62 protein-coding genes (1 of these 62 cut by a window edge) are annotated in these 41,362 nt (G+C 30.1%); 58 read left to right on the forward strand and 4 right to left on the reverse strand.

What is annotated here, in order from left to right; translation table 11 throughout:
• Together H8S20_RS01455 and H8S20_RS01460 are read left to right on the forward strand one after the other, a co-directional pair.
• On the forward strand, nucleotides 1-106 hold the final stretch of the coding sequence (locus H8S20_RS01455) for an APC family permease (RefSeq protein ID WP_186859103.1). Its footprint begins 1,229 nt before the window's first position; the window shows 106 of its 1,335 coding nt (coding positions 1,230-1,335); its start codon lies off the left edge, out of view; its stop codon occupies nucleotides 104-106.
• Nucleotides 107-228: 122 nt separating this feature from the next.
• Entirely contained in the window at nucleotides 229-960 is a 732-nt protein-coding gene (locus tag H8S20_RS01460) for a hypothetical protein (RefSeq protein ID WP_032118859.1), read from the forward strand.
• Nucleotides 961-1,265: 305 nt separating this feature from the next.
• Here the strand turns inward: H8S20_RS01460 and H8S20_RS01465 are convergent, their stop codons facing one another.
• From H8S20_RS01465 to H8S20_RS01480, 4 genes are all read right to left on the reverse strand, one after another.
• On the reverse strand, nucleotides 1,266-2,894 hold the full coding sequence (locus tag H8S20_RS01465) for a recombinase family protein (protein WP_186859104.1): 1,629 nt from the start codon (nucleotides 2,892-2,894) through the stop codon (nucleotides 1,266-1,268).
• 264 nt (nucleotides 2,895-3,158) lie between these two features.
• Entirely contained in the window at nucleotides 3,159-3,587 is a 429-nt protein-coding gene (locus tag H8S20_RS01470) for an ImmA/IrrE family metallo-endopeptidase (RefSeq protein ID WP_186859105.1), read from the reverse strand.
• A gap of 129 nt (nucleotides 3,588-3,716) precedes the next feature.
• Nucleotides 3,717-5,108, reverse strand: a complete 1,392-nt coding sequence (locus tag H8S20_RS20305; protein WP_243177460.1) for a GIY-YIG nuclease family protein — start codon at nucleotides 5,106-5,108, stop codon at nucleotides 3,717-3,719.
• 69 nt (nucleotides 5,109-5,177) lie between these two features.
• Nucleotides 5,178-5,612 carry a helix-turn-helix domain-containing protein gene (locus H8S20_RS01480; RefSeq protein WP_186859106.1) on the reverse strand — a complete coding sequence of 145 codons (435 nt, stop codon included), beginning with the start codon at nucleotides 5,610-5,612 and terminating at the stop codon, nucleotides 5,178-5,180.
• 160 nt (nucleotides 5,613-5,772) lie between these two features.
• Here H8S20_RS01480 and H8S20_RS01485 point away from each other — a divergent pair, with 160 nt between their 5' ends.
• The 56 genes from H8S20_RS01485 to H8S20_RS01755 all read left to right on the forward strand — a co-directional run.
• Complete coding sequence (locus H8S20_RS01485; protein WP_186859107.1) at nucleotides 5,773-5,976, forward strand: helix-turn-helix domain-containing protein; 204 nt, start codon at nucleotides 5,773-5,775, stop codon at nucleotides 5,974-5,976.
• Between the two features lie 73 nt (nucleotides 5,977-6,049).
• Nucleotides 6,050-6,313 carry a hypothetical protein gene (locus H8S20_RS01490; RefSeq protein ID WP_186859108.1) on the forward strand — a complete coding sequence of 88 codons (264 nt, stop codon included), beginning with the start codon at nucleotides 6,050-6,052 and terminating at the stop codon, nucleotides 6,311-6,313.
• Between the two features lie 45 nt (nucleotides 6,314-6,358).
• Nucleotides 6,359-6,541 carry a hypothetical protein gene (locus tag H8S20_RS01495; protein ID WP_186859109.1) on the forward strand — a complete coding sequence of 61 codons (183 nt, stop codon included), beginning with the start codon at nucleotides 6,359-6,361 and terminating at the stop codon, nucleotides 6,539-6,541.
• Nucleotides 6,526-6,702 carry a hypothetical protein gene (locus H8S20_RS01500; RefSeq protein ID WP_186859110.1) on the forward strand — a complete coding sequence of 59 codons (177 nt, stop codon included), beginning with the start codon at nucleotides 6,526-6,528 and terminating at the stop codon, nucleotides 6,700-6,702. The genes H8S20_RS01495 and H8S20_RS01500 overlap by 16 nt, the downstream gene beginning before the upstream one ends.
• A gap of 74 nt (nucleotides 6,703-6,776) precedes the next feature.
• Nucleotides 6,777-6,935, forward strand: coding sequence for a hypothetical protein (locus H8S20_RS01505; RefSeq protein ID WP_186859111.1), 159 nt, complete (start codon nucleotides 6,777-6,779; stop codon nucleotides 6,933-6,935).
• Nucleotides 6,907-8,547 carry an AAA family ATPase gene (locus H8S20_RS01510; protein ID WP_186859112.1) on the forward strand — a complete coding sequence of 547 codons (1,641 nt, stop codon included), beginning with the start codon at nucleotides 6,907-6,909 and terminating at the stop codon, nucleotides 8,545-8,547. Before H8S20_RS01505 ends, H8S20_RS01510 begins: the two co-directional genes overlap by 29 nt.
• A 9-nt stretch (nucleotides 8,548-8,556) precedes the next feature.
• A complete protein-coding gene (locus tag H8S20_RS01515) occupies nucleotides 8,557-9,633 on the forward strand; it encodes a YqaJ viral recombinase family nuclease (protein ID WP_186859113.1) in 1,077 nt (358 codons plus the stop codon).
• 13 nt (nucleotides 9,634-9,646) lie between these two features.
• Nucleotides 9,647-10,534 carry a recombinase RecT gene (locus tag H8S20_RS01520; RefSeq protein WP_186859114.1) on the forward strand — a complete coding sequence of 296 codons (888 nt, stop codon included), beginning with the start codon at nucleotides 9,647-9,649 and terminating at the stop codon, nucleotides 10,532-10,534.
• A gap of 40 nt (nucleotides 10,535-10,574) precedes the next feature.
• Nucleotides 10,575-11,483: a DnaD domain-containing protein gene (locus H8S20_RS01525; protein ID WP_186859115.1), complete on the forward strand. Its 909-nt coding sequence runs from the start codon at nucleotides 10,575-10,577 to the stop codon at nucleotides 11,481-11,483.
• Nucleotides 11,446-12,192: an ATP-binding protein gene (locus tag H8S20_RS01530; RefSeq protein WP_186859116.1), complete on the forward strand. Its 747-nt coding sequence runs from the start codon at nucleotides 11,446-11,448 to the stop codon at nucleotides 12,190-12,192. The genes H8S20_RS01525 and H8S20_RS01530 overlap by 38 nt, the downstream gene beginning before the upstream one ends.
• 33 nt (nucleotides 12,193-12,225) lie before the next feature.
• Nucleotides 12,226-12,537, forward strand: coding sequence for a hypothetical protein (locus tag H8S20_RS01535; protein WP_186859117.1), 312 nt, complete (start codon nucleotides 12,226-12,228; stop codon nucleotides 12,535-12,537).
• A 24-nt stretch (nucleotides 12,538-12,561) separates the two neighbouring features.
• A complete protein-coding gene (locus H8S20_RS01540) occupies nucleotides 12,562-12,861 on the forward strand; it encodes a Spo0E family sporulation regulatory protein-aspartic acid phosphatase (RefSeq protein ID WP_186859118.1) in 300 nt (99 codons plus the stop codon).
• Nucleotides 12,858-13,163, forward strand: coding sequence for a pyrophosphohydrolase domain-containing protein (locus H8S20_RS01545; RefSeq protein ID WP_186859119.1), 306 nt, complete (start codon nucleotides 12,858-12,860; stop codon nucleotides 13,161-13,163). The genes H8S20_RS01540 and H8S20_RS01545 overlap by 4 nt, the downstream gene beginning before the upstream one ends.
• Before the next feature lie 16 nt (nucleotides 13,164-13,179).
• Nucleotides 13,180-13,365, forward strand: a complete 186-nt coding sequence (locus tag H8S20_RS01550; protein ID WP_186859120.1) for a hypothetical protein — start codon at nucleotides 13,180-13,182, stop codon at nucleotides 13,363-13,365.
• Nucleotides 13,366-13,555: 190 nt separating this feature from the next.
• Nucleotides 13,556-14,362: a hypothetical protein gene (locus tag H8S20_RS01555; RefSeq protein ID WP_186859121.1), complete on the forward strand. Its 807-nt coding sequence runs from the start codon at nucleotides 13,556-13,558 to the stop codon at nucleotides 14,360-14,362.
• A gap of 38 nt (nucleotides 14,363-14,400) precedes the next feature.
• A complete protein-coding gene (locus H8S20_RS01560) occupies nucleotides 14,401-14,646 on the forward strand; it encodes an AbrB/MazE/SpoVT family DNA-binding domain-containing protein (protein WP_186859122.1) in 246 nt (81 codons plus the stop codon).
• Between the two features lie 79 nt (nucleotides 14,647-14,725).
• Nucleotides 14,726-15,463 carry an ORF6C domain-containing protein gene (locus H8S20_RS01565; RefSeq protein ID WP_186859123.1) on the forward strand — a complete coding sequence of 246 codons (738 nt, stop codon included), beginning with the start codon at nucleotides 14,726-14,728 and terminating at the stop codon, nucleotides 15,461-15,463.
• An 11-nt stretch (nucleotides 15,464-15,474) separates the two neighbouring features.
• Nucleotides 15,475-15,708, forward strand: a complete 234-nt coding sequence (locus H8S20_RS01570) for a hypothetical protein (RefSeq protein WP_186859124.1) — start codon at nucleotides 15,475-15,477, stop codon at nucleotides 15,706-15,708.
• Nucleotides 15,709-15,710: 2 nt separating this feature from the next.
• Nucleotides 15,711-16,301: an HNH endonuclease signature motif containing protein gene (locus H8S20_RS01575; protein ID WP_186859125.1), complete on the forward strand. Its 591-nt coding sequence runs from the start codon at nucleotides 15,711-15,713 to the stop codon at nucleotides 16,299-16,301.
• A gap of 17 nt (nucleotides 16,302-16,318) precedes the next feature.
• The gene (locus H8S20_RS01580; RefSeq protein WP_186859126.1) at nucleotides 16,319-16,747 is read left to right on the forward strand and encodes a RusA family crossover junction endodeoxyribonuclease; all 429 of its coding nucleotides are present in this window, start codon (nucleotides 16,319-16,321) and stop codon (nucleotides 16,745-16,747) included.
• Nucleotides 16,737-16,982: a hypothetical protein gene (locus tag H8S20_RS01585; RefSeq protein ID WP_186859127.1), complete on the forward strand. Its 246-nt coding sequence runs from the start codon at nucleotides 16,737-16,739 to the stop codon at nucleotides 16,980-16,982. The genes H8S20_RS01580 and H8S20_RS01585 overlap by 11 nt, the downstream gene beginning before the upstream one ends.
• Before the next feature lie 32 nt (nucleotides 16,983-17,014).
• Nucleotides 17,015-17,365 (forward strand): hypothetical protein, encoded by a 351-nt coding sequence (locus H8S20_RS01590; protein ID WP_186859128.1) that lies wholly within the window; start codon nucleotides 17,015-17,017, stop codon nucleotides 17,363-17,365.
• 21 nt (nucleotides 17,366-17,386) lie between these two features.
• Nucleotides 17,387-17,815: a hypothetical protein gene (locus tag H8S20_RS01595; RefSeq protein ID WP_186859129.1), complete on the forward strand. Its 429-nt coding sequence runs from the start codon at nucleotides 17,387-17,389 to the stop codon at nucleotides 17,813-17,815.
• A 137-nt stretch (nucleotides 17,816-17,952) separates the two neighbouring features.
• Nucleotides 17,953-18,471, forward strand: a complete 519-nt coding sequence (locus tag H8S20_RS01600; protein ID WP_186838243.1) for a ClbS/DfsB family four-helix bundle protein — start codon at nucleotides 17,953-17,955, stop codon at nucleotides 18,469-18,471.
• A gap of 140 nt (nucleotides 18,472-18,611) precedes the next feature.
• Nucleotides 18,612-18,758, forward strand: a complete 147-nt coding sequence (locus tag H8S20_RS01605; RefSeq protein WP_186859130.1) for a hypothetical protein — start codon at nucleotides 18,612-18,614, stop codon at nucleotides 18,756-18,758.
• Nucleotides 18,759-18,788: 30 nt separating this feature from the next.
• Complete coding sequence (locus H8S20_RS01610) at nucleotides 18,789-19,007, forward strand: hypothetical protein (protein WP_186859131.1); 219 nt, start codon at nucleotides 18,789-18,791, stop codon at nucleotides 19,005-19,007.
• Nucleotides 19,008-19,077: 70 nt separating this feature from the next.
• A complete protein-coding gene (locus H8S20_RS01615; protein WP_186859132.1) occupies nucleotides 19,078-19,359 on the forward strand; it encodes a hypothetical protein in 282 nt (93 codons plus the stop codon).
• Nucleotides 19,349-19,531, forward strand: a complete 183-nt coding sequence (locus tag H8S20_RS01620; protein ID WP_186859133.1) for a hypothetical protein — start codon at nucleotides 19,349-19,351, stop codon at nucleotides 19,529-19,531. Before H8S20_RS01615 ends, H8S20_RS01620 begins: the two co-directional genes overlap by 11 nt.
• Before the next feature lie 13 nt (nucleotides 19,532-19,544).
• Nucleotides 19,545-20,057 carry a coiled-coil domain-containing protein gene (locus H8S20_RS01625; RefSeq protein ID WP_186859134.1) on the forward strand — a complete coding sequence of 171 codons (513 nt, stop codon included), beginning with the start codon at nucleotides 19,545-19,547 and terminating at the stop codon, nucleotides 20,055-20,057.
• 24 nt (nucleotides 20,058-20,081) lie between these two features.
• Nucleotides 20,082-20,312: a hypothetical protein gene (locus H8S20_RS01630; protein ID WP_186859135.1), complete on the forward strand. Its 231-nt coding sequence runs from the start codon at nucleotides 20,082-20,084 to the stop codon at nucleotides 20,310-20,312.
• The gene (locus H8S20_RS01635) at nucleotides 20,312-20,461 is read left to right on the forward strand and encodes a hypothetical protein (protein WP_186859136.1); all 150 of its coding nucleotides are present in this window, start codon (nucleotides 20,312-20,314) and stop codon (nucleotides 20,459-20,461) included. Before H8S20_RS01630 ends, H8S20_RS01635 begins: the two co-directional genes overlap by 1 nt.
• Nucleotides 20,462-20,481: 20 nt before the next feature.
• Nucleotides 20,482-20,913 carry a single-stranded DNA-binding protein gene (locus H8S20_RS01640; RefSeq protein WP_186859137.1) on the forward strand — a complete coding sequence of 144 codons (432 nt, stop codon included), beginning with the start codon at nucleotides 20,482-20,484 and terminating at the stop codon, nucleotides 20,911-20,913.
• 131 nt (nucleotides 20,914-21,044) lie between these two features.
• Nucleotides 21,045-22,082 carry a hypothetical protein gene (locus H8S20_RS01645; RefSeq protein ID WP_186859138.1) on the forward strand — a complete coding sequence of 346 codons (1,038 nt, stop codon included), beginning with the start codon at nucleotides 21,045-21,047 and terminating at the stop codon, nucleotides 22,080-22,082.
• A 151-nt stretch (nucleotides 22,083-22,233) separates the two neighbouring features.
• The gene (locus tag H8S20_RS01650; protein WP_186859139.1) at nucleotides 22,234-22,449 is read left to right on the forward strand and encodes an FmdB family zinc ribbon protein; all 216 of its coding nucleotides are present in this window, start codon (nucleotides 22,234-22,236) and stop codon (nucleotides 22,447-22,449) included.
• A 69-nt stretch (nucleotides 22,450-22,518) separates the two neighbouring features.
• On the forward strand, nucleotides 22,519-23,196 hold the full coding sequence (locus H8S20_RS01655) for a BRO-N domain-containing protein (RefSeq protein ID WP_186859140.1): 678 nt from the start codon (nucleotides 22,519-22,521) through the stop codon (nucleotides 23,194-23,196).
• 141 nt (nucleotides 23,197-23,337) lie between these two features.
• Entirely contained in the window at nucleotides 23,338-24,291 is a 954-nt protein-coding gene (locus tag H8S20_RS01660; protein WP_186859141.1) for a terminase small subunit, read from the forward strand.
• Nucleotides 24,292-24,361: 70 nt separating this feature from the next.
• Nucleotides 24,362-25,630 (forward strand): PBSX family phage terminase large subunit, encoded by a 1,269-nt coding sequence (locus H8S20_RS01665; protein WP_186859142.1) that lies wholly within the window; start codon nucleotides 24,362-24,364, stop codon nucleotides 25,628-25,630.
• A complete protein-coding gene (locus H8S20_RS01670; RefSeq protein ID WP_186859143.1) occupies nucleotides 25,630-27,183 on the forward strand; it encodes a phage portal protein in 1,554 nt (517 codons plus the stop codon). The genes H8S20_RS01665 and H8S20_RS01670 overlap by 1 nt, the downstream gene beginning before the upstream one ends.
• Before the next feature lie 2 nt (nucleotides 27,184-27,185).
• Entirely contained in the window at nucleotides 27,186-28,154 is a 969-nt protein-coding gene (locus tag H8S20_RS01675) for a hypothetical protein (RefSeq protein WP_186859144.1), read from the forward strand.
• A gap of 2 nt (nucleotides 28,155-28,156) precedes the next feature.
• A complete protein-coding gene (locus tag H8S20_RS01680; protein WP_186859145.1) occupies nucleotides 28,157-28,456 on the forward strand; it encodes a hypothetical protein in 300 nt (99 codons plus the stop codon).
• Nucleotides 28,457-28,459: 3 nt separating this feature from the next.
• Nucleotides 28,460-28,594, forward strand: a complete 135-nt coding sequence (locus tag H8S20_RS20610; protein WP_279288153.1) for a hypothetical protein — start codon at nucleotides 28,460-28,462, stop codon at nucleotides 28,592-28,594.
• Between the two features lie 102 nt (nucleotides 28,595-28,696).
• Nucleotides 28,697-29,263, forward strand: a complete 567-nt coding sequence (locus H8S20_RS01685) for a phage scaffolding protein (protein ID WP_186859146.1) — start codon at nucleotides 28,697-28,699, stop codon at nucleotides 29,261-29,263.
• Nucleotides 29,264-29,280: 17 nt separating this feature from the next.
• On the forward strand, nucleotides 29,281-29,637 hold the full coding sequence (locus H8S20_RS01690) for a hypothetical protein (RefSeq protein WP_186859147.1): 357 nt from the start codon (nucleotides 29,281-29,283) through the stop codon (nucleotides 29,635-29,637).
• A 12-nt stretch (nucleotides 29,638-29,649) separates the two neighbouring features.
• On the forward strand, nucleotides 29,650-30,690 hold the full coding sequence (locus H8S20_RS01695) for a major capsid protein (protein ID WP_186859148.1): 1,041 nt from the start codon (nucleotides 29,650-29,652) through the stop codon (nucleotides 30,688-30,690).
• Between the two features lie 46 nt (nucleotides 30,691-30,736).
• On the forward strand, nucleotides 30,737-31,030 hold the full coding sequence (locus H8S20_RS01700) for a hypothetical protein (protein WP_186859149.1): 294 nt from the start codon (nucleotides 30,737-30,739) through the stop codon (nucleotides 31,028-31,030).
• Nucleotides 31,027-31,479, forward strand: a complete 453-nt coding sequence (locus tag H8S20_RS01705; RefSeq protein WP_186859150.1) for a hypothetical protein — start codon at nucleotides 31,027-31,029, stop codon at nucleotides 31,477-31,479. Before H8S20_RS01700 ends, H8S20_RS01705 begins: the two co-directional genes overlap by 4 nt.
• Complete coding sequence (locus tag H8S20_RS01710; RefSeq protein WP_186859151.1) at nucleotides 31,476-31,820, forward strand: HK97 gp10 family phage protein; 345 nt, start codon at nucleotides 31,476-31,478, stop codon at nucleotides 31,818-31,820. Before H8S20_RS01705 ends, H8S20_RS01710 begins: the two co-directional genes overlap by 4 nt.
• Nucleotides 31,817-32,152, forward strand: coding sequence for a hypothetical protein (locus H8S20_RS01715; RefSeq protein ID WP_186859152.1), 336 nt, complete (start codon nucleotides 31,817-31,819; stop codon nucleotides 32,150-32,152). The genes H8S20_RS01710 and H8S20_RS01715 overlap by 4 nt, the downstream gene beginning before the upstream one ends.
• A gap of 14 nt (nucleotides 32,153-32,166) precedes the next feature.
• Nucleotides 32,167-32,733, forward strand: a complete 567-nt coding sequence (locus H8S20_RS01720; protein ID WP_186859153.1) for a hypothetical protein — start codon at nucleotides 32,167-32,169, stop codon at nucleotides 32,731-32,733.
• A 13-nt stretch (nucleotides 32,734-32,746) separates the two neighbouring features.
• Nucleotides 32,747-33,163: an esterase gene (locus H8S20_RS01725; RefSeq protein ID WP_186859154.1), complete on the forward strand. Its 417-nt coding sequence runs from the start codon at nucleotides 32,747-32,749 to the stop codon at nucleotides 33,161-33,163.
• 82 nt (nucleotides 33,164-33,245) lie between these two features.
• Entirely contained in the window at nucleotides 33,246-33,404 is a 159-nt protein-coding gene (locus H8S20_RS01730) for a hypothetical protein (protein WP_186859155.1), read from the forward strand.
• A gap of 62 nt (nucleotides 33,405-33,466) precedes the next feature.
• Nucleotides 33,467-33,985: a hypothetical protein gene (locus H8S20_RS01735; RefSeq protein ID WP_186859156.1), complete on the forward strand. Its 519-nt coding sequence runs from the start codon at nucleotides 33,467-33,469 to the stop codon at nucleotides 33,983-33,985.
• A 64-nt stretch (nucleotides 33,986-34,049) separates the two neighbouring features.
• Nucleotides 34,050-37,400, forward strand: a complete 3,351-nt coding sequence (locus H8S20_RS01740; protein WP_186859157.1) for a phage tail tape measure protein — start codon at nucleotides 34,050-34,052, stop codon at nucleotides 37,398-37,400.
• A gap of 9 nt (nucleotides 37,401-37,409) precedes the next feature.
• Nucleotides 37,410-38,102 carry a hypothetical protein gene (locus H8S20_RS01745; RefSeq protein ID WP_186859158.1) on the forward strand — a complete coding sequence of 231 codons (693 nt, stop codon included), beginning with the start codon at nucleotides 37,410-37,412 and terminating at the stop codon, nucleotides 38,100-38,102.
• Nucleotides 38,103-38,138: 36 nt separating this feature from the next.
• Nucleotides 38,139-40,748, forward strand: a complete 2,610-nt coding sequence (locus H8S20_RS01750; protein WP_186859159.1) for a phage tail spike protein — start codon at nucleotides 38,139-38,141, stop codon at nucleotides 40,746-40,748.
• A partial coding sequence (locus tag H8S20_RS01755) for a BppU family phage baseplate upper protein (RefSeq protein WP_186859160.1) occupies nucleotides 40,749-41,362 on the forward strand: 614 nt, incomplete at its 3' end. It abuts the gene before it with no gap.

Genomic DNA, 41,362 nt, shown 5'->3' on the forward strand with positions numbered 1-41,362 from the left:
CTTAGGAAATGAATTATTCTGGGTATATTCTTTAGTTTGTGGATTTGTAATTTTAGCTTCAATTGTTTTTTGGAGAAAGAGAGCTGGAGCGTTAGAATTAGCATAACAGATTAGTTTAAGAGAGATTAAATTAAATTTAATTTAATCTCTCTTTTTTTGTAATAAATAAAGTATGATAATAATAGATTAGTAAAGAGTGATAAAATAATTTATTTTGGAGGAATTAATATGAAATTGTTTGGGAGAGCAACAAACAGCATTGAAGAAAATGAAAGATTAACTCCAGAAGAGGCAGAAAAGAAGCAAGAAAATATACTAGACTTAGAAGTTATAAAATTTGTGATAAATGAGTTTCCACAAGTAGGACAAGATATTAAAGATGCATTAGAGAACTTAATAGATACATTGGATAAATCAATTGATATAATTGAAGATAAGTCTACTGAAGTGATAAAGGAAAGTAGAGATTACATACTTGGTAGAAAATATAGGGAAACTTCAGAAAAATTATATGAAATTAATAAAGATATAAATGAGTATGTAAATTGGATGAGTAAAAACTTAAAAAGGGATAATGAAAAGAATACAGAAATAGAAGAAACTAATAGCGTAATCAATAATTGTGAAAAGCTTAACGAGGAAGAGGAAGAAGAACATACAAAAGATGAGTTAATAAGAAAATTAATATTTGAAGATTTTACAGGATGTGAACCATATAAATTGAGGATTGAAGAATACGAAGAAGAAGTTGATGGATGGGAAGAGATGATAGTTAGAACTGCAGATATTCTTAATAAAAACTTTAAGTGCGATAAAAACTTTAGAAGTAGTAATGTAAATAAAGACATAGAGATAGTAAATAAAAAATCTAAACAAAATGATTCTAGAGATATTATTATTGAAATGCTAGAGGAACATAACATAAATCTTAATAATTTTTTAGTATATATAAAAGGATAGCTTATATTTTAATATAAATTAATAGTAAATATTTTGCTATAAATTATGAGAGAATTCATTAATAAGTATTAATGAATTCTTTTTAATTTTATAGAAAATATCAAACATAAAATATTAGCTAATAAAAAAATATAAAAATTTACAGATAGTAACATTTTATTACTTTGAAAATAATCTATATAGTGTATATAAATTAATTAAGGAGCTAGCATGTTTAAGGAAGCTATAGATTGCATTGATGCGGGTAGTGAGTATTGTCCTTGGACAAGCTAAAAGCTTCCTTTTTCCTTCAGATTCCAATCGATCTATGATTTTTTTTTATCATCATGGAAAAGAGTTAGATCTGCTTCTAAAGTTTCTCCATTCCATTTTATTTCTTTTATTATTGTTTGCAATAACAATCTCTTCTTAGTTACATCTTGAGATAGGTTAAAGTTGTTTTCAAAATTATCCAACATACTTATTATTAGTTCTAGATTTTTAATATCACTATTATAAGTATTATTTTCATTTGAAACATCATCTAAAGATGCTTTTAAAGTTTTTACCTCATCACTTAGCTTATTTATTTCCTGCATAATATAGTCACTAACTGTTTGATTTGGAGCAGAGGATAATTGTTTAACTAAGTTAGAGATTTGAGCCTCTTTAAGAGTAATATCATTTTTTAGAGAGTTTAACTGATTATTTTTGAAATTGTTTTGTTTTGATATATCTAATAAATCTTTTAACTTCTCATATAGATATTCTTTGTTATAAGCTGAGAGTTGACTAAGGACTATAGAATCTAATCTATCAACCCTAATATTTTTATTGCTACATTTTTTACCTCGACTATTATCTTTTGAACTACATGCATAATAGTCAAATCTTAAGTTAGGTTCTTTTTTAGACTTATGACCTTGCTTTATTATCATATTAGAACCACACTTATCACATTTAAGTAATCCTGTAAGAAGAGCATTATTACTTTTCCCAGTACCTAATCTTTTAACCTTTTTATGCTTATTCTTTTCTAAGATAGATTGTACTGTAATCCATTTATCAGCTTCAATAGTACCTTTATGTTTTGAGACAGTATAAATCCATTCAGATATATCCCTATCTATTGTGATTTTCTTTGTTTTATTATAACTAAGATACCCATTATCATTTGGATCTCCATAGACATTTATACCAAGTCCTTTAAGATAACTATGAGTCTCATCTGATGATTTTACATATAAAGGAGAAGTCAAAATTTTTTGAACTTGAGATGTTGACCATTCACCGCCATTTTTTCCTTTAAGCATTTTATCCTGGAGCCAATTTACTACTTGAGTGATAGAGTTAGTTTCTATATATTTATCATAAATTAATTTAACAACATCTAATTCATTTTTTATATCAGATAATTTCATTAGACTTCTTTCGTTGTAGTTTTCATCTAAGTACGTTACTCTTTCAGCAGTAAAGCCAAAAGGCTCTTGTCCGCCTAACCAACGCCCTGTTTTGGCTAGTTGAAGCATATTATCTCTAACACGCTCTGCGATTGTCTCACGCTCAAGCTGAGCGAATACGGATGATATATATATCATGGCTCGGCCCATTGGAGAAGTTGTATCAAAATTCTCTTTTATACTAATGAAGCCAATTGAATTTGCTTGTAACAATTCAAGAGTAGAGGAGAAGTCAGCCACATTTCTGCTTATTCTATCTAATCTATAGCATATAAGCATATCGAACTCGTTATTTTTAGCAGCTTTTACTAACTCCTGAAATTTAGGCCTATTTGTATTACCACCACTAAACCCCTCGTCTTCATATATTATAAACTCTACATCATTGCCATAATTTCTTATGTAATATTCTTGACACATCTCTATTTGGTTTTCGATTGATTCACCTTTACCTGTAAATACAGATTTTCTTGAGTATATAGCAACCTTTTTCATTATAGGCCTCCTTTACGTTTTAGTAAGTAAACTAAATAATATTGTATTATTTTTATACGTATATTTAAATATATGTTAATTGGTAATTTTATAAACATATATTTACAAACATAATATATTCCCACTTTATATCGAAAGCACGTTCTTTTAATGATTAAAAATAATAGTGTTCAGTGAACACATATTATACTTCGAATATATTGGGAATGTTAATTTTAATTTAAGGGTTGGTGCTCTGTGGCTCTCTAATATAGGCATTGTATATTATTTTTTAAATTTTAACTCTAAATATTTTATATCTATTCCAGTACATTCTGAAATTTTTTTTAATGAATATCCATCAAAGTATTCTAACAAAGCATCATCTATTAATAGTTCAGCAGCAAATTCATTAGCTTGATTTTCAAGTTTGTTTTGTACAAAAAAAGTTTTAGAACTATTAAAGTATACATTAGACTTGGTATGCAACAATGCATGTCCAAGTTCGTGAGCACAACAAAAGCATTTTTGTTCCTCTGAAAGATTTTCATTTATAAAAAATACCTTTTTCCTTTTATTATATGTATAATGACCTTCAATCTTACCTAGAGGCATTACATATACCCAAATACCTAAAAAATCACATAATTCAAAAGGATTATTAGTATTATATTTCTTTATTATTTTTTTTACTTCATTTTTTATATTTAACATTAAGCATTCCCCCACATAATTCTTATGAATGCCTACTAACCCTTGCCATCTTACAGCTAAATTCTTTTGTTTTTTAATAATTTTATCTTTAGTGTTTTATATTAACATCACATAAAGTAATGATGTTATCTAGCAGTTACATAATTCATCACTATAATCATCTATATTTTCATCGTTATAATTATAATCATCAGTATAAAGCTCATCTGTTGACTGAGATTGTCTAAATTCATCAGCAATCATAGTTTTTGTGAATTCAGCAGTTGGATCAATAGAAGTAACTAGTTCTTCTAATTCGTCAATTTGAAGCTTAAAGAATTCTTTTCTTAAATTAACTTTATTTAATCGATTTTTGCTAAGTAATTCATGGAGTTTTTTCTCAAGATCCACGGCATTATCTGAGAATATAAAGCTATGAACATCAAATTTGAATGGAACACTAGCACTGCCTAGTTCATCTATTCTTTCTTGAGGATTAAGTCTTCTAGTCATACCTATTTTAAATATATCATCACCAAATGACCCTAAGTTACTAATTATATAAACGTTTCCGGCCTTTCCGTTTTGAAGCTTTACGATTTCTTCCTTTTTAATATTTACATCAGCCAGTTGGGTTTGTAATTCAATAATACGAGCTTTGAGTTTTTCATTTTCTTCGGAATTATTTTCGGGAAGCAATTGAGATTGAAGTTTTTCAATTTCGTTTTTATATTTTTCTTCTTCTTTTTCAATTTTCTTTTGTTGTTGTTGAAGCAATTTACGTTCCTCAGCTTCCTCTTTCATTTGTTGTTTAATAGCAAGTTGCTCTTGTTTAGCTTGTTCCTTTTTAACATAATAGTTATATTCTATTTTTATAGCATTAATGAATAAATACTCTACTTCTCCAATGAATTTAGTAAGAGTTCCAGCAATACTTTGATTACCTTCTCCAGCTATTTTCAAGTACTTTTCTGTAATTTTCTTAATATCATCAATAGACTTGTCCAATTTTTCGTATTTTAAATTATATAGTATGTTTTGCAATTCAGCTTTTAAAGCAATAACCATTAAATTATAGATAGCTTTATTAGCTTTAGTTGTATATCTAGAAGAATATTTAGAGAGTATATTGTCTATTTGTTTGGCATTTGATTTATATTCTTTTCTTAATGATTTAACATCCATGCAGTGTAATTTTAGTTCTACTGTAGGAGATATAGAATCAATTTCATCTAAAATACTTTTATGAATTTTTAATGATTCGTAAGGAATATCAGAATCAAAAAAGTTATTTAATGAATAATCGACACTTTTATATAATTCTCTAATTCTTGAAAGCTTTTTAGATTGGGTAGTTATTGTATTTTCTTGTTTAGATATACTTATATTAAGTTGTTCATTTTTAGTGTTTAAGAGTAAATTATCATCTCTAAGTTTAGAAAGTTTTTCATTTTCTTGTTTTATCATTTCCTGTATTTCATCGTATTGAGTTATTCCTAGTGAATCGATTTTATCTTGTAACGACTTAAGATCATTCTTCAATTTATTATTTTCGGATTTAATCTTAGATACTTTAAAAATATCAAATAAACTCATAAATTCTCACCCACTTTATTTTTTATATTTTTTTGGAGTATATTTCATTTTGTTGTATACTCTTACATCAGATAAGAATCTTTCATAAGCCATCCTAAGAAATTCTTTATCATCATCATCAGCAGGGGTACCACAAAATTCAATTACATCAGCATTATCTATATTTTCAATCATGTGTAAGGCTTCTTTTTCTATATCCAATTTTTCTTTTTTACTTAGAGAATTATTGCTAATTGGAGGCATTTGCTCATCCGTTCTACACAATAAATAATCTATTGATACCTCGAAAAAATCAGCTAATTTTTGTAGAATTTCATTTTCAGGCATCTGACTATTGTTCTCATATCTTGAAATTGAACTTTTATTTAAATAGAAAATATCTGCTAATTGTTTTTGTGTCAACTTTTTTGAATTTCTTAATTCTTTTAATCTTTCACCAAAGGTTATCATATACTCACCTCCATAAAATAATTATAAGCCAAGTTGCGTTAAAATAAATAAAAGTTGCATTACAAGAAACTTTTTTTATAAAACCTATTGACAAGTTGCGTTAAAAGAAATATTATATAAACATAAAGTTGCACTAGACGAAACTGAAAGGGGGGATTAGATGAAATCGAATCTTTTGAAAGCTGAAAGAATTAAAATTGGAATAACTCAAAAAAATATAAGTGAATATCTAAATATAGATGTTTCAACATACTCTAAAAAAGAAAATGGATTAATTGAATTTAAAGCTTCCGAGATAAGACTATTGAAAAAAGTTTTAGATTTAACGCCACAGAAAATAAGCGAAATTTTTTTTGAAAATTAAGTTGCGTTAAAAACAACTCAAATGTAGTTTGTCCTTAAAATAGGAAAATATCAATAAAAGAGGAGAGTAATAAATGGATGATTTAGAGATAAGGAGTCTTATTTATAACATTATGGATAAAGCTCTTGTAAAGAACGCTCAAAGTAAAGCAGACATATTTGTAAGTTTAAAACCTAATTTAAAGCTATTGACTGTTGAAGTCTATAACGATGGATGGAGAAATTGGAAAGATACAGATTACTATAGAGAGATTCGTATTTCTCCAAGTAGTGTGGAAGCAAGAGAGACTGTAATTAATAGTCTAGTAGATGTTTGTGAAGCAATTGATTCTATTTAATTCTTAGGGGAATGTAGGGGCATCGAATATTTGGAGGAATGACAAATGATTATAAGATGTCCAGAATGCAATAAATTACTTTTCAAAATTAAACTAAATGGATATTTAAGGTATGAAATTAAATGTCCTAAATGCAACAAGGTAGTAGTAACATCACTAGAAAGAAATGAATATAATATAAAAAATTATAGAAGGAGATTTGGTGGCCGGCCATGGAAAAGAGAGTAACTATGGTTGATGGTATTAAAGTAACTATAAATGGTGAAATAAGTGAGTATAATAAAAAACTTTACAATGAACGTTTAGCAATGATCCTATTTGACGAACTAGGTTCGGATGCATGTGAAGAGTTATTAAATCTATTAAAAAAAGAAGATGAAAAGAAATGATACAAAAGCTAAATGGCTTAATTGCCTTAACAGAAGATAGTTAACATATTAAAGAAAGTGTTAAGGAGGATAATATGGGGATTAATTTATGGGGAATATGTTTTTTCTTTGGCGGTATGATTTTAGCTAGTGTACCAGCATTAATAATTTATACCGTTGAAATAAATAGAATAATAAAAAAGATAAGGAAAAGAGGTAGAAAAAATGTCAAAAATATCATTCTTAAAGGTTAATGGTTTCTTAGGAATAGATGAACTAGAACTAGAACCAGGCAAAGTAAATATATTTAAAGGACCTATGGGTTCAGGAAAAACATCAGTAATAGAAGCTATAGAAAAGACTTTTACGAATAAGAGTAGAAGAGCAGAAGTTATAAAACATGGTGAAGAAGAAGCTACATTATTTGTAGAGTTAGATGACAAATTAGAGATTGATAGAAGGCTTAGAAATGAAAAAGGTGATTATCTGAAAGTTAGAAAGGCTGATGAAGGGGTTCCTAGTACAGAAAAATTCTTAAGAACTTTAGTAAATGGAAACATATTTAGACCTTTAGATTGGGTTAATTTAAGTGTTAAGGAACAAACAAAGTCATTACTTTCAATGTTAGAAATAGCATGGAGTGAAGAAGACATCGTAAATTGGTTTGGCGACCTAGTGGACGATATCGACTACACTCAACATATTTTACTCATTCTTAAGAGTATAGAACAAAAATACTACAAAACACGTGAAGAAGTCAATAGAGAAGTTAAGGAGCTAAATGCACGTATTAATGCGTTATATGAAGAATTACCTGCAGAATATGATGGAGAGGAATGGAGAAACGTTAAAATCCAAGAATATTATGCAAAAGTAAGTGAGGCTCAAGAAGTTAATAGATTGATAGAGATGGCTAAATCCATTCAAGAACAATTTGATACTAAGATTGAAGCTATTAAAGCTAAAGGGGAAAAGCAGAAAGCCAATATAACTTTAACTTACAAAGGACATAGAGAGGATATAAATGACATTATAGCTTTGTCTAATAACAAAATTGATAGAGCAAATAACTTTATAGATAACTCAAATATAACTTTAGAAAATGAGTTAAGCAAGTTAGATAATCAACTTGAATCAGAGTATCAAGAGTTATTGCAAAAATATGCAGTGCTTAAAGATGAAAAGAAAAGACAAATGTTAGCAGCAGTAGATGAGCAAAAAGATATTATAGCAATAAATAATAATAAAATTGCAACCAAGGAGCAAGAGTTAAGAGGACTAGATGAAAGGGAAGAGGCAGAAAAACTTTCTGTTGATGAGAAAGTAACTAATGAAATTGAAAAAGAAGAAATCAGAATAGGTAAAGCTGCTAATTATTTAAAAGAAAATACACCTATTGATATAACACCATTGCAAACAGAAGCAGATCATGTAGCTGAGATGGTAGGTTACTTAAGAGATTGGGATAGAATTATCGACATTAGAGATGGAATATTAGCTTCAAAACAACTTTATTCCAACGAGTTAACAGCAAAGATAGACATGGCAAGAAATTTACCAGGTGAACTTCTAAAAACAGCTAAGATGCCAATAGAGGGTATTACTGTGGATACAGATGGAAGAGTAAGAATCAATGAGACATTAATAGAAGGACTTAGTTCAGGTGAAAAATTATCGTTAGCAATGAGAGTAGCTAAAGCACAAGCTGGAGAACTAAAAGTAATTTGTTTAGATGGATTTGAGGCAATAGATAAAGTATCTCAAGCAAAGCTTTTAGCAGAAATGACTAGTGATGAATATCAATACTTTGTTACTGAAGTTATGAATACTAAAAGCAATAGTGTAGAAGTTGAAAAGATAGGATAGGTGATAGTTATGGAATTAATTTTATCAGGTGAAAGTAAGGTTAAGTTTATAGAAAATAGAGATTTATTTAAAAATGCAAAAGTAATTTTTGATGCTAGGGAAGATAGTGAAGAAAGAACTAAATGGTTATCAATAAGATGTAATTCTATAGGTGGAAGCGAAATAGGAGCAATAGCTGGATTTAGTAATTATGGTACTGCATTAACAGTATTTAACGAGAAGCTAGGATTAGTAGAAAAGTTTAAAGGAAATATTCATACACAGTTTGGAACACGTATGGAGCCATTAATTAGAGAATGGGTTCAAGATGATTTTAAAAAAGAAACAGATATTGAACTTAAGACATATGAATATCCATTCACTATGGCAGATAAAGAATTAGACTTTTTATCAGCTAATATTGATGGAATAGGAATTTTAGAATCAGATTATGTGTATTGGGAGAATAGAGATACAGGAGAAATTAAGTTTATACCAAAAGGAGAAATGTTTGGATTAGAAATTAAGACCGGATCTGAGTTCTTGAAAAAGATGTGGCAAGGTGAGGAGATACCTGATACGTATTATACTCAGGTTCAGCACTATATGGGAATTACAGGGTTAAATTACTTTCTAATAATTTATATGTTAGGGAAAGAAATCAAATGGAAAGTAGTTCCTAGAAATGAAGAGGATATTAAAGCTCTTAGAGAGATAGGCAAAGATTTTTGGAATAATCATATTTTAACAAAAATTCCACCAGCTCCTTCAGGAATTAAGAAAGAAACAGATGAGATTTTAGAGCAACAAGCTTTATCTGATGAAGAGGAAATTAACATAAATAACGATTTGTTAAGCAGATATAACTTCTTAGTAGATAAAATAAAGACTCTTGAAAAGGAGAAGGAACAGGTAAAGCAAGAGATATTCCTAAGGATGGAGAATAGCAAGAAAGCTACAGATGGATATTTTAAAGTCAGCAGATATGTAGTAGCTAGAGAAACAATAGATAACAAGTTATTAAAAGAAAAATACCCACAAACGTATGAAGCAGTACTTAAAGGAACTACTGAATATGTAAATATGAAAATAAGTAAGTGTAAATAAGGAGGAATGTATTATGGCAAATGTAAATGGAGGATTAGTAGCAAACAAGGGAACTCATACTCCTACAGCTCAAATTACACCACAAAAGAAGATGGCTAGTGCATTAGAAAAGATGTTACCAGAGATTAAAAAAGCGGTTGGGAAAGCAATGACACCTGAGAGATTTAGCAGAATAGCATTAAGTTTATTTAATGGGAATCCTGTATTCTGGGAAGCTGATACAACAAGTTTTTTAAGTGCATTAATGCAAAGTGCTCAGTGTGGATTAGAACCTAATACAGTGCTTGGTGAAGCATATGTAATACCTTATAAAAACAATCAAAAAGGCATAGTAGAAATTAACTTCCAAGTAGGGTACAAAGGTATTCTGAAAATGGCATTCAATACTGGAGAATATGAGGCTATATATGCACATGAAGTTAGAAAAGGTGATGAATTTAGCTATGAGTATGGTCTTCATAAAAATTTAATTCATAAACCTGCTGATGTACCTAGTACAAAGATAACTCATTATTATGCAGTTTATAAATTGAAGAATGGTGGATTTGATTTTGTAGTATGGTCCAGGGAACGAGTAGAACAACATGCAAAAGATTTTTCTAAGAATTATACCTACAATGGTCAAGTTAATAAAAATTCAGTTTGGGCAAAGAACTTTGATAGCATGGCCAAGAAAACAGTATTAATTGATGTTCTTAAGTTTGCTCCTAAGTCAGTTGAGATGGCAAAAGCATTAGATTTAGATTATAAGTCAGAGGCTAAAGAGGAGAAGGTAAGCAACTTCAATTATGTAGATGTAGATGCAGCTCCAATTACAACAGAGGAACCTATAGTAGATACAACATATGTAGTTGACGAAGGGCCAACACAAGGAAGTTTTGATGATACACCATTTAATTAAAAGCTAGGGCTTATGCCCTGGCAAAATAGGAGGAATAAATATGCCATTTAGATTAGTTTACACTGAATTTTGGCAAGATCCTAAAGTGATGGAAGAAATGACACCTGAAGATAAATACTTTTACTTATATTTACTTACTAATCCATGTACAAACATGATAGGAATATACAGAATAGTAAAAAAGCAGATGGCATTCGATTTAGGATATAGTATTGAATCAATAAATAGCTTAATGGATAGATTTATAAATTATCACAAGCTAATAAAATACAACAATGAAAGTAAAGAGTTATGCATTATACACTATGGCAAGTACAACTTAAATAGAGGAGGCAAGCCAATGCTTGACTGCATAAAGAAAGATTTATCAAATGTTAGGGATGTAAGTTTTATAAGTGATATGGTTGTACATGTTAAAAACCCATCAATAAAGACCTTTATATGTGATTACTTGTCCAATATTTATAACGATACGTCAGACGATACGTATACGAATAGTGAACGACAAGGGGACAAAACCATAAACCATAAACCTAAAACCATAAACCAAATCCATAATCCAACAACTACTACTATAAATAGTAGTAGTGAAAAAAGTAGTAGTTGTGGTAGTAAAGGAAACTTAGAAATATTTAAACATTTTGAGAAATGTGGATTTATTGTAACAGCAATGCTTATGGATCAGATAGCAGCAGATATAGAAGTTTTTTCAGGACAATGGTTAATGGATGCAGCTACTGAAGCTATGAATAGAGGAAAGATAAATAACTATAAATACGTTTTAGGAATTCTACAAAATTGGCAGACAAAAGGAAGGAATGATAGTAATGCCACTGGAGGAAATTCTACAAAGGATAATAGCTCGAACAAAGACTCAGAATATGACTTTGAAAAATTCAGAAGACCATCAGATGAACATATCGAAGACGTTGGAGAAATCGACTTCTAGTTATAAGTGCAACAAATGTAAAGATACAACATGGATAATAACTATTAATGGGGCCAGAAGATGCGAATGTTATGAAATGGACTATATAAAAAGACTTTGGGAAAATTACGGTATAAAAGCAGAAGAGGTTAAGAAATTGAACGATTATAAACCATTCGACTCCTTAACCACTAACTTAAAACATAAAGCTAGTAATTATATTATCCAGTTTGAAGAAAAATATGCAAATAGTGATGAAAATAGTTTTGGAATATTAGGACAATCAGGAGCAGGGAAAAGTCATGTGAGTATATCAATAGGAGCAGCACTTTTAAATAAAAACCATAAAGTTGTATATATGCCATACCTTGAAGCAATGAGGGAACTTAAAGCTAATAGTATGGATGATGAATACTATAACAAGTTAATTAACCGCTATAAAAGAACAGAGGTGCTTGTGATAGATGATTTATTTAAGGATAAGGTTAAGAGTGGAAGATTAACAGGAGAGCTCACAGAGGCAGATATGAAGCATATATACCCTATATTAAATTTTAGGTATGCAAATAAATTAGCAACAATATTCTCAACAGAATGCACTTTAAATCAGTTATTAGATTTAGATGAAGCTCTTGGTGGTAGAGTATTACAAATGTGTGGAGACAATATAACTGAAATAGTAGGAAGAGAGTATAACTATAGGATTAGAAATATTAAGAAAGCTCAGTAAGTGCAAATATTGTGAGGTAGCTGGAGGGTAAAAATGATTGTAAAAGAAGAAAGATATTATTGTGACTATTGTAAAAAAGAAATGAGTTTTGATGAATATCATAAAAGAGCAAAGCTAACTTTAGTTTTACAGTTAGCTAATCCAGAGTATGGAAGAGATTCTGATAAAGGTGTTGTAGATATGGAAATATGCCCCAAATGTTGTGACGAGATAGGTATTAAAAACACAGAGGAACATCATAAGTTTGTATATTCGCAAAGTAGAATAAAGAATATGCTAGATTATTGTAAAGATAAAGTTATAAATTTATTTAAGCATAAAATTATGATGGATAATAACCAATAATTCAAAAAAATAGGGGGATGAAAAATGAATAAAGATAAGCTTTATGAAGCAATAAATAGAAATGGATTAAACCATAAAGAAACTATAGCAGCAAGTGAAGAAATTAATCAAGAAGTGATAAAAGAGATGCTTAAGGATCCAAAGACAGAAAATATATATCTTAAGCAAGTAATCAAAGCTAAAGATTCAGCTATAGAAAAACTTAACAGAAGAATACAAGAGTTAACTGAATTAGCTCAAATGAGATATGAGACAGGAGAGTCAGCTAATGATTCAATAAAACTTGTTGTTAGAATAGCGACTAGCGAGGGAACTTTAGTATGAAACTTAAGTTAATGATACTAGATAAAAATATAATTACTGGAGAAAGCAATCAGAATGACTCGTGGGAAAGAGTTAGCAATAAACTTGAAGAAGAATATAAAGAATTACAAGAAGCTATTACAGAGGGCGATAGACATCATATAAGCGAAGAAGCTTTTGATGTAGCACAGGTATTAGTAAGGATATTCGTTCTGTTAGGAAAAGAAAAATATGATTTATTACAGCTAAACAGAAGACATAATAAAAAACTAGTAAACAGAGGATGGAAAGAGTCAAAGTTTATAAATATTTTTATTAAATAAAAAGGGAGAGGTTTTTATGTCAAGAGTAAATGAGGTTAAAGAATTAGCTGAAGGATTAGTAGAGATTCAAGTAGATTTTATAGAAAAGGATAATGGACAGAAAGCGGGATTAATGTTTTACAGATATGAGGATCTAGGTAAATGGTATGCAGATAATTATGATTCAGTTGAAGTCTTAGAAGTGATTCAATCTGAGGAATAGTTAAATATCTGATTTTTAGAATGAAAGGAACAAAAATATATGAATAGGAAAGGAGAAAAGCATAACTGAATCCTGGTAGACCAGGTTGCTTTATAAGTGTTTATTAACGTTAAAGTGTAAAGTTAAGCGGATGCTCTACAAAGAGTGCTTATTAATTTCCACTACAAGAATTTTGTATGTAGTGGTAGTTATGAAATACGTTGTATGTTACAGTGGAGGACATTCTAGCGCATTAGTAGCAATAGAAACAGTAAGAAAATATGGCAAGGAGGATGTAATACTCTTAAACCATAATATAAGCCCAGAAGTTGAACATGAAGATATTAAAAGATTTAAAAATGAAATTGCAAAATATTTAGGTTTAGAAATAACCTACGCAAATATGGAAGGATGGGAACATAAGACACCTTTAAGAGTTTGTAAAGAGCTTGGAGGTTTTAAATTTGGAATGTCTCCAGTTTTATGTACCTATAATCTAAAGACAAAGCCTTTTGAGAAATACTTAAAAGAAAATTGGGAAGGCAAAAAAGAAGAAATAACAATCCTTTATGGATTTGATAAAAATGAAAAAGCTAGAATACAAAGAAGGTCAAGCATATTAGGACAACAAGGTTATAAGACGGATTATCCGTTAGCTTTTTGGGATAGAACAATAGAAGCTACAGAGGAAATAGGAATTAAAAGACCATTAGTATATGAATTGCATAGACATGCTAATTGTATAGGTTGTTTAAAGGCTGGTATGCAATCATGGTATTTAGTATATTGCTTATATCCTAGTCTATGGAGAGAAGCAGTTGAAACAGAAAATGAGATAGGGTACAGCATATTAAAAGATAAATTCTTAGAAGAGTTAGAGCCAAAGTTTGCTCAAATGAAATGTCAAGGATTTATACCAAGTGAAAAGGTAAGCCCACAAAAGTTTTGGGCAAAAGTAGAAAAGGAATTGCAATTAATAGGGCAAATTTCATGGTTGCCATGTGATTGTAGCTTTTAAAGTTAATAAACAATTAAAAATGAGGGGGAAGATTAATAATGAAAGCAACAGGAGTTGTTAGAAAATTAGATGATTTAGGAAGAATAGTATTACCAATAGAATTAAGAAGGACATTAGATATTAAAGAGAAGGATGCAGTAGAGATATTTGTAGAAGGTGATTTGATTTTGTTAAAGAAATATCAACCTGCTTGTATATTCTGTGGAGACTTTAAAGGAATTAAAAATTTTAGAGGTAAGAATATTTGTCATAAGTGCTTATCAGAAATTAAATGGTCTAAATAAATACTAAAAGATAATGCTGATGTTGGATATTGTTCTAACTTAGCGTTATCAAATGATAATCAATTAAGAGGTGAAGAGGATGAATGAATTAATAAAAATTACAGAAAAAGATGGCAGACAATTAGTAAGCGCAAGAGAATTACATGAGTTTTTAAAAATACAACAAGATTTTAGTGATTGGATCAAGAAACAATTAAGCAACATAGAAGCTGTTAAAGGATTAGACTTTACCCTTTTAAAAGGGAAAACTACTGATTTAGGAGGAAGGCCATCAGTAGAGTATATTCTTACTTTGGATGCAGCTAAAGAAATAAATATGATAGCTGGAATAGCTCCAAGGGCTAATGAAGAAACTAAAAGGTTAAGTAAAGAAGCAAGAAAATATTTTATAGCTTGTGAAAAGAAATTAAAAGAGATTAAAGAATTAAGTCCCATGGAACTAATGGAATTACAGTTTAAAGTATTAAAGGAACAGAAAGAAAAAATAGTACAAGTCGAAAATAAAGTAGACAAGCTTGAAGAGGACATGCCTTTATTCCAAATTGATTGCAAAGAAATACAGGCATTAGTAAGAAAGAAAGGAACAGAAGTTTTAGGTGGATATAGAAGTATTGCTTATAATGACAATTCCTTGAGAGGAAAGGTTTATAGTGATATCCAACATCAAATAAAAAGAGAATTTGGGGTTACTAGATATGAAGCCATAAAGAGAAGTCAATTAGAAAAAGCTAAAGAGATAGTTAATAGATATAGAGTCCCATTAGTATTAGAAGATGAAATTATATTACTAAATAATCAAATACAGTTAATAAATTAGGAGGGTAGAATATGAAAAATACATTAGGAGATTTAAATAATCATTTATTTGAGCAGCTTGAAAGATTAAATGATGATGACTTAAAAGGCGAGAATTTACAGGTTGAAATGGAAAGAGCTAAAGCAATGACTTCTATAGCACAGCAAATAATAAGTAATGGTAATTTAGCTTTACAAGCAGAAAAATTTAAAGCTGAAAATTTAGGAAGAAGCAAAGTTGAAATTCCTAAGATGTTAGAGGGTTAATTATGGCACATAAATATACTTCAGAACAAAGGGACTTTATTAAAAAGAACTATAAAGGTATTTCGAGTTTAGAGTTATCCATAAAGTTTAATGAGGAATTTGGAACTAATTTAACTAAGGATCAATTAAGGTGGTATAAGAAAAATCATAAGTTGCCTAATGGATTAGATGCAAAATTTAAAAAGGGGAATAAACCTTATAATAAGGGAACTAAGGGAATAGCTAAACCTAATAAGACATCTTTTAAAAAAGGGAATATACCACCTAATCATAGACCGATAGGCAGTGAAAGAATAAATATAGATGGATACACAGAGGTTAAAGTAGGTGAACCAAATAAGTGGAAATTTAAACATAGGATAATTTGGGAAGAAAAATTCGGAGCGATACCAAGAGGACATGCAGTAATGTTTGCGGATAGAAATAAACAGAACTTTGAAATAGATAATTTAATATTAGTAAGCACTAGACAATTACAGGTCATGAATAATAAAAAACTAATACAAGATGATGCAGATTTAACAAAGACAGGATTAGTAATAGCTGATGTTTTAATCAAAATATCTGATAAGAAAAAAGAAATGAAAAGATAGTTAGGAGGAAAGTTTATATGGATAAGTATAGAGCTTGTTTTATTATTCCTGGAGAACCAAAGGCAAAACAAAGACCGAGATTTAATACAAAGACGGGTAGAACTTATACCCCGAATCAAACAATAAGTTATGAGAATTTAATAAAGATGCAGTATCAAAGCCTTGTAGGAGAAAAGTATACAGAGAATCAAGTTGAAGCGATTATAACTTGTTACTATGGAATACCAAAGAGTATAAGCAAAGCTAAGAAGGAAAAGGCGTTACATGGGATATTAAGACCAACTAAGAAACCGGATCTTGATAATATAGCCAAATCTGTTTTAGATAGTTTAAATGGATTAGCTTACAAAGATGATAGTCAAATAGTAAGTTTGAAAATTGAAAAGTTTTATGCGGAAAAGCCATTGGTTAAAGTAGAATTATATGAGGTGGAATATGGAATTTAAGAAGTATAGAGGTATGAAAGTTAAAGTTTCAACCATAGATTCAAAAGGTAATATAGCAAGTATTAAATATGGAAAGATTGTAATGACTACATTAAATCTAATAGTTGTACAGTTTGAACACTACAAGGAAACATTCAGTAGGGAAATTATAATTGCCGATAGAGGAATAAAGATAGAGATAAGAGACGGAGGATCATGGATAGAGCTTAGAAAACATATGGCCATTTATGGATAATAAATAAGTTCAAATGAAATGGAGGAATAGAAGTGGTTATAGCTAAGGAATTAACATTATTAGAGAATTCTAAAACTACACTGGATATGTTAACATCTGAACTCAAAAAAAGAGGTTATATATTAGCAGCGGCAGAGAGAGAGTATAGAAAAGCATTGGCATTAAAAGAAGCTTCTCTTAAGAGTAGGGGGAACAATTATCCAGCTAATATGGCTATTGATATAGCAAAAGGAACACCAGAGATTGCAGACTTAAGATATAAACGAGATATAGCAGAAATAGAGTATGAAGTATGTAAGGACAAGCTAAGAAATGAGAGAGCACAAATAGAAGCATTAAGAAGTATCATGGCATGGAATAGGGCTAATTATTTGAATAGTTAGATAAAAAGGAAGGTGTGAGATGTGAATTGTAATGAATGTAAGTGGTTAAAAATTAATGATTATAAGTTTGATGATGGAACTCAGACAATAGAGTGTTTAAAGTATGGCAAATTTTTAGAATTTACAGATAAGCAAGGGAAAATGCCAGATGGAAGCAAATTCAAGCAAGTAATAGAATGTATTGGAGATTCTAAGGTTAATTTAAAAGAAAAAAGAGCTGAAGTTATAGGTAGAAAAAAGGATATTCCTCAAAGTGGGGTTAAAGGTATTAGTTGGTATAAACCAAGAAAAGCATGGAGAGTTGTTATATGGTTTCCTACGTTCAAGATAAAAAAACATGTTGCGATAGAAGAAAATTTAGAAAAAGCTAAAGAAATATATAAAGAAGCTATTAATAATATCGACAAGTATGAGCAAGAAGAAAAGATGAGATTAAAGGTTTATGAATAATTTGAAAATATTGCGAACTAATTAAGAAAATTTGTTCTTTGAAAATTGAATAGTACGGTATTTGAAGCCATATGCAAATAATGGTATGATTAAATTATATTGTAAATGGTGAATTGGAAGTGAAAAGGAGATATTAAATGAGAGTATACAAAAATAAAGAAGAATTAAAAGGTGAAATTAAGAAAACGTATGAAAAATATATTTTAGAATTTGATAGCATTCCTGAAGATTTTAAGGATAAAAGATATGAAGAAGTGGGCAGAACTCCTGCCGAAAATCTTGCCTATCAAGTGGGGTGGACAACTTTAATTTTAAAGTGGGAAAATGATGAAAGATCAGGATTAGAAGTCAAAACACCAACTGAAATGTTTAAATGGAACCAGTTAGGTGAATTGTATCAATGGTTTACAGATACATATGCTCATTTATCTTTAAGGGAATTAAAAAATATGCTCGATAAAAATATTGATGATATTTACAAAATGATAGATGTTATGACTGAGGATGAATTATTTAAGCCTCATAAAAGGAAGTGGGCTGATGAGGCTACCAAAACAGCGATATGGGAAGTATATAAATTTATTCATGTAAATACAGTTGCACCATTTGGGACTTTTAGGACTAAGATAAGAAAGTGGAAGAAATTAGCATTATAAATCTGGATTTATACAGTAGATAAAATAAACATAAAATTAATAATATTAAATTAGTCAAAATATCGTATTATTTTAAATAAATATACGATATTTTTTTATGCGCAATTCAAAAATATTGGAAGGAAAGGAATGAAACTTAAATGTATGTAATAGTTTTTGAAGCATGGAATGGGAAAAGATGTGAGGTAGTCTTTGGTGAAGAAAAAGCCAAAGAAAGATATTGGGAGTTAGATGAATTATATTCCGAAGTACATTTGTTAAAAGTTGAAAATGAGATACCAATGTAATTCATAATTCATTAACATGATGAGGTAACTATGTATATAGATGAATTAGTTTTAGAGCTTAAAGAAAAAGGAATAACAGTTGATGTTACGGAGAAAGAAAAACTAAAGGATCTAAGATTAAGGAAACTAAGGATAGAGAAAGACAAAAATGAGAGAGCTAAACCGGAGGAAACGAAGCTAATTAATAGTATAAAGGAACTTAAAAGTAAAATTAGGAAAATAGATAAAAAGTTAAAGAACAAAAGATGAAGTTTACATAATATTTTGTTATGTAGTATAAAATTTAAAAAATAGGGCATTTTTGATGGAGGAGAAATTTATGGTCAATAAAACATTAGAAAATCAAGGTGTTACTAAAGAATGTGCAGAATATTGCGCAAGAAGTATTATTCAATATATGAATGGGAATACTAAGAAGTTTGAAGAGTATGCAGCTAAAGCAATGGTAATAAATAAAGAAATAGAGGACAAGTTGTCTTGGACAAGCTGCTATTACAAAATGAATGGAAAGAGAATAAAGGCTAAATTAAACATGTTAACACAAGAGATACGAGATTTGGAGGGAAATATCTTAAAAGAAGGTGTTAGAAATGATAATTAGTATTTTGATATTGGTGGCTATAAGTTGTTTAGTAATTATTGTTGGGGTATATGCTTCAGTAATAATTGCATCCAAGATTGATAAAAAGTATATGACAAGCTATGAAGAGTGTAATGGGAACTGTGAAGCTTGCAGAGATAAAGAACAATGTATGAATAGGCCATATAACTAAGGGAGAGATGTTTATGAATAATGAATACTTTAAGAAGATAGAAAAAATGTTATACAGATATTATGAAACAGAGAAAGATATTAAGGTCCTAAATAAAGAGAAGGATCTATTATCGAATCAATATGAACTATTAGAAAATAAGCTTAAAAATACTCAGTATAGTTTGCAGGAGCAAAGCAGCAGCATCGGATTTGAAGAAAGGGTGCAAAGTAGTTCAGATGGTACAAGTTATGCAGAACGTGAATTAATTAATCAAATAACGAGTGATGAAAAAGAACAAAATCGTATAAGGAAACGATTATATAAGATAGACAGAAAGATAAGAGAGATTGAAAGGAATAATATAAAGCTCAAGATTAACATAACAATGCTTAATAGCGAGTATCAAAAATTCTTGGAATTGAAATATAAAGATAAAATGCCTATGGAGAAGCTTTATATAGAAATTAATAGGAGTAGAAAAAGTGCATTTAATCTTAGGAGAGAGATAATTGATGAAGTTGGAAGATGGTTGAATTTCTTTTAAATATTAAAAAGGGGAGTTGAGAGTATGAAATGTGATCATGAAAGAGTAACAACAAGTATAAATTCAGAATTTGCAATGTGTTCGGATTGTGGAGCTATAATTAATGGACCTAATGAGGATTTAAAAGAAGTAGTAAATAAACTGCAGCTAAAAAATAAGGAACTTTATGATTGGATTAGGGATATAGAGAATAGAAATGATAAATTGACTAGTGAAAATGCGCTTCTTAGAAAGTGTTTAAAGGAAGTATTGTAATGATAAAAAAAGGTATAAGAGGCCAATTAACGGATGGGACCAGATATAACATAAGAGAAGGGGAGTTAATAATTAATAATAGAATTTGGTTCAAAGGAACTAAGGAAGAGATAGAAAGATATATAGAAAAATTAAATAAACAAAGTTAGAAGAAAGAAGGTAGATTAATTTGAATAAGGTAATTCTTATAGGAAGATTAACCAAAGATCTAGAGTTGAAATATACGCCAGGTACAGGAGTTGCAGTTACAACAATAACTTTAGCAGTTGATAATTATAACAGCAAATCTGGCGAAAGAACAGCGGATTTTATACCAGTAGTATTATGGGGGAAGCAAGCTGAAAATACAGCACAGTATACGGTCAAGGGAAGTCAAGTAGCAATAAGCGGAAGATTATCAGTTAGGACATATGATGCAAAAGATGGTACAAAGAGATATGTTACAGAAGTAGTAGCCGATATGTTCAATGGAATTCAGTTCCTTTCTAAAAGTAATAATAACAATGGAAAAAGTGGAAATACAGAAAATAATAATGTATTTGGCGGAGTAGATTTTTATGAAGATGTAACACCTATGGATGATGGAGATATGCCATTTTAATTGAATAAAAACAGTATAAAAGAATAAATATAATAAGTCTTTTTAAATTAATAACATATATAGTTACCAGATCTAAAATTTATTCGTATATAATTATATGTAGCATAATTTAAGAAGAAAGGATTGATATTATGTCATTAACAGGTTTACTAAATAATAAAGATGTAAATGAGTTTTTTAAAAAAATAAAACCAAATAAGAATGAGTTTTATACTTTATCAGGAAAAACACCTTTTTCTAATGAATATGAAGAACAATTTCCATATGGATTAGATATTTCGTATGATTCAACTTTAATAGGAACAGCATTTGATTATTTAGCTAGATTTGAAATAGCAAGGAGTATTAAAAATAATAAAGCTGATTCTTATAAAATGTTATACTATGGGATTCCTAAGAGTGGATTAAATAAAGTAGGAATAGTTATTAATGATAGGAAATTTATTGAAAGGCTAGAAGAATACTTAAATGATACATTAGAAACTATAAAGAAATATGTTAATAATGAAATTGATAATTATGAGATACTGTTAAATAAAGTCCTGTTTTTAGCAAGACTTGAACATTGTTATAGAATAGGGTGGATAGGGACCTATAAACAGCTAAAAGATAATGAATTGATTAATAATGAAATAGGGGATATGAGTTTAGATCAGCTAGAGAAACTTATAAACTGGTTTACAGATTTTAAGCCAAATTTAACAAAAGAATTGAAAAATATGTTAATTTCACTAAGAGAATGTTTTATAAAAACTGTAGTAAATGAGAATAGTTTGGTTATATTTAATCCTACGTTTGGGAAAGCATCTGAGTTAGTTAATGGAGCTGATGCAGATATATATATTGATGGAACACTATATGATTTTAAAACAACTAAAAAATATGGATATGTAGGGAAAGATGTATATCAGATTGTAGGTTATTACTTATTAAAAAATATTGATGATAAATATACATTTTATTATGATGAAAGGTGTAAATTATCGTCATCTTTATTCAATAAGGATATAGACAGGATAGCCTTTTACAAGGTTAGATTTGGGGAAATTGAATATTTAAAAACATCATATTTAAGAAAGTTTAACAAAAGAAAGGTTTTAGAAGAATTTGAAAGCGTATTAAAAAATATAAATCCTAACTTTGATTCAATAGTAAATAGGTTGATGTAATTAATTACACTTTTTTTACACTAATATTACACCATTTTAGAAAAATAATATAATAATATAGTATTATGAGAAAGTGCTTAGAGTATAGCAATCCCTCCAGATTGTTAATATACTAAGCACTTTTATTTTGTGTGAATTGAGGTGAGGATGAGTGAAAGAGTATATAGGGTATTTGTGTATAAGATGCAAAAAGGAGTTTGTATTACTAAATGAAGAGGTACAAGCATCTGTATCTAAAGATAAATATATAGCTTGTCCTTATTGCAGCGGTAAAAAAGTTAAGAAGATAAAAGAAACAGATAGCATAAGAGAATGTATGAGTTCCAGGAGCTATAAGAGAGTAAATGGAGCAATACATCAGAAATAGATTATATAGCATCTATCAAATATGATAGGTGCTTTTTTATATACAAAAATATAAAAGGAGTTGTTGTAGATGTTGAAGGTTCTATTAGAAAAGAATGTAAGAATGGTATGGTCGAGTGAAGGAAATGAGGTTTGGTTTAGTGCAAATGATGTTGCTGATGAATTAGGGGTAAGCAATATAAGGCAACTATTACCTAATATAGATAAAGAATATAAAAAGAAAATAAAAGAATCAGATGTATATAAAGTATACAACCGAAACTTTGAATCACCTTTGAATAATAGGGGAGAGATATTTATTTCAGAGGAGGCAGTTTACAATATTTCATTTAGAAGCAATAAGCCAGAAGCTAAATTATTCACTAAGTGGGTAAGTAATGTATTGAAGCAAATAAGAATAAATGGTTATTATATAGCGACAGAAAAAGATGAGAAGTGGTTAGGGGTAAGAACAGATAGTAAAAGAACTAGAAGGGAATTCACAGATGAAGTCCAAGAGTTTGTTTACTATGCACAGAAGCATGGAAGTAATAAACCTAATATGTATTATATGCATTTTACGAAGTTAGTTAATGAAAAGCTAGGTGTACCTAAAGGAACTAAAAGAGAAGATTTAGACCAAGGTATTTTAATGGATATAATGGCATTGGAAAGAGTAATGTCAATGAAATTGCCTAAGCTTATTAATAAAGAAATGAATTATAAAGAGATCTATAAAGAAATAAAGAAATTAATTGAAATAATATAGAGGTGTAAAATGAAAAAGATAACTAAGAATGAAGCAAAGAGATTAAGAAAATTAGGTAAGGTAGTGAAAACTACTAATAATGGATATTACTTAATGAATGTGTAAAATAACTATATTATAGGGGTAGGTGGTGTATATGTAATGGCTAGAGTAAGAAGTCCAGCAAGGGACGAAGCATTTGAAATTTATAAAAAATATAATGGAAATATTTCAAATAGAGAAATTGCCAATACAGTTAATGAAGATGAGAAAAAGATAGCTGTATGGAAACAAAGAGATAAGTGGAATGATAAAATAAAAAGTGTTGTACAACAAAATAAAAAGTGTTGTACAACAAACGTAAATAACAAAAAATCAAATAAAAAAAGTAGCAAGAAAGAGCCTATTGCAGATGAAGTTAAGGAGATATTAGAAAATACTGAGTTGACTGATAAGCAAAGGCTTTTTTGTATTTATTATATAGAAGATTATAATGCTACTAGGGCATATAAAAAAGCTTATGATTGTAGTTATAGAGTTGCTAATATAAATGGTCCAAGATTGCTAGTAAATGCTAGTATAAAAAAAGAAATAGAAAGACTAACTAACGAGTGTTTAGAAGAACAAGAGATAAACTCAAAATTAATAAATAAAAGACTTTTTGAGATGTACATGAAAATAGCATTTGCCGATATTGGTGATTACTTAAGGTTTGGAGAAGAAGAACAAAAAGTTTGGAGTATGAATGATGATGGTAGTTTTAAACCAGTTATTGATCCTGAAACTGGCGAGCAAAAGATAAGAAAATATAATGTTCTTAATCTAAATGAAAGTGAAGAAGTCGATACAACTATTATTAGTGAAGTATCAGAAGGTAAAGATGGAATAAAGATTAAGCTTTATGATAAGATGAAAGCTTTAGAGTGGATAGATAAACATTATGGAAAGTTAGATAAATTAACATCAGAAAAATTAGAAATAGAAAAACAAAAGTTAGAAGTAGCTAAGATTAAATCAGGAGAGTATGAAGAAGAGGAAGAAGTTGAGGATGATGGATTCATAGCTGCATTAGGAAGTAAGGTTGCAGGGGTGTGGGCAAATGAAGAAGATAGTTAATAAGATAAAAAAGGATGTTTTTAAGTTTAGTCCATTTTCAAACAAATAACTTAAGGTTCTTACTTGGTGGATGCCAAACTCTCCAGTAAAAGATAAAGATGGAATTATTGCTGATGGAAGCATCAGAAGTGGTAAAACTGTTTCAATGTCATTATCCTATGTTATTTGGGCGATGGAAACATTCAAGTATCAGAACTTTGGTATGTGTGGTAAGACAATAGGTTCTTTTAGACGTAATGTTTTATTTTGGTTAAAGCTAATGCTAAAATCAAGAGGTTATAAAGTTGAGGACTTAAGAGCAGATAATCTAATAATTGTTACTAGAGGAAATTTATCTAATTATTTTTATATATTCGGTGGTAAAGATGAGAGGTCACAAGATCTTATTCAAGGTATAACATTAGCTGGATGTTTCTTTGACGAAGTTGCATTAATGCCTGAAAGTTTTGTTAATCAAGCTACAGGAAGATGTTCAGTTGATGGTTCTAAGTATTGGTTTAACTGTAACCCTGATGGACCTTATCATTGGTTTAAAGTTAACTGGATGGATAAGAAGGAAGAAAAAAATATATTATATTTACATTTTACTATGGATGATAATTTATCATTATCTGAAAGAGTAAAAGAAAGATATAGGAAAATGTATTCAGGTGTATTCTTCAAACGTTATATATTAGGACTTTGGGTTATGGCTGAAGGAATAATATATGATATGTTTGACGAAGCTATCCATAAAGTTATAACAATTAATAGAGATTATACTGAATACTATGTGAGTATTGACTATGGTACACAAAATGCCACTGTGTTTATTCTTTGGGGTAAATGTAAGGGGAAATGGTATGCTGTTAAGGAATATTACTATTCTGGGAGAGAAGAAGTAAAACAGAAAACTGATAATCAATATTACGAGGATTTAGAAAAGTTCTTAGAAGATATTATGCCTAAAGCAATAATAATTGACCCTTCTGCAGCATCATTTATAGCACTTATTAGAGAAAAGGGGAAATATAAGGTAAGGCATGCTAACAATGAAGTTGAGGATGGAATAAGAAAGGTTGGCAGGGCTCTTAATGAATTGTTAATTCTATTTAATGATTGTTGTATAAATACGATTAGGGAATTTTTTTCATATACATGGGATGAAAAAGCAGCTAATCGTGGTGAGGATAAACCAGTTAAAGAAAATGACCATGCTATGGATGCAGTTAGGTACTTTATAAATACCATTGTTATTAAAGGTAAGTCTACAGAGTATGATAAAGAGATTTATAGTAAAGGTAAAGGTGTTAAGAAAAATAGTTATAATGCATATAAGAAAGGAGGGGGAGTCTTCTAATGGATACAGTAAGAGAGATATTATTACAACTCAGTAGTGAAGAAAAGGAAGAGCGTAAAAAAGTAAAAGTAGATTATTATTACTATAAAGGTGCCTGTGAAGATAAAGAAAAAGCCAAATTGGATAAACCATTATTAGGACAGAACTGGGAGAGTAAAGATAATCTAGATTATGAACCAACTCAAGACATTAGAAATAAGGTGAAACCACTTTTAAAGAAGCAAGCAAGATGGATGTTTAGTAAAGAACCTGATATAACAATAGTTCCTTTTGACACTAATCAAAAAGAAGTAGCAGAAGGATTAAGAAGATTTATAGATAATATACTTAGAAAAAACCTGTTCTGGAAGAAAACTAGGCAGGCTTTTTTAATGTCTACAATTAAGAAAAGAGTAATGCTTAGAGCATCAGTTAAGGTTGGAAGCGGAGATATTCCAGGAGAAATAAATTTAAGGTATGAAGATATAGAGAACTTTTCATACAAAGAAATTGATGGAGTATTAACTGAAGCTAGGTTTTTTCAAGAAGATTTAAACAATTATCTATATGAGGATGATGAAGGTGAAAAGACTTATTATCTTCATAAATTTACATATGAAGTAATTAAAGAAAATTCACCAGCTAAAGCAACATATGTTATAGAAACATATAAAGGGAATAACCTTAATGATCCTATTGAATCTAATGCTCAAGAAATTGGGTTTGAAGAGAATAAAATACCTGCATGGTTAATCAAGAATGGTGGAGAGTTAGGAGAAGAGTTTGGAGAAACAGACTTACATGACTTAAAGCCAAGCCAAGATAGATATAATAGAACAACTAGCGATGTAGCTGATGCTATTAAATTTGGATTGTTTGGGATAGAAAGTGGAGTAGATTTACATCCTGACGATGTCAATAACTTCAATGTATCTCCTGGAGCCTTGCATATAGCTAGGACTAGTGAAGAAGCATTGGAAAAAGGCAAACAAGGTAATATTCAAAGACAGGAATTTTCACTATCTAATTTATCTAGTGTTGAATTGTATTTAGATAGAATAGAAAAAGATATGAATACTATTCTTGATATACCGAGTCTTGATGATATGAATAATATACCAAGTGCTAAGGCTATGAGATACCTATATAATGACCTTATTGCTCGTTGTGAAGAGAAATGGAACGATTGGGGTCCAGTTCTTGAAGAAGTAATAAGATACATCATAGCTATAGCAGATGAGGCTAAGTTGCCTGGATTTAATCCTAAGTGGAAAGAATTAGATTTTAGTTTAATATTTAAGCATAATTATCCTATTCCAGCAGATGAAGAGGAAAGAAAGTCTACAGCGATTAATGAAGTTTTAGCAGATGTAAGAACTAGAAAATCTTACATAATAGAGTTTTCTAGTGCTGAGGATGCGGAAAAAGAATTTAACGATATATTAACCGAAAAATCATTGTTAGATGGTGCATCTATGGGAGAGTTTAATCTGAATAGCAATAGAGATAAAGATTTGAATATAGATGATCCTAATGAAGATGACGATAAATCTAGAGATCAGGATGAAGAGTAACTATGAGTAATAGTAGTAATTTATATAATAATTTATTGAAAGATGCGATTGAGAACAGAAATAAGCTTAGTAATAAAACAATAGTTGAAATAAGAAAGCTTTATGACAATGTTGCAAATGATTTAGTAAAAAAGCTTTCTACAGCTAAAGGGGGATTTACTAAAGCCTGGTTAGCAGATTATGAAAGATACGTTAGATACAAAATGTTGGAGTTAGATAATGAGTTAATAGGACTTACAAGAGATTCAATTAAATCTAGTGCAGAAATTGCAGCTAGCGTTCAAGGGGATTTTATTAATTATATAAATAACAAATATAATCTAAATATTGATAATAAAATAATTCAATTTGCTTATAATACAAACTCAAAAGTAATAGGACAAATAATACAAGGAGACTTCTACAAGGACAACAGAAGTCTTTCTGATAGAATATGGACATACTCTAATGGAACCATGAAGGATATTCAATATGTACTTGCAAAAGGAATGGCAGAGCAGAAGTCTTATTTAGAGATGATAAAAGATTTAGAGAAATATGTATCACCTGGAGCTAAGAAAGATTGGGAATTCAACAAGGTTTATCCAAATTTAAAAAATAAAAGGGTAGACTATAATGCACAAAGGTTATTGAGAACTAGTATGAATCATATGTTTTATTGTCAAAATGTTGATAATGCTAAAAACAATCCTTATGCAGAGGCTATGCATTGGCAATTATCAGCAGAACATGGTGTTAGACAGGTTAATAGGTTTGGAGAAGATGAGTGTGATGATTATGCTAATAATGATTATTACAATTTGGGACAAGGTAACTTTCCCATAAATAAAGTACCAGTTCCTCATCCTAATTGTTTATGTACCCAAACAATAATTATATCTAAGAGTTTAGATGAGATAGGCAGAGAGCTTGGACAATGGATTAATGGCAAGGATATAAAATATTTAGATGAATGGTTAAAGGTGGCTTAAATATGAAAATTGTATGTGATGGCTGTAAAAAAGAATTTACAATAAAAAAGAAATCAATTAGATCTGAGAAGGTATTTGATATAGTAGAAAGAACATTTTTCTGTTGTCCAAAATGTAGGAAAAAATATGTTATAAGCTATTCTGACAAAGAAATTAAGGAGAATATCAAAAGATTAAAATTAATTAAAGGGAAGTACTTGAGAAAAGAGGTAACTTTTGAAGAGTACGAAAAAGAGTGTAGAGATATTCTAGAGAGAAATAATTCCTTGAATGCTAGATATAAATCTTTATATGGGAGATAGATAATGAAGTTTATAGAGAAATTAAAACAGATATTTAATACTAAAAATCATAAACATAAAATAGTTTATCAAAAAGGCTTTGGTTACAGGTGTAAATGGTGTGGAAAACCTAAATCACAATGTAAGCAAGGCCTTTAAAATTGTCTTTTATTACTATCTATAAGACGTTAAAGAATGGTTAGTAACTCTAAATTAACAAGAGCAACACTTGTAAAAAGCGTAGATTAGGAGGATAGACTTATGGAATTAAAAGAAATTTTAAAAGAAGCTGGAGTTGAAGATAAAGTTATTAAACAAATACTAACTACAATGAAAGCTGAAAAAGTTTATATCACATCTGAAGAAAATGCTGATATTAGACTGAAAAAAAGTAAAGAAAAGATAGAAAAACTAGAAAGTGAATTAGGTGATGCAGTTACTAAGATAGATAGTCTTAAAACTTTAGAAACTGAGAAAGAAAGCTTGTCTAAAGAAATAGAAAATCTTAAAAAGGCTGCTAGTGATAAAGAATTTAACACTGCCTTAGAAGTTGCTTTAAAAGAAGCTAAAGTAAAAAATGACAAGTTAGTAAAGGCATTACTAGATAATGAGAAGCTTACTCTTAAAGATGGAAAGTTAGAAGGTATCGAGGACCAACTAAAAGCCATTAAAGAGGAGAATGACTTCTTATTTGAAAAAATACCTAGAGGTATTCCAGACTTTGCTACAGGTGGGAAAGTTTCTGGGGCGGAATCAGGATCAAAAGTTAAATCTATAGGTGAAAAGCTTGCAGAAGCTAAAAGTCAAAGTGTAGAAATTAAATATTAAAAATAGGGGTTGATAAAATGAATTATTCAAAGACAACAGTGATTGGTGAACAAAAAAATATACTTGCCAATACACATTATACAGCTATAAATAAAAAGGTTGCTAAATCAATAGCATCTAGCAATGTAATAAAGGCAGGAACTGTTATTTGCAAAGATGGAACAGTATTGGCTAATGACGCAAATGCTGAAACTATAGGAGCTAAGAATGTTCTAGGAATAGTTTTATATGATGTTAATGTAGCAAATGAAGCAGGAACCAATGTGCTAATTCCTGTACTTACTCATGGTACTGTAATAGAGGAAAATGCTAAAAATGGTACTGAGTATTCAGCTGATGTAAAAAAATTATTATCACAAATTTTATTCGTTTAGGAGGAATGTAATATGCCAAATATTTTTGACTTTGTAAGTGCTAAAGAAATAGCGCTATATATTAAAAATTTACCACAGGAAAGTACATTAGATAAACAGTTATTCCCTGCTGATAAGCAATATGGAATGGAGATTGAATTAGCAAAGGGTGCTAAACAAAAACCAGTAGCATTAAGTTTTTCTAGCTTTGATGTTAATGTAAGGCCAAGAGCTTTAAAGGCTAGCGTTGACATAGAAAAGAGAGACATGCCTTTTATGAAGGAGTCAGTTCTTATTAATGAAAAGGAAAGACAGAAATTAATGTTAGCGTTACAAGCTAATAATCAAAATATTGTAGATCAAATACTTTCAAGTATTTATGAAAATTATAAGGTGTTAGTTGATGGAGCAGAAGTTCAAATGAGAAGAATGAGAGCTCAATTAATCCAGAACGGAACTATTAGTATATCTTCAGATGCTGGTGATGTAGTTGTAGATTACAATGTACCAAGTAATCATAAAGAAACTATTGGGACTACATCTAAGAAGTGGAATGCAATAACTGCTGATATAGTAGGTGATATTAGTAAATGGCAAAAGGTCTTTACTGCTGAAGGTTATGCGAAGCCTACAGTATTAGTGTTAACTGATACTTGTTTTGGATATGTATGCCAAAATACGGCTATATTAAATGATATCAAAGGAACTAATACTGCTTACATTGTAACTGAAAATGACATTAAAAATTACTTACAACAAAAATTTGGAATTACAATTGCTGTAGTAAATGGAACATTTGTAAATGAAGCAAATGCAACTGTTTCTTATTATGAAGATAATAAGGTAACTTTAATTCCAAAAGGAGCTTTAGGTAAGACTGTTTATGGAACTACTCCAGAAGAGGCTGATGCAGTATTTGGTTCAGGGAAATTAGATACTCAAATAGTCAATACTGGTGTAGCTATTACAACTATGGCAAAAGAAGATCCAGTTAATGTTGAGACTAAAGTATCTCAATTAGGTATGCCTTCATTTGAAAGAGCAGATGAATGTTTCTTCGCGACAGTATATTAATTTCTAGAGGGTATTATATGCCCTCTTATTTTTATAGGAGGGTCTGATGTTAGAAAAGTTAAAAATTTTATTATTAGAGGAGAAATATCCTTTTTTTACTGATGCACAGTTAAATATTTTTTTGGAAGAAAATGATAATGATGTTTATAAAACAGCAAGTGAGCTTTGTTACTTAAAAGCAGATGGAGATAAATCAATTACAGTGGGACCTATAAAAATTGATGGTGCTGGGGCTGATTTTTGGATTAATTTATCTAACAAGTATGCAGCCGAAGTTTCAACAATATCAAACTTAAATGGAAGATATAAAACTTCTATGAGTAGGAGTGATGGAAGATGAGTTTGGATAAGTCATACTTACGTAATAAGGTTAAACAAGCTATTAATTTGATGCCGAGTGATGGACTACTTATACGAGAAATAGTTAATCATTATGGAGAAAAAGAAGGGTATGGCAAAGTAGCTGATTTGAAAGGTGTTCTATATAACAGCAACAACAATAGATATCCCTCAATAGTTCTAAAAGATACAGGAGAGATTTACAACAAAGTTATAAAATGTTTTTTAGTAGATTATAATAATTTTTCTATGTTAGTAAAAAAAGGTGACTTTATATTTATAAATAATAAGTGCTATAAAATAACTGATCCAGGAGAAGAGTTTGAAGTTTACTATGAGTTTAAATTGGAAGAGTACCATCTAATTTGGAATAATGGCACAGTTAGAGAAAATGATGAAATTTGCGTAATTAATGAGATATCTCTTGAATGCTGGGAGAATGGAATATGAGTGGAATAAAATTTGATGCCACTAAATTGCTTAAAGGATTATCCGAAATGGAGCTTAAAGCAGAAAAGGCTACTCAAGTTTATGCAGAAGCTGCTGCAAGCAAAATGATTAATGATGCAAAGAAGAATGCCAACTGGATAGATAGAACAGGAAATTCAAGACAAACAATGGATTATGAAGTTACTAGGAAGGGACAAATTACTGAAATTAAACTCAGAGGTAATACACCTCACTTTAAGTATTTAGAGCTAGCACATGAAAAGAAGCACGCGATATTATGGCCAACAGTTCAAAGATGGAGCGGACAAGTCTTAAAAGGATGGGCAAAGGTGATTAAGTGATAGTAAAAGTTTATGATTATTTAAAAGAGAATAATGTGGAATGTTATTTTGTAGGACAACATAAGGGAGAATGCAAAAGCAAGTATGTTGTATTGAAAGATAGTGGAACTAAAAGTTTAGATGGAAGAGTTGGCAAGGGATATATAGATATAATATTCTATGTGCCCCAAAACCAATATACTAAATGTGAATCTTTCAAAAAGTCTATTAAAGAAATGATTAAAGATTTTAAAAAAATAAGATATACAGGAATGGAAACAGGTATTGTAACAGACGATGAGAAGAAAGCATTGACCTTTTCCATGATGTATGAAAATTATAAACGATTATAAAGGGGGAAATACAGATGGCAGTAGAAAAATTAACAGAAAAGCCTATTGTTAATATTGTAAGAGTAGAAATAGTAACAGAGGAGGATTCTCCTAAAACATATAGATTTGATACAGCCTCAGAAGCTACTTATGCTCCAGTAGTAAGTGAGGGAGAGGAAAAAGTACTTAGAATTAAAAATACTATTTTAGCTACAAATAAAACAGAGGATATTCAGTATGGTTCAGATTTAAACTTTACACAGGTAGTTATGGTTCCAGAGGTTCTTGCTATAGTAGATGGAGGAACATTGAATACAACAGGAGAATTGGAATCAAAGAAAATTACAGGCTATACACCACCTGTAGTTGGTGCTCCAGTAAATAGAGTTAAATTTACAACAAAGATTTATACTGAAGAAAAAGATGGAGATGGTGAAACATTAGGGTATCAATGTTTTGCATTTAAAGGTTGTAAAGGGAAGCCAGTGTCATTTACCTTTAAGGATGGTGAATTTATGGCACCTGCATATACAGTATCAAGCAGGGTAAAAAAAGGCACAGTACCATATAACTTAGATTTTTTAGAAGAATTACCAGCTTAGGAGGCATTTGTAGATGGCAGTAACAAGTTTAGAAGATTTAAAGAAGTTATCAGAAGGGCAAGAAGTAGAACTTATTGGATGGGATGAAAAACCGTTTATATGTAAATTGAAAAGACCATCATTATTAGGGATGGTTGCAACTGGAGAAATTGACAATCCACTTTTAAATGCAGCATATATATTATTTCATGGACCAACATCACCAAAAGATGTTGTCAGTATGAAAGAGAAGAATGAAATACTAAATAGAGTTGCAAAACTTGCAATGGTTGAACCAACGTACGATCAAGTTAAAGAAGTTGGATTAGAATTAACAGATATGCAACTTATGGATATATTTAATTTCACTCAAAATGGGGTACAAGCATTGATCTCATTTCGTACAAAGCAGCAAGATATTGAGAATAATAAGAATAAGCGAAAAATATAGGCAGAGACCAAGTGAAGTGGTTGGTATAAATAACACTCACTTGGCTTTTTGCTTTGATGAAGCATGTGAGTATATCTTATCTATGAAGACTTTTAAGGAAGTAAAAAAAGACGGTAATTTATATAAGCAAGAATGTTGGGTTAAAGAACCTAATTGGAATGATAAACAGAAGGAGATAAGAGTAAATAGCAATATTACTCTTATTAATGAAATGAAAGAAAATCTAAAAAAGTATCAATAAATTATTATGAAAAATTATCCATTTGTATTATACTTAAAGTATAAAACTAGGGGAGAGATGATATGGATAAGAGAAAAAAATATATAATAATAGGAATTATAGTATTAGGAGGAGCTTTTGCGACTAATTTGCTTTATGCATGTACTTATGTAGGGAATAGAACTGTGTTGTATCCGAAGGATGAATATTCATTCACTGAATTAATAGCAAATAAAATATTAGGATATAATAAACCTTTATCAATAAATGAGCTAAAAGAGAGAGACTTGATTTCTGAAGATAAGTATATTCTAAGCAAAACCAAAACTACAATAACGTGGTCAAAATCCGAATTAGAAACTTCATCGTTATCAGAAATAAAAGAGGACTTTTCAGAGGTAAATAAAAAACATCAAGATGAGAGCAATAAAATAACATTAGATTTATATATAAATTTCAGAAATGATTATTTAAATGCTGAAAATGGTACATTGAAGGAAACATTAAAAGAATTACTAAAAAAGCAAATTGAAACAGATGGCTTTCTGGTAGATTGGGAACTAGAACAACCGGATTGTATATTAGAAGAATTAAATAATTAGTAAATTAAAGAATCACTTAGGTGGTTCTTTTTTTATGTTCATTTTTAAAAAAGGAGGTGAATGTGTGGTAGATGCAGGGCAAGCAGTTGCATATTTAACTCTTGATAGAAGTTCATATTCTGCTGGTATTAAAGGTGCTTATCAAGAATTAACTACGTTTTTAAATAGTAGTGAAAATGCAGGTATAAGACTACAAGCTCTAGGTGGAGCTATGAGTTCAGTAGGAAATATGTTAAGTAAATCAGTAACTATTCCTTTAGTTGGTGCTGGGACGGCTGCATTAACAGTTTCAGCTAATTTTGAAGAAGGAATGAGTAAAGTTCAAGCTATTTCTGGAGCGACAGCGAGTGAGATGGATCAATTAAGTTTAAAAGCAAAAGAATTAGGAGCTAACACTAAGTTTAGCGCTAGTGAGGCAAGTGAAGCATTCAGTTATATGGCTATGGCCGGATGGAAAACAGCTGATATGTTGGATGGTATTAGTGGAATTATGGATTTAGCAGCTGCATCAGGCGAAAGTCTTGGTATAGTAAGTGATATAGTAACAGATGCATTAACTGCTTTTGGATTACAAGCTTCTGATAGTGCTCATTTTGCTGATGTATTAGCAGCTGCAAGTAATAACGCAAATACAAATGTAACCATGTTGGGTGAAAGTTTTAAGTATATAGCTCCAGTAGCTGGGTCTTTAGGATATAGCATTGAAGATACTGCAGTAGCATTAGGATTGATGGCCAATTCAGGTATAAAAGCAGGGCAAGCAGGAACTGCTTTAAGGGCGGCATTATCATCAATGTTAAAACCAAGTGATCCAGTATTAACAGCTATGGACCAGCTAAACATTTCTCTAACTAACGCAGATGGAAGTTCTAAATCCTTATCAGATGTAATGCTAATGCTTAGAGATAGATTTAGTGCATTAAGTGAAGCACAAAAAGCGGAGTATGCAGCAACTATATTTGGTACTGAAGCAATGTCTGGTATGTTAGCAATAATTAATACAAGTGAAAGTGATTTTAATAAATTAACAACAGCAATAAATAGCGCTGATGGTACATCTAAAAAAATGGCAGATACAATGCAAAATAATCTTAAGGGGAAATTAACACAGTTAAAATCCGCTTTAGAAGGAGCCGGTATTGCCATAGGAGAAAAGTTATTACCGTCTTTAACTGATGGTGTTAATAAGGTAACAGAAATGGTCAGTGCATTTAATAGCTTAGACGAAGGCACACAAAAAAACATCCTGAAAATGGGAATGTTTGCTGCAGCGACAGGACCGGTTTTAAGTATAACAGGCAAGTTAACTTCAGGATTTAGCTCATTGGTTAAAGGTGCTAGTGCATTGAATACAGCTTTAGGTGCAGCTGGAACTATGGGAGCAATTACCAGTTTAAGCAGTGTTGCACTGCCAGCTATAGGTGTTATAACAGCATTAGGTACTGGTTTTTACGTATGGCATGAATCAGTAGATGTAGCAAATCAGACAATATCTAAAAGTAGAGATGAGATGTCTTGGATGGAAAGAGTTATTGCTGATTTAACAGGAAAGGTTACTTATTCAAAAAAAGAACTAGTTGATATGGGACTTGTGTATGCAGATTTTAATTCCAATATATCTAAAGACTTTCAAGATTCAGTAAAGGCTATGACTACAGATATACATGAATTTGGAATTAGTTTAGGCCAAATCAACCTAGATGATGTAATAAGCGAGGATGAACATAACTCATTTGTGTCAAAGGTAGATAGTGCTTTAGAGTCAGCATTAGATGCAATAAATAGTAAAAGTTCAGATATGCAAAATGGATTGAAGAATGCTTTTGCAGTTGATAATATCATTGATGAAAATGAAACTTCACTACTAGAATGGTGGGCGAGCAGAGGAACAAAGGAAAAGGAAGAGGCTCAAAAGTTAAGAGACGAAATAAGCCAGATTGAAGCAACGGCATTTGCAGAAGGTAGAGCATTAACTAGTGATGAGATAGCAGCTATAGAAGAAAGATATGCTCAAATAAAGCAAATTGAACTTACTGCACAAGCTAATAATAGTTATGAATTAGAATATGCTCACCAAGAGTTTCAAAATAGAATGACTACACTTGATGCTGAGGAGGCTGAAAAGTTATTACAACAAAGAGCTAAGCAAAGAGATGATGAACAAATTCAGATAAGGACAAACTATGATACTCTTATTGCTTTAGCAAAAGAAAATTATGATTTATTAAGTGAAGAGGATAAGAAAAGGGCAGATGATACTATTTCAAGACTTCAGGAGGCTAAACAAAAAGAGTTAGACTTAAGTAATTCGTATTATGAACAAGATTATCAGTATGCAATAAGCCATAATGAAAACTTAGCTAGTGCTATTAATAAATACACTGGTGAACAATTAAAGCAAAAAGATATTAAGTATTATGAAGCTTTAGTTAGACATAAAGAACACTATAATGGCATTGAAGAAATAACTAAAAGCGGATTATATAGAGTGCAAAATGAAGAAACAGGGGCTTGGGAAACTATATATGCTCAAGTTGATAAAACTACAGGTGAGTTAACAGGTGTTTATAATTGGAATACACAAGAGTTAGCAGCTATGAGCAAAGAAGATGCAAAGACACTTGATTCAGAGGCTAGACAATTTAGTGCGTTGCTTGATAGTGTAAGAGAGTCTTTATATGCTTCTAGTGCTGTATATGCAGATACAGAGGGGAATATCAGAGATAATACTGGTAAAATAGTTGGCCATATTAAAGAAGTAGAAGATGAGAATGGGAAATTAGTTAGGTCTATAGAAACAGTTAATGGAACACCTATTGATTTGGGGGATAATACAGATACTGTAATTCAAGGACTTAAAGAAACAGGACAATATTTAAAAGATTTAGATGGTAGACAAGCAAATGTATCAGTTAGCGATAATGGTACTATTGATTATTTACAGAACAGAATAAATAGTATCAGCGGGAGAACAATCTCAGTAGTAGTAAAAGGTGGAATGACTCAAATGTCTTATGCAACTGGTACTGATAATGCTATTCCAGGACTTGCTACAGTTGCTGAATATGGACCAGAATTAATACAAAGTAGAAATGGAACTTTCACATTAGCAACCAACAGAAGTATCTATCCTATGGATGGAGGAGAAACTGTTTATAATGCAAGACAAACTCAAGAGATTATAAGTTCTATGAATAAAAGTCAACTTTCAAATAGTGAGGTTGTGACAGGAACATTAGTGAAGCAGGCAGCTGAATTAATAGTAAATGCAATAAAGAAATTGGATGTAAATATTGATAAAGCTGTAAAAGAAACAGGAAACAATTCATTTGGAGATGTTATTGTAGAGGGAATAGCAGATGTAAGAGATTTAATAGAGGAAATTTCAGACTATAAAGAACTAAGAACAGTATAGGAGGTAATTATGAAAGAGGATTATATTATTTTAAACAATGAGAGTTCACTTGATAACAATATAGTAGTAGTTGAGTTACCTTCTATATCGATTCCTAAAGAAAGAATAGAAGAAGTATCAGTACTTGGATTGGATGGTAATTTAACTATTAGTGATGGTACTTACGAGCCTACTACAAAGAAATGTAAAGTATATTATGAAGGAAAAACGTATGATTCTTTAGTGGAATTTTTAAAAAATAATGGAACTGTAGTATTCTCTAATTTTCCTGATAGGTTTTATTATTATAAAATAATAAGTGAAATTCCATTGAAAGAGATAATAGCAAATGAATGGTATGAATTTGAAATTAACTTCAAATGTCAGCCTTTTGGTTATGCAATAGATAATGAGCCTGTGATAATTACTCAAAAAGATACTCTGGTTTATAATTTTGGAACATACTATTCTAAGCCTAAAATAACTGTTTATGGCAATGGTGATATTAATCTATTTGTTGGAGATGAGCAGATAATTTTAAGAGGTATTGAGGAATATATAACAATAGATACAGCTAAATTAAGAACATATAAAGATACAATAAGACAAAATGATAAAAAGGTAGGTAATTATCCAATATTAAAAAAAGGTGAAAATAATATTACTTGGGATGGAAATATAAATAAAATAGAAATTGTTCCTAATTGGAGATACTTGATGTAGTATCTCTTTTTTGCTAGAAAGGAGGTATTGCATTATATGATAAAGATATTCAAAAAAGATGAAACCAACTTTTCACACGATGGACTTGAAGTACTAGATGATATAGTTATATCTTCATATACAGAGTGGAGTGAAGAGAGTAAATGGATAATTCAAGCTAAATTTAAAAAAGATTTTGATAAATCAGAATCTATTAAGGAAGGATTGATAATACAAGTTCCTACCGAAAAAGGAGATCAGCTTTTTAGAATATTAAAAATAAATAAAAAAAATAGAAAATATATTTCAATTTCAGGGCATGCAATAGGATATGATTTTAACGATAACTTTATTCAAGATATAAATATTGTTGAAAAGTCTGGTAGGGTTGCAATGCAACAAATTTCTAATGGCACTGTATATCCTCATAGATATAATCTTACTTCTAATATTGATAGAGTTGCTAGTGCTAGAGTTGTCAGAAAGAACGGTATGGAAGCTCTAATTAATACAGATAAAGACAATACATTTGTTGAAAGATGGGGAGGATGTTTAGTATTAGATAACTTCAATATATCAATGAATGAGGCTGTAGGACAAGATAGAGGAGTAGAAATATCTATAGGTAAAAATATTACTGGATATGATGGGGACATTGATGAAGAAACAGTTTGCACTGGAATTAATGCTATTACTTATGATGGATTAACATTACCAGAGGGAGTTTATTATTCACCTTTAGTAAATAATTATCCGCATCCAAAGATTAGAGAATTCAAATTTGATGATATTAAATATAAGTATAGTGAAAATAACTATGACAAAGAAGGATATGAAACATTAGATGAAGTATATGCTGCTATTAGGAAAGCTTGTGATGATTTATTTAATACACAGAATATTGATAAGCCTACATGTTCATTAAGAGTAAATATTGCAGCATTAGAGAATACAGACCAATATAAAGGTGATGAACTTAATGAACGTATCTTTCAAGGTGATATATTAACAGCAAACTTAGAGGACTATGGTTTTAATGTTAAATTAAAGATGGTCGCTAATAGATATGACAATATTAGAAATAGATATATTGATATAGATCTTGGAGATGCAAAAAATAATCTATTTAAAGATATTGGCAAAATTGAGGTAGTAATTGATAAAGTAGTTGAACAGCTTGGTGGGAACACATGGCAAGACATACTAGATAAATCAATGCAGGAAGCAGCTGATTTAATAGCTGCAGGTATTAAAGATTCCTATGTAGTAGCTAGAAAAAATGAAATATTAATTATGGACTCACCTCAAGTTGAAAGCGCCATTAATGTTATTAGAATGAATAAAAATGGTATTGCGTTTTCTCAAAATGGTTACAATGGGCCATATACATTAGCAATAACTATTGATGGAAAGATTAATGCTTCATGTATAACAACTGGTCAATTAAATGCAGCATTAATAAAAACAGGTATGCTTATGAGTGCTAATGGCACTACTTGGATTGACATGGAGAATGGTACTTTTAACTTTGCCAATAAAATTAATTTTGATGGCGCTAATTTCGATATAGATTTGAGTGGAAAAGATTTAGCGACTAATACAAGTGTAGATACTAAATTTGAAATTAACAATAAAGGTATAAATGAAACTATTAAAAATACTAAAGAAGGGCTTGAAACTGAAATAAAGAAAAATGCTGAAGCTATTACTCAAAAGGTTTCTAATAGTGATTTTAATAGTTATAAAAATCAAACTGCAAATGAAATATCTCAAAAGGTTTCTAATGGAGATTTTGGCACATTATTTAAACAAACTGCTTATGGCTTTGATTTTATAGGAAAGATAACAACAAAAAGTGATAATTACAAGTTAGAACTAAATGCAAGCAAATTAATTGGTTTCAAAGGTAATGATATAGCTAAACCGATGTATAGTGCAGGGGTTTGGTGGCCGAATGGTCAACCTGCTGGATATGTTTCTGTGAGTAAAGGCAATGCAGAAACAGTAGGAACTGACGGTGCATTATGGATGACTGCATATCCTAATGATAACGACAAAGCTGCAGGAATACAATATATGAAAAAACATAATGATGGAACTTATGTTGGAAGCATAATAGAATTTTCTGAGGCAGGGAGTATATCACTTGTAAGTCAAAAAACTACTGGCGCTGCTAGATATGGGTTGTGGTCACATCCTGATGGATATGTATATCCGTATCAAGGAGATGAACAACTTGGTTCTAATATTAAACCTTGGAATAAGATGTATTGTAATAGTCTATATTATAAAAACTATTCTACACCTTTCTCTAATAGTACTTTAGCTGAAAGTTACGAAGTTACAACATTAAATGAAGAGGTTTCTAGGACTTTGGTAACGAGTGAAGTTGAAAAATACAAAGATGACAATAGTTTTTATACTTTTTACAAAGATAAATTTGAATCGTTAGTTTATACTGATGGGGGTAACAAAGACAGGTTGGTTGTTAATCCTAACTCTATGTTAAATGATCCGATAGCAAGTATATTGGTTAGCAAAGACGGTGATGAATTGTTGCTAGATAATAATAGTTATATAACAAGTTTAACTATGGCATTAAAGAGAAGTATAGAGAAAATAGAGAAACTTGAAGATAGAATAAAAGTACTAGAAGGTGGTGTTTAAATGAAAAATGAAAGTATTAGAAAAGTAATAAATGTAGATAAGCCTAACTATGCTCCTTTATTTGAGTTTAAAGAATTGGATAATGCAGTAATTAGGCTATCGTTATTTAAAGATTCTGTAGAATTTGATATTACTGGGCAAACTCTAAAACTTGGGGCTAAGACTAATGATGGATTAAAAGAGCAAACAGAAGGATTTACAATAAATAAAAATAATTTAGATATAGACCTTAAAAATTCTATCCTTGTACCAGGAGAAGTGGAGATAGATTTAGAGTTGAAAGATGCAAATGGAGCTATGACTACTGCATCTTTTTTTATTACTGTAAAATCAAAAGTTTTAAATGATAAAGCTGTCGAAGGTACAAATGAATATGATACATTTACAAAGACTGTAGCTAAGGTAGAGGAAGATTATAAAGGCCTTAGAAGAATAATAATTGATGAAAATCAAGCTGCTAATTTACAGGATCAAGTTAATCAAACTAATGCGCACTTGGAAGCTAATATTCAGCAAATTAAGAAAAAAGAAAATAGCATTTTTAACATTAATCAATTTTTAAATAGAAAAAATAGTTACTACAATTATTCTATAGGAGTTATGGGTGATAGTAT

Origin of the sequence: Clostridium hominis (assembly GCF_014287825.1) — a bacterium.
Lineage (GTDB): Bacteria > Bacillota > Clostridia > Clostridiales > Clostridiaceae > Clostridium > Clostridium hominis.

What these genes read in the sequence shown, in the direction of transcription:
- H8S20_RS01460 (WP_032118859.1), top strand. Translation starts at nt 229, where the DNA reads ATGAAATTGTTTGGGAGAGCAACAAACAGCATTGAAGAAAATGAAAGA.
- H8S20_RS01465 (WP_186859104.1), bottom strand. Translation starts at nt 2,894, where the DNA reads ATGAAAAAGGTTGCTATATACTCAAGAAAATCTGTATTTACAGGTAAA.
- H8S20_RS01470 (WP_186859105.1), bottom strand. Translation starts at nt 3,587, where the DNA reads ATGTTAAATATAAAAAATGAAGTAAAAAAAATAATAAAGAAATATAAT.
- H8S20_RS01480 (WP_186859106.1), bottom strand. Translation starts at nt 5,612, where the DNA reads ATGATAACCTTTGGTGAAAGATTAAAAGAATTAAGAAATTCAAAAAAG.
- H8S20_RS01485 (WP_186859107.1), top strand. Translation starts at nt 5,773, where the DNA reads ATGAAATCGAATCTTTTGAAAGCTGAAAGAATTAAAATTGGAATAACT.
- H8S20_RS01490 (WP_186859108.1), top strand. Translation starts at nt 6,050, where the DNA reads ATGGATGATTTAGAGATAAGGAGTCTTATTTATAACATTATGGATAAA.
- H8S20_RS01495 (WP_186859109.1), top strand. Translation starts at nt 6,359, where the DNA reads ATGATTATAAGATGTCCAGAATGCAATAAATTACTTTTCAAAATTAAA.
- H8S20_RS01500 (WP_186859110.1), top strand. Translation starts at nt 6,526, where the DNA reads ATGGAAAAGAGAGTAACTATGGTTGATGGTATTAAAGTAACTATAAAT.
- H8S20_RS01505 (WP_186859111.1), top strand. Translation starts at nt 6,777, where the DNA reads ATGGGGATTAATTTATGGGGAATATGTTTTTTCTTTGGCGGTATGATT.
- H8S20_RS01510 (WP_186859112.1), top strand. Translation starts at nt 6,907, where the DNA reads ATGTCAAAAATATCATTCTTAAAGGTTAATGGTTTCTTAGGAATAGAT.
- H8S20_RS01515 (WP_186859113.1), top strand. Translation starts at nt 8,557, where the DNA reads ATGGAATTAATTTTATCAGGTGAAAGTAAGGTTAAGTTTATAGAAAAT.
- H8S20_RS01520 (WP_186859114.1), top strand. Translation starts at nt 9,647, where the DNA reads ATGGCAAATGTAAATGGAGGATTAGTAGCAAACAAGGGAACTCATACT.
- H8S20_RS01525 (WP_186859115.1), top strand. Translation starts at nt 10,575, where the DNA reads ATGCCATTTAGATTAGTTTACACTGAATTTTGGCAAGATCCTAAAGTG.
- H8S20_RS01530 (WP_186859116.1), top strand. Translation starts at nt 11,446, where the DNA reads ATGAACATATCGAAGACGTTGGAGAAATCGACTTCTAGTTATAAGTGC.
- H8S20_RS01535 (WP_186859117.1), top strand. Translation starts at nt 12,226, where the DNA reads ATGATTGTAAAAGAAGAAAGATATTATTGTGACTATTGTAAAAAAGAA.
- H8S20_RS01540 (WP_186859118.1), top strand. Translation starts at nt 12,562, where the DNA reads ATGAATAAAGATAAGCTTTATGAAGCAATAAATAGAAATGGATTAAAC.
- H8S20_RS01545 (WP_186859119.1), top strand. Translation starts at nt 12,858, where the DNA reads ATGAAACTTAAGTTAATGATACTAGATAAAAATATAATTACTGGAGAA.
- H8S20_RS01550 (WP_186859120.1), top strand. Translation starts at nt 13,180, where the DNA reads ATGTCAAGAGTAAATGAGGTTAAAGAATTAGCTGAAGGATTAGTAGAG.
- H8S20_RS01555 (WP_186859121.1), top strand. Translation starts at nt 13,556, where the DNA reads ATGAAATACGTTGTATGTTACAGTGGAGGACATTCTAGCGCATTAGTA.
- H8S20_RS01560 (WP_186859122.1), top strand. Translation starts at nt 14,401, where the DNA reads ATGAAAGCAACAGGAGTTGTTAGAAAATTAGATGATTTAGGAAGAATA.
- H8S20_RS01565 (WP_186859123.1), top strand. Translation starts at nt 14,726, where the DNA reads ATGAATGAATTAATAAAAATTACAGAAAAAGATGGCAGACAATTAGTA.
- H8S20_RS01570 (WP_186859124.1), top strand. Translation starts at nt 15,475, where the DNA reads ATGAAAAATACATTAGGAGATTTAAATAATCATTTATTTGAGCAGCTT.
- H8S20_RS01575 (WP_186859125.1), top strand. Translation starts at nt 15,711, where the DNA reads ATGGCACATAAATATACTTCAGAACAAAGGGACTTTATTAAAAAGAAC.
- H8S20_RS01580 (WP_186859126.1), top strand. Translation starts at nt 16,319, where the DNA reads ATGGATAAGTATAGAGCTTGTTTTATTATTCCTGGAGAACCAAAGGCA.
- H8S20_RS01585 (WP_186859127.1), top strand. Translation starts at nt 16,737, where the DNA reads ATGGAATTTAAGAAGTATAGAGGTATGAAAGTTAAAGTTTCAACCATA.
- H8S20_RS01600 (WP_186838243.1), top strand. Translation starts at nt 17,953, where the DNA reads ATGAGAGTATACAAAAATAAAGAAGAATTAAAAGGTGAAATTAAGAAA.
- H8S20_RS01605 (WP_186859130.1), top strand. Translation starts at nt 18,612, where the DNA reads ATGTATGTAATAGTTTTTGAAGCATGGAATGGGAAAAGATGTGAGGTA.
- H8S20_RS01610 (WP_186859131.1), top strand. Translation starts at nt 18,789, where the DNA reads ATGTATATAGATGAATTAGTTTTAGAGCTTAAAGAAAAAGGAATAACA.
- H8S20_RS01615 (WP_186859132.1), top strand. Translation starts at nt 19,078, where the DNA reads ATGGTCAATAAAACATTAGAAAATCAAGGTGTTACTAAAGAATGTGCA.
- H8S20_RS01620 (WP_186859133.1), top strand. Translation starts at nt 19,349, where the DNA reads ATGATAATTAGTATTTTGATATTGGTGGCTATAAGTTGTTTAGTAATT.
- H8S20_RS01625 (WP_186859134.1), top strand. Translation starts at nt 19,545, where the DNA reads ATGAATAATGAATACTTTAAGAAGATAGAAAAAATGTTATACAGATAT.
- H8S20_RS01630 (WP_186859135.1), top strand. Translation starts at nt 20,082, where the DNA reads ATGAAATGTGATCATGAAAGAGTAACAACAAGTATAAATTCAGAATTT.
- H8S20_RS01635 (WP_186859136.1), top strand. Translation starts at nt 20,312, where the DNA reads ATGATAAAAAAAGGTATAAGAGGCCAATTAACGGATGGGACCAGATAT.
- H8S20_RS01645 (WP_186859138.1), top strand. Translation starts at nt 21,045, where the DNA reads ATGTCATTAACAGGTTTACTAAATAATAAAGATGTAAATGAGTTTTTT.
- H8S20_RS01655 (WP_186859140.1), top strand. Translation starts at nt 22,519, where the DNA reads ATGTTGAAGGTTCTATTAGAAAAGAATGTAAGAATGGTATGGTCGAGT.
- H8S20_RS01660 (WP_186859141.1), top strand. Translation starts at nt 23,338, where the DNA reads ATGGCTAGAGTAAGAAGTCCAGCAAGGGACGAAGCATTTGAAATTTAT.
- H8S20_RS01665 (WP_186859142.1), top strand. Translation starts at nt 24,362, where the DNA reads ATGCCAAACTCTCCAGTAAAAGATAAAGATGGAATTATTGCTGATGGA.
- H8S20_RS01670 (WP_186859143.1), top strand. Translation starts at nt 25,630, where the DNA reads ATGGATACAGTAAGAGAGATATTATTACAACTCAGTAGTGAAGAAAAG.
- H8S20_RS01675 (WP_186859144.1), top strand. Translation starts at nt 27,186, where the DNA reads ATGAGTAATAGTAGTAATTTATATAATAATTTATTGAAAGATGCGATT.
- H8S20_RS01680 (WP_186859145.1), top strand. Translation starts at nt 28,157, where the DNA reads ATGAAAATTGTATGTGATGGCTGTAAAAAAGAATTTACAATAAAAAAG.
- H8S20_RS20610 (WP_279288153.1), top strand. Translation starts at nt 28,460, where the DNA reads ATGAAGTTTATAGAGAAATTAAAACAGATATTTAATACTAAAAATCAT.
- H8S20_RS01685 (WP_186859146.1), top strand. Translation starts at nt 28,697, where the DNA reads ATGGAATTAAAAGAAATTTTAAAAGAAGCTGGAGTTGAAGATAAAGTT.
- H8S20_RS01690 (WP_186859147.1), top strand. Translation starts at nt 29,281, where the DNA reads ATGAATTATTCAAAGACAACAGTGATTGGTGAACAAAAAAATATACTT.
- H8S20_RS01695 (WP_186859148.1), top strand. Translation starts at nt 29,650, where the DNA reads ATGCCAAATATTTTTGACTTTGTAAGTGCTAAAGAAATAGCGCTATAT.
- H8S20_RS01700 (WP_186859149.1), top strand. Translation starts at nt 30,737, where the DNA reads ATGTTAGAAAAGTTAAAAATTTTATTATTAGAGGAGAAATATCCTTTT.
- H8S20_RS01705 (WP_186859150.1), top strand. Translation starts at nt 31,027, where the DNA reads ATGAGTTTGGATAAGTCATACTTACGTAATAAGGTTAAACAAGCTATT.
- H8S20_RS01710 (WP_186859151.1), top strand. Translation starts at nt 31,476, where the DNA reads ATGAGTGGAATAAAATTTGATGCCACTAAATTGCTTAAAGGATTATCC.
- H8S20_RS01720 (WP_186859153.1), top strand. Translation starts at nt 32,167, where the DNA reads ATGGCAGTAGAAAAATTAACAGAAAAGCCTATTGTTAATATTGTAAGA.
- H8S20_RS01725 (WP_186859154.1), top strand. Translation starts at nt 32,747, where the DNA reads ATGGCAGTAACAAGTTTAGAAGATTTAAAGAAGTTATCAGAAGGGCAA.
- H8S20_RS01730 (WP_186859155.1), top strand. Translation starts at nt 33,246, where the DNA reads ATGAAGACTTTTAAGGAAGTAAAAAAAGACGGTAATTTATATAAGCAA.
- H8S20_RS01735 (WP_186859156.1), top strand. Translation starts at nt 33,467, where the DNA reads ATGGATAAGAGAAAAAAATATATAATAATAGGAATTATAGTATTAGGA.
- H8S20_RS01745 (WP_186859158.1), top strand. Translation starts at nt 37,410, where the DNA reads ATGAAAGAGGATTATATTATTTTAAACAATGAGAGTTCACTTGATAAC.
- H8S20_RS01750 (WP_186859159.1), top strand. Translation starts at nt 38,139, where the DNA reads ATGATAAAGATATTCAAAAAAGATGAAACCAACTTTTCACACGATGGA.